Below are 54,364 nucleotides of genomic sequence, written 5' to 3' on the forward strand. Positions count from 1 at the left end.
AGGAGCCCCCGCTCGTGACCGCGGGTCGGGGCTGCGACAATGATGTTGAAGTGCCATAGGCGCAGCCGCGCCGCAACGAGGTTGGGAGGCTCCCATGCCAAAGTATTCTACCGCGTTCGGGATGGACGTCCACCTGAGGTCGACCACCGTCTGCGCCCTCGACGCGGACACCGGCGAGGCCGTGACGAGGAGGTTCCCCGGCAACCCCTGGGGCGAGATCGCCGGGTGGATGGATGGGTTCCCCGGGCCGTCGCTCGCGGCCTACGAGAGCGGCTACCTCGGCTTCGCCCCGCAAAGGGAGCTCGCCGGGCTCGGCGTCGAGTGCGTCGTCGCCGCGGTCTCGAAGATCCCCAGGTCGGCCGCCGACTCGGCCTCCAAGAACGACAGGAACGACGCCGCCAGGATGGCCAAGGCGATACTCGCCCACGACATCTCCCCCGTATGGGTCCCCTCCCCCGAGGTCGAAGGCATCAGGGACCTCGCCGGCGCCTACGACGGGGCGACCGCGCGCCTGGCGACCGCCAAGCAGCGGCTGCTCGCCTTCCTCGCAAGGCGAGGGTTCGTCTACGGCGGCACCACGCCCGCCGGCAACCCGAGGAAGTACTGGACCTACGACTTCCTGAGGTGGCTCGACAAGGTCAGGCCTGAGGACGATGGCGGGGTTCGGACGCTCGCCGCCCTGAGGAACGAGGTCGAGGCCGCGGCGGAGGCCCGGGCGGACCTGCTCTCCGAGTACAGGGCAGCCGTGGATGCCAGCCCGATCGCCGCGGAGGTGGCCGCCCTCCAGTCGATCAAGGGCTGCGCCTTCGCGCTGGCCGCAGCCTTCTCGGCCGAGGTCGGCGACTTCACGAGGTTCCGTTCCGGAAGGCAGGTCACGGCCTATTTCGGCCTCGCGCCGAGTCAGAGGTCGAGTGGCGACTCCGTGCGGCTCGGAGGCATCAGCGGTGCGGGCAACGCGCTCGTGAGGAAGCTGGCCGTTGAGGGTTCATGGTGCTACGCCGCGGCACGGCACCAGCCGAAGCTCATGCCAAGGGACACGGGCGTGCCCCTCGAGATAAGGATGCACGGGAGGAAGGGGTCCGAGCGGCTCCTGCGGCGGCGCGAGGAGATGCTCGCCCGCGGCGTGCCCGCGGCGAAGGCCAACGCGGCCACCGCGGCCGAGCTCGTGAGGTGGCTCTGGGCCCTCGGCATGATGTGCCGGGAGGGCGCGGAATAGACATAGCCCCCGTCCCGGCGAGCCGGGCGGCCTTCGGGGATACCCCCTATTTCGCTGTGCGCGCGGAGCCCTCCGCATGCGCCTCGACAGACTTGGGGAACCCCGCCGAAGGAATGGAGTGCGGGCCGACAGAACGGTATCCGCGGATATGAGACTGAGCCGAAGGCGTCGACGACATGCCGGGGGCGGACCGGGACGGGTTCAACGGCAGGCCCCGCCGACCGATTGCAAGCGGTCGGCGGGGCCATTGTGGCTCTTGACAGCGGATTGGGTCATATGAGCGAGCGCCCACCAGAGCGAGCAAGGTGCCTTCAGGCAAAATGGCGCCACAGGTTGAGCATAAGTCAGCGAGCGGGCCGCATTTGAGACAAGGTGACGTGAAACGAAAGGGCGCTGACCTTCTGGTCGCGCCCTTGAAGTTGAACGTCAGATTGTCCAAATGCGGCCCGCGCAGCGTCGAGCCGTTACGCGGTTTGGTAAAACCGCGTAACCCCTAAGGCCGCTGGCCCATGCCACCCTCGAGGGTGACGGTCTCGCCGTTCATGTACTTAAAGTCGGGACCGCAGAGCTGAACGACCACGCGGCCGATTTCCTTCTCGACGTCGCCGTAGTGACCAGCCGGCGGCATGTGGACGTTGGCCTTGAACGCCTCGGGGTAGGCATCCTGGAAGTTCTCGAGCGCAGCGGTCCAAGCAAGCGGGCACACGATGTTGACGTTGATGCCGTCGGGGCCCCACTCGTTGGCGGCAACGCGGGTCAGGCCGCGGATGCCCTCCTTGGCGGCAGCATAGCTGCACTGGCCATAGTTGCCAAACAGGCCGGCGCCCGAGGCAAAGTTGACCACGGAGCCCTTGGTCTCCTTCAGGTGCGGATAGGCCTTCTGCATGTACAGATAGGTAGCATACAGACCGGAGTAAATGGCCAGGTTAAACTGGTCCATGGTGTGATCGGCGATGGTCACGCCCGAGGCGCTGGCCTGAGCATTGTTGACGACGGCGTCGATGCGGCCGAACTCCTCAATGGCCTTGTCGATGACGTTCTGGACGACGGCCTCGTTGTCCTGACCAGCTGAGACATCGGCCTGAACAGGCAGAACCTTGACGCCGTACTCGGCCTCGAGGGACTCCTTGGCAGCCTCGAGCTTGGCAACGTTGCGGCCGGTAATAACGAGGTTTGCGCCCTCCTTGGCAAAAGCGATATCGATGCCGTAACCGATGGAGCCAGCGGAACCGTCCTTGAGCGTGGCCTTGCCGCCGCCGGTGACGATCACGGTCTTACCAGTGAAAAGTCCCATACAAAGTCCTTTCGAATCGCGACGGGCACGCCCGCCGACTGCGCGTATCCAACTTCACGCGCCAAAAGCTGAAATGCAACTTTAGCGTGTTCAAGTGAAAAATAAAGACCGCAGCAGGCGAACGGCGCAACGTCATTCGGCGAAGGGATTGTCAAGTACAAACTGGATAAAGCGGCCGAGTTGTTGTTATCAGATCGAGCCATCGAACACGTTTTGAAACTTTGCTGCGGCGCGCGGGATGTCGGCGCGAGACTTTATCATAGGGTGACAAACAACGATGAGGAGCACATGCCTATGACAGACGAGCTGGACCCCCAGACTCAACAGCATATTGATGATCCCGCAGACGTCACCGCAGATACTGACGCTGTGACCTGCGATGGTATCGACATCGACGACCCCATCTTGGACGAAAGCGCTACGGCGGAAACCCCCGAAACAGAAAACGCCGATGAGCAAAACGACGATGCGCCCGCTCAGGACGACGCCCCTGTACAGGACGACGCCCCGCAAGCTGCGGGCCCCATCGAGGTGTCTTCGGAAGAAGAGCTCGATGCCGTCATGGACTCCATGATGGACGCCGTCAAAGCGATGAAAGACGCCGTGTCCGATGCCGATATTGATGCCGAGGAAGAGGAGGCTGCCGAGGCCGCCTCGACCTTTGTGCCCGGCGAGACTCCGGTTGCCGACCAGGGCAGCACCATGCCCTCGTTTCTGCAGCTCGAGCACCCCACGATTGGCGCCGATGCGGTCGATCCGCACGCAGCAGGCTTTTCTGTGGTCGAGGGCGGTACCGGCAATATCGCCGCGCCGCAGGCTGACGATGCGGACGCTGCCGACACCGCTCGCCCGACCGCCCCGCACTCCCCCGCCGCGAGCCACGATCTGGGGACCGCTGTCTCGAACACTGCGAACGCCGTGGGCACCTTTATCGCCCAAGGTGCCTCGGCCATGCGCGAGATGAACGCCGCGAAAAAGGCACTTGCCGATGCCCGCGCCCACCTGGCCGAACTTGAGCAGCGCATTACCGATCAGACCGAGGAACTCGAGACGCGCCAGGATATCGCAGGCCGCTACGACCAGATCGTCGCCGACCAGCGTCAGGCGATCGCCACAGCGCAAAAGACCGCTGCGGCAGCCGAGATTGACCGTGATGCCCACGCCGCCAAAGCGACAGAGCTCAAGAGTCAGTTCGAACAAATGAAGACAGAGGATGACGCGACTGAGCTCCGCCTGAAGGCCGCGCTCGACGCCGTGGAGGCCCGCGAGGCGAGCTCGCGCGAGACCGGCAACCGCCTCGTTCGACGTCTTGAGGATTCCAAGCGTATCCGCGACAAGGTGAAGGCCGAGCGAGACGCCGGCATTGCGGCCGCACAACAAACCGTCGACGCCACGCGCGCCCAGCTCGAGACGCTGCGTCATGAGTATGCCGAGCTGCAACGCAATCCCTCGGCAAATCCCGCCAGCTATACGGTGCGCACCAGCGAGCTCTCGATGCAGATCTCCGACACGGCAGATGCCCTGCGTAAAGCCGAAGAAGATGTCCCGCGCATCACCGCCGACCTTGAGCACTCGCTTGCCGCAGCCGAGCAGGCCGTCGAGCAGGCTCAAGCCCCCATTGCCGAAGCCAAACGCGCACACCAAGCCGTGACGACTGAGGCCGATGCCGCGCGCGACGAGCTGCAGACGGCGAAAACTGCCGCCACGACGCGCCAGCGCGAACTGCGCGAGAAGATCGCCGCCGAGGACAAGGCACGCCGCGACCAAGAGCAAAGCATCGCCAACGCCCAAGCAGATGCCGCACATGCACAGTCGATCATCGAGCAGGCGACCGAGGTACATGACCATCCAGAGATCACTGAGTCGCTTGCAGGATCCTTGGCCCGAGACAAAGCCGAACACGCCGAGACCGAGCGAGAAGTCGCCCAGCTCGAGGCCACCGAGGACGCGGTGCGCGAGCGTACCCGCGACTCACGCATCAAATTCACCGGCGCCATCGTCTGCATCGTCGCCGCAATCCTGGTGATCATCCTAGTCTGGCTGTTCGCAAGCAAGTAAACCAACCGCCAAAAAACGCTCAACGCAGTTGCGGTGAGATAGTTCCTGTTTAGCCCCAAAAAGGCCAATTCAAGAACTATCTCACCGCAACTTATTTAGATCGACGCAAGGCAACCTACCCCTCTTGCACCGATCTCATGACATAAGGACTGTCCCCAGGTGCCGGCACAAAAGGAACGTCCCCAAGTGCCAAGTGCCCAATGACTACTCAACAACCACGGCAACACCGATGTAATGGCAGAGTCAGCGAGCGGGTCACATTTGAGACAAGGTGACGTGAAACGAAAGGGCGCTGACCTTCTGGTCGCGCCCTTGAAGTTGAACGTCAGATTGTCCAAATGCGGCCCGCGCAGCGTCGACCGGTTACGGCGTTTGTAAAACGCCGTAACCTACTGAATGAGCATGGCGTCGCCAAAGCTGAAGAAGCGGTAGCGCTCCTCGATAGCAGCAGCGTAGGCATCCATGATCTGGTCGCGGGTGGCAAGTGCGCTCACGAGCATCATGAGCGTGGAGCGCGGCACGTGGAAGTTCGTGATCAGCGCGTCTACCACGTGATAGGTCGAGCCGGGCATGAGGTAGAGCTGCGTCGTGGCGTTCTCGCGCACCACGATGTCACCGCGGCCAAGCGTGTCGGCTCCGTCCTCGCGGCCTTCAAAATAGCGCGCCGTCACGGCCGGATCGAACACCGGGGCTTCTGCGTCAAACGCGCTCTCGAGCGAGCGCACCGCGGTAGTGCCGACGGCGATCACACGATGACCCTCGGCTTTCGCCTTATGCACGGCGTCGACAACTTCCTGCGACACGTGGTAGCGCTCGGTGTGCATGACGTGCTGCGTGGGGTCGTCCTCCTCCACCAAGCGGAAGGTATCGATGCCCACCTCGAGCTCGACGGCGGCAAACTTCGCACCCTTGGCCTCGATAGCGGCCATGAGCTCGGAAGTAAAGTGCAGACCCGCCGTGGGAGCTGCAGCCGAGTGTTCCTCTTTCATGGCGTAGACGGTCTGGTACTTCTCGGGATCGCCCTCGTAATCGGTAATGTAGGGCGGCAGCGGCACGTGGCCGGCAGCATGGATGGCCTCGTCGAGCGTGCGCGGCTCGCCGGCGGCATTGCAACCGGCCGGCTCAAAACGCACCAGGCGGCCGCCGCGGCTATCGGTGACAAAGTCGATGACCTCGGCCGTCAGCACCACGGGAGCCCCCTCGGGCGCATGGGCGCCGCCCGCACGATACTCAATCTGAGCACCGGGCTTCAGGCGCTTACCCGGCTTGACCAAGCACTCCCAAACATGGCCCAGCGGATCCACGTCCTCGCGGCGCTTGAGCAGCAGGGTCTCGACCACGCCGCCCGATCCCGTTTTACGACCGATCAGACGGGCCGGCATCACGCGCGTCTGATTGATGACGAGCACGTCGCCCGGCTCGATATAGTCGATGATGTCGCGGAAGATGCGGTGCTCAACGGTACCGCCGTGCTCCAGCGGCGTTCCCGCCTGGGAGCCCTTGCGATCCACCACCAGCAGGCGGCAGGAGTCGCGCGGCTCGGCTGGAGCCTGGGCGATCAGTTCCTCAGGAAGGTTGTAGTCAAAATCATCGGTACGCATAGACACGTCGGATACTCCTTATATAGCTAAAGTCCGCTCTACATCCTAGCAGGCTGACGTCCCAAATGAACTACTTTTTGGACGCTTTGCGCTCGTCGCGGATGCGGGCGCGGTCCATGGCCGCCTCGACAGCCGAGAAGCGGCAACCACAGTAGTTCTGCCGATACATGCCCAGCTCGCGCGAACGGCGTGTCGCCTCGGGGTAATACGGACGAAAATCGCGAATCACCGGAGTGAGACCGCGGGCGGCAGCCAGACGCTCCAACACATCATTGCAGGTTTCGAACAACTGATACGGCGAGACGGCGAGCGTCGTACCCACAAACTCAAACCCACGCTCCTGGGCCACGCGGCACGCCTCGGCCAAGCGCAGGGCATAGCACGCACGACAGCGACGGGGCCGATCGGCACCCAGCGGTGCCACGCCGGCCTCCCAGCGCTCACGGTCCTCCCCCGCCTCGATAAGCTCGATGTCGCCATCGGCACACCACCGGCGCAGCTCGTCCAAACGCCGCTGCCATTCATCGTGCGGCTGAATATTGGGGTTGGTCCAGCAGATTGTGGGCTCAAACCCTTCCTCGCGCAGCAGGCGGACCGGCTCAAGAGAGCACGGCGCACAGCAGGCGTGCAACAACAACGGCTTCATCGACATCTCCTCACCCGAAAAAGCGCACGCCGAAGGACGTGTCCTCGCAGGCGACAATGCGGCGGTCGCGCAAAATGGTCCGCACGTAATACCAGTCGCCCACACAGCCTGACAAATGCAAGCCGGCCGCCAGATAGCACAGCAGCGGATAGCCCGAAAACGCAAACCCCAGGGCAAGCGTTGTCGTCACAACAGCCGTCGGTGCCAGGCAAACCGCCATGTACCGCCGGCGCGAATACACAACGCCCTCGGCGCAGGCATAGATCATCGCCGTCTCGCGATTCGCCCCAAAGGTCACCTGCGCGCCCGCAGGCGCCAGCAGCTTAAAAAACACACCGTGCACCAGCTCGTGCACGGCAAATGACGCCGCAGAAACCGCAGCCAAGCCGACTATCCAGCCCACGACAGCCATCCAGCCGCCCGCGTCAGCCGCATCCAAGTCTGCAGGCCCGCCCAGCAGCATAAACACCGGCGCCAGGCACACGGCAAACACGCCGACTACGACCATCCCCCACACGAAGCAAGCGTGCAGAAATTCCTCGTCTTCAAACGCATGTATGTTGGAAATCTCATTCATAGCATCTTAGGATAGCGCCCCTGCCACGTACCCGTCCGCATGTGCGATAATGTCGAACGATATGCACGAATTGACCACCGCGTCGCCAGGCCTTGCGCCCGGCCGCGCTCTCACCATATGCGAAGGAGTCCCATGGCATCCAAATACTCCATGAACGACCGTCCCAGCTGGCCTCGCCGCGCCATCGTTACCGCCGGCGAGCCCTACGGCAACAAGGGCCTTCACTTTGGCCACGTCGGTGGCGTCTTTGTCCCGGCCGACTTCTTCGCCCGCTTCCTGCGCGACCGTCTGGGCCGCGAGAACGTCATCTTCACCTCGGGCACCGACTGCTATGGCTCGCCCATCATGGAGAGCTACCGCAAGCTCAAGGAGAACGAGGGCTACGACAAGTCCATCGCCGAGTATGTCGAGTCCAATCACTCCCGCCAGGCCGCGACCCTCAACAACTACAACATCAGCTGCGATATCTACGGCGGCTCGGGCCTTGAGCCGGCTGCGCAGATTCACAACGAGGTGACCGCCGAGATTATCGAGCGTCTGCACGAACAGGGCACCATCTCCAAGCGCTCCACGCTGCAGTTCTACGACGCCAAGGCCGGCACGTTCCTCAACGGCCGCCAGGTGATCGGCCGCTGCCCCATCCAGGGCTGCAAGTCCGAGAAGGCTTATGCCGACGAGTGCGACCTGGGTCACCAGTTTGAGCCCGAGGAGCTCATCGCGCCCAAAAGCCAGCTCACCGGCGAGGTGCCCGAGCTGCGCCCGGTCGACAACCTCTACTTCGACCTGCCGGCCTACCTCGACTTTATGAAAACCTATACCGCCAAGCTCGCCCAGAACCCGCAGGTTCGCTCCGTGGTCTCCAAGACCATGGAAGAGTGGCTGCTGCCGGCCCAGCTCTACATCCAGAACAAGTTCCGCGAGGCCTTCGATGCCGTCGAGGATCAGCTTCCCGAGCACACCGTGCTGGAGCCCGAGGGCAACAAGAGCAGCTTTACCGTCACCTTCCCCAGCTGGAAGGAGCGCGACGATGCCCACGCGGTGCTCGCCAACGGCGGCGTGCGCTTCCGCAGCGGCAAGGCGCTCGTACCCTTCCGCATCACCGGCAACATCGACTGGGGCGTTCCGGTGCCCGAGGTCGATGGCGTCTCCGACGTCACCTGCTGGTGCTGGCCCGAGAGCCTGTGGGCTCCCATCAGCTATACGCGCACCGTGCTCGCACGCGATGCCAAGGCCGCCGGCGTGACCGAGGGCGTCGCCGCCCAGGATGCCGCCCTCATGGGCGAGCCCGCCGCCGATTCCACGCAGGTCCCCGCGCCCACCTACCAGCACAGCTCGCTCGACTGGCGCGACTGGTGGTGCTCGGATGACGCACAGATCTACCAGTTCATTGGCCAGGACAACATCTACTTCTATTGCATCGCGCAGACCGCCATGTGGGAGGCCCTGGGTTGGAACCTCACGCAGAGCACCGTCAGCGCCTGCTACCACCTGCTCTACATGGGCAAAAAGGCAAGCTCGTCCTCGCAGACTCCTCCCCCGCCGGCAGACGACCTGCTCAACCACTACACCTGCGAGCAGATGCGCGCGCATTGGCTGTCGCTCGGCCTGTCCGAGAAGCCGGTGAGCTTTAGCCCCAAGGCATACGACACGCGCGTGACCGGCAAGGACAAGGACGGCAACGAGGTGCGCGCCTGCGACGACAAGCGCGTTATCGACCCCGCCCTTAAGGAGAGCGCGCTGCTGACCGGCGTGTTCAACCGCCTGGCCCGCAGCTGCTTCTACGGCGTCGCCGTCAAGGAGGGCGACGAGAGTCCCTATCGCAACGGTTGCATCCCCGCCGGTGCCGCTTCTGACACCGTGGTCGAAGCCGCCCAGCAGGCAGCCCTCGCCTTTGAGCAGGCCATGTACAAGTTCGAGACGCACCGAGCGCTCGCTGTGTGCGACGACTACCTGCGCGCCGCCAACAAGCGCTGGAGCGATGCCTCCAAGGCCGCCAACAAGCTCGAGGGCGAGCCGGCCAACGCCGCCATGACGCAGGCCCTCGTCGACGCCTTTACCGAGCTGCGCGTAGCGACCGTGCTCATGCACGGCATCGTGCCGGCCGGCTGCGAGCTCATCTGCGAGTACTTCGACGTTGACCCGGTCGCCTTCTTTAGCTGGGATAACATCTTTGCCTCCACGGATGAGTTTGTGGAGAGCCTGGGCGAGAAGCCCGGCGAGCACCGCGTGAAGCCGCTGCCCCCGCGCTTCGACTTCTTTAGCAAGCACGAGAGCCAGTACTAAAGCACGCCAGCAGCGGCGTGCCCGGAAAGTAGTCAATTTGGGACGGGAAGGAAAGACGGATGTCCAAGCCGCGTCGTCGTAAGCAGAAAAAGCAGGTCAAGGCCGAGCTCAAGCTCAGGCAGTTTGCTGCTACCGAGCTTTCCGACCAGCTTGCCGCCCAACACTCCGCCGCCGACCTGCCGCGCATTATGGTCGACACGGTCGCCGGCGCCTATGCGCCCGCCGATGCCAAGCTCATGATCGAGGGCTTCGGCGCCGCGGCCACACGCCCGGTCACGCTGCGCGCCAACACGCTCAAGGCGACCGCCGAGGACATCGCTGCGGCGCTCGATGCCGCCTGCATCGCCCACCAAACCGTTACCTGGTATCCGGACGCCTTTATCCTGCCCGAGGCCCAGGTTTCAGATCTGTGGGATCTCGACATCTACCGCGACGGCAAAATCTACCTGCAGAGCCTGTCATCCATGATGCCGCCGTTGGTCCTGGGCGCCCAGGCAGGCGAGGACATCCTGGACATGTGCGCAGCCCCCGGCGGCAAGACGACGCAGATCGCCGCCCTCACCCAGGGACAGGCGCACCTCACCGCCTGTGAGATGAGCATTCCCCGCGCCGAAAAGCTCGAGTCGAACCTCCATCGCCAGGGTGCCAAAAACGTGCCCGTCATGCGCATCGACGCACGCGAGCTCGACGAGTTCTTCCGCTTTGACCGCATCCTGCTCGACGCTCCCTGCACCGGCACGGGCACCGTCATCAGTGGCAACGAGAAAAGCCTGCGCGGCCTCACCGAGCAGTTGCTGAGCAAGTGCGCCCGCTCGCAGCGAGCACTTCTGGACCGCGCCATGGGGGCCCTCAAACCGGGCGGCACGCTCGTCTATTCGACTTGTTCGATCTTGCCGCAGGAAAACGAGGACGCCCTGCAAGAGGCCCTCGACAAGCATATGGACTGCGAGCTCATCCCCCTCGACGGCACGCCAAGCGAAAGTGAAGCACGACGCACCCAGGAAGCTGGTGAGGAGCCGCGCATCGAGTCCAACGCTCTGACCGAAGCCATTGCCGCGGGTCAGGTATCGGCCATCGTCAACGGCCTGCCCGGCACGCTCACCATTCCGCCTAGCCGCGACTTTGAGGGCTTCTACATTGCCCTGATCCGAAAACGCAGCTAGCGCACGGATCCAAAACTCAACAAGCTATCTCTGTGCGCGTTTGCCCTGCTGGTCGCGATGCTGTTTAAGCGTCGCGCGCTCCTTGCGTTCGGCCCTTTTGCCCTTAATGGCCGTGACCACAAAGTAGATGACCGCGGCGGCAACGATTGCGGCCACACACAGGCCGATCGAGCCAAACATTGCTGTCAATTCCATACCGCGTCACCTCTCTTTTAAACGGGGCTTTCAAGATAGCACCTCGATACCCGCCACCACAGCTCCTTCACGTTCGCCGGCCCTTCGGTCTAACGGATGGCGCGGCGGGGAAAAATCAACTCGTCAAACGATTTAGCATTCGCAATTCCGGCTGCATCGCGCCGGCCATCATCACATAGAATCGAGCCTCCATGGATACCCTCAACGATCTAAATGAGCGCGTCGACGCCTTCGTCGGCACCAGCTCCTTCGACACGCCTGCGGCGGCAAACGACCAAGCTCCCATCGATGTGCCCGCCGAGGTGCACGAGGACATCGTCGCCTCGGTCGATTTTTCCGAGGTCGAGCTTGCAGACGAGTTCACCGAGCCCCAAATAGCCGTCACGCCCAACGGCCTGCTCCCTATGGAGCCCCTGCCCATCGACGGACGCCTGCGCAAGGCTGCCCTTCGCATGCCCGACGAGATCGAGGAGGCCAGCGGCTTCACGCTCTTTGGCCGACGCATCAAGTCGCTCATTTACACCACCGATGTCGCGGTTATCCGCAACTCCAACGCCGACGCCGTCTTTGCGGTCTACCCTTTCACGCCGCAGCCCGCCATTACGCAAGCGCTGCTGACCGTCGCCGAGTGCCCGGTCTTTGTAGGCGTGGGTGGCGGAACTACGACCGGTAAGCGCTCCGTGCAGATGGCAGCCGTCTCCGAGATGCAGGGCGCGGCGGGCTGCGTGGTCAACTCCCCCGCTACTGCCGAGATGGTCGAGCACATCACCAACATCGCCGACATCCCCGTCATCGCCACGGTCGTTCGCTGCGACGACGATGCCCACGCCAAGGTGCGCGCTGGAGCCAAGATTCTCAACATCGCCGCCGGCAAGAACACGCCCCAGGTCCTACGCGAGCTGCGCGAGCACTATCCCAACCTGCCGCTTATCGCGCCGGGCGGCAAGACGCCCGAGAGCATTCGCGAGACCATCGCCGCCGGCGCCAACGCCATCATCTGGACGCCGCCTTCGGCCCAGCAGCTACAGACCGACATGATGCAGCGTTATCGCAAGATGAAGGAAGACGCCACACCTGTCATCTCGCGCGACGACGTGCCCATTATCGACCAGGTCGCCGCCGCCGAGGTCAGCCAAGTCGAGAACATGAATCCCGATGTGCCGATTCCCGACGAAGTCATCGAGCGCGTCGCTTCGATCCACGAGCGCGTCGAGGAGCATCGCGCCAACCGCGGCCTCAAGCCGTCACTGCACGGCTTTTTCTTCCGCGGAAAGAAACGCTAGCCGCAACAGCAAGGCCCGCCCCACAAACGTGAGACGGGCCGTTTTCGTTTGAGCAATCATGCAGCAACGTGATGGGGCAAATTAATCCACGCGCTTGTCGCCCATAAAGAAGAGCGCCACCGTACCAGGTCCGGTATGCGAGCCAATCAGAGTACCGATGTCATTGATCTCAATCTTGCCTTTAAGCTGCGGAACCTGTTCCTCAATCAGCGCCGCAACTGCCTCGGCATCCTCGCGGCACGCCGAGTGCGACATGATGCACTTACCCGAATAATCCGTACCGCCCTGTACGTGTGCCATCATGGTCTTAGCCATCTCGGAAATCGCGCGCTTCTTAGTGCGAATTTTCTCACGTGGCGACAGCTTACCTTCGCAATCGACCGTCATAAGCGGGCAAATCTTAAGCGCCGTGCCAATGATCGCGCTCGCGGCCGAAATGCGACCGCCGCGCAGGTAGCTCGACAGATCGGTCGAGAAGAACCAGTGGTGCAGGTTGAGTTTGTGCTCCTCGATCCAGGCAGCCGTCTCGTCGAGTGAAGCCCCGCTATCGCGCACGTCGGCGGCATATTCCAGCAACAGACCAAAGCCCGAAGACGCCCCCAGCGAATCGATGACGCGCACCTTGCCGCCCTGGGGATAGCGATCCGCGAGCATCTGCGCCGCGACGCAGGCCGATCCATACGTGCCCGAAATACCCGACGACAACGTCAGGTGCAGCACGTCTTTACCCTCGGCAACAAACGGCTCCCAAAACTCCTCGTACTCACCCACGCTCACCTGAGACGTCTTGGGCATGGCGCCCGCGGCAATCTGGGCAAAAAACTCGTCCGGCGTAATCGACTGATACAGATCGTCCGTATAGACAACATCGTCGATCTCGTAATGAAAACACACGACAGGGATATTGCGCGACGCAAAGAACTCACGGGTTCGATCGGCGGCGGATTCACAGGTCAGGACAAAATCACTCATATGAGGCTCCTTACTCATTGCTGCGCAAATTATCGCACAGTGAGCCTACATGCGGTACATATGTCCACTATTTACCAAATCGAACCAAAAATAGTGAACATCTTTACCACCATCGTCTCCACCGGCCCCACGCATAAATATCTGAGAAAACACCCTCTGTCGTCTCCACCCAACCGCCATATCTACCTCAACTAAATCGATTTACCAAACCGTTCAGCCGACAATTCAGCCGCTGGCGCAAAATCGAAACAAAAGCGGCGCATACTGATAAACGTTTGACGTTGTTTATCAGTTTTACCAACCATATCGGAAGGTGTTTCATGGTCGCATTCGATCGCAACCCGCAAGACTTCAAGTATCTGCGTCTGCTGTCGAGACAATTTCCCACCGAGCAATCCGCGTTTACCGAGATCATCAATCTCTCGGCCATTCTCAACCTGCCCAAAGGCACTGAGCATTTTATGAGTGACGTGCACGGCGAATACGAAGCCTTTATGCACATCCTCAACAACTGCTCGGGCGTCGTGCGCGAGCATGTCGACGAGATCTTTGGCGACACGCTCTCCTTTGACGAAAAGGGCGAGCTGTGCACGCTCATCTACTACCCGCGCGAGAAGATCGACCTGGTCCGCAGCCGGCGCGAGGACTCGCCAGCCTGGTACAAGACGATGCTTGACCAGCTCATCATGGTCGCTCGCTCACTTTCAAGCCGCTACACGCGCTCCAAGGTGCGTAAGGCCATCCCGCGCGACTACGCCTACATCATCGACGAGTTGTTGCACACGCACCCGGACGAGAACAACTATCGCGTGCGCTATCACGAGCGCATCGTGGAGTCCATCCTGGAGACCGCCAGCGCCGACGACTTTATCGAGTCGCTCGCCTCGCTCATCAAGCGCCTGGCCGTCGACCACCTGCACCTGGTGGGCGACATCTTCGACCGCGGCGGCGGCGCGGCCAAGATTATGGACCGACTGCTCACCTACCATTCACTCGACATCCAGTGGGGCAACCACGACCTGCTGTGGATGGGCGCTGCAGCCGGTGAGCCCGCCTGCATCGCCACGGTGCTGCGCAACAACCTGCGCTACGACAACTACGAGATCCTGGAGAACGACTACGGCATCTCGCTGCGTGAGCTTGTCGCCTTTGCCGATGCCACCTACACCGCCGGTGAGTCCATCACCCCGCTGATCAAGGCCATAAACGTGCTGCTCTTTAAGCTCGAGGGCCAGATTATCCAGCGCCACCCCGAGTTCGATATGACCGACCGCCTGTTACTCGACAAGATCGACCACGACACCGGCACAGTCACGCTCGCCGACGGCAGCGTGTGGCCGCTCACGACCAACGACTTCCCCACCGTCGACCCGGCGGACCCCTACACGCTCACGTCTCAGGAGCAGCACATCATCGACAAGCTCGTGTCAGAGTTTGTCACCGCCGATCACCTGCATCGCCATATCGATTTCCTCTATTCCCACGGCTCGATGTACAAGGTCGCCAACGGCAACCTGCTGTTCCATGGCTGCGTTCCGCTCAACGAAGACGGCACCTTTAGCAGCATGAACTGTCTGGGCACCTGGCACGCTGGCCGCGATTATCTCGATTTTTGCGACCACATCGCCCGCCGCGCCTGGCGCGTGGGCGACTGCGACGCCCTCGACTGGATGTGGTACCTGTGGATTGGCTTCAATTCACCCGCCAGCGGACGCTTAGTGCGTACCTTTGAGCGCGCCTATATCGCCGATAGGAGCACCTGGGTCGAGCCGATGGACCCGTACTTTACGCTTACCAAGTCGCCCTCGGTCTGCGATGACATCATGCGCGAGTTTGGCGTCGCGCCCATGGCATGTTCGCCGACCGGACACATCATCAACGGCCACACGCCCGTTAAAACCACCAAGGGTGAGCAGCCCATCCGCGCCGAGGGCAAGCTGCTGGTCATCGATGGCGGCTTCTGCCGCGCTTACCATCCCAAGACGGGTATCGCCGGCTATACGCTCATCTCGAGCTCGCGCGGCTGCCGCCTCAAGTCGCACCGGGCCTTTACGACGGTTGCCGAGGCACTTACGCGCAACGTGGACATCGAAAGCGAGACCAACCGTTTTGACCAAGCGGACCGTCGCCGCATGGTGAGCGACACCGATACTGGCGCCAAGATCCGCAGCCAAATCCAAGACCTGCGTCAGCTGCTCGATGCATATAGAAACGGTGCTATCGAGGAGCGCGCCTAGCACCACCCGCGGGGATTGGCTAAACTTGCTGAGTTTATCATCCCCACGGCGTCCCCGCGCCACCCTAAGGCAGGTACCATGCAAAAGCTCCTTGCGCAGATCATGAAATTTGGCGTCGTCGGTGTCATTGCCACGGTTATCGACTTTGGCATTATGAATCTGCTCCACTACGGTCTCGGCCTCAACATCCTGATCGCCAACACCAGCGGCTTTATCATCTCACTCATCTTTAACTACCTCGCAAGCATGAAGTACGTGTTTGCGCACAAGGAAGGCATGAGCCGCCGCCGCGAGTTCATCATCTTTGTCGTGCTGTCCGTGATCGGTTTGGTGCTCAACGACGGCATCGTGCTGGCGCTCAACGCCGGTCTGGGGCTCGAGGCCAATATCGCCAAGATCTGCGCCACCGCGCTTGTCATGGTCTACAACTTTGTGACCCGAAAGATCTTCCTGGAGGGCGACGAGACCAAGTAGCTCGACACCCCCGCAGCATTACGGTGCCCACGGACGACACGCACTCAGCGCAGTATCGTCCGTGGGCGCCGCTCGTTTACGGGCAAATTTTCAACGTTTACGGATTAGCTCTTGAAAATTTGACGAGTTCGTATAGTTCTTGGCAAAGACCTTACGTTTCCCTTGCAAAAGATCTAAAGTATCCCCTGCTCGATTCATCAACGCATTGGATGTGATTACGTGCGCAAGGCGCTGGCACAACCTCATACCAAGCAGTTCCTCAAGTTTGCTGTCGTGGGTCTTATCTCCTTTGGCATCGACTGGGGCATGCTCATTGCGCTCGTCGAGCTGTTTCACCTCGACTTTTTGATGAGCACCACGGTTTCGTTTATCACGTCCGTCGTGGTCAACTACTGGCTCAGCATGAAGTACGTGTTCGACCACCGCGAAGGCATGAGCCGCAAGCGCGAGTTCACGATCTTCACCATCCTGTCGGTGATCGGCCTGGGCCTCAACGACCTGTACATGTTTGTGGGCGTCACGTTTTTGAGCATCGGCTACCAGGCCATGAAGGCCATCGCCACGTTCCTTGTCACCTGGTACAACTACTTCAGTCGCCGCTTCTTCCTCGAGGGCGCACGGTCGTAGTCGATTCACTATTTGCTTGAATGTATAACCGGTTGGAATTACCGTTCCAACCGGTTTTTTGTTTGCAGAGAGACCCGGCGACCCAGTCCCATTCGCATGAAAAACGGGCGGTCCGGATGTTGGTCCGAACCGCCCGTCTGGCGCGCTATGTCGAGGCCTCTAGCCCGTTACGTAATACCAAACGACGTTGTCGCCATTGGAGAGAACGTAGTTACTGCAGGCCGTCATGGGCGTTGCGCCGTTGACGGAGTACATCCAGCCGCTCGTGCCGCCGTACTGTTTCTCGGCCAAACCACCAATCGCGGAGACATACGTACCGTACGACGAGCCATGTGCGTTGACAGAAAGGCCCAGCGCGCACAGGGCATCGTAAACGGTGGCGCCTTCGTTAAAGGTAAAGGTGCCGCCAGAGGACACGGGATTGCCCACAGCGCTCGATGTAACCGAAACCGTCACTGTTACGTAGCTGGACTCCTGTGAGCCGCTTTGGCTGCCCGAGGAGGCATTTCCACCATTAGAGGATGAGGCTCCATCAGACGACTGGCCACCGCCCGAAGAAGCACCGCCAGACGCATTGGAAGTATCACCGGCTCCCGTATTTTGGGCAGCGGATTTATCGCCAGACTTCTTGCCGCCCCGGTCCTCGGACTTCTTGCTATCCGAGTTTTTGTCCGATTCCTTGTTTGAAGACTCGGAATCGTCCTTGGCGTCGTTCGAACCCTTGGGCTCGTCTTTTGCATCATTCGAAGATTTGGAATCCTTGGAACTAGCCTCGCCCGAAGCGGCAGACGAGCCAGACCCCTTGGTGTCCTTGGCGACGACGCTCTCCCCCGTCACGGTCTGAACGATCCAGTCAATGGACCAGGCGCCGCTCTCGGAAGGATGGACGAAGCCCAGCGAGACGACGATCAGAATGGTGCACGCGGCAGCAAGAACGCCAAGGAGCGCCTTGCGACGAGAGGCGGACGCCGCCGAAGCGGCGCCCTGTTGCTTTGCATCGTCGAACTGAATGAACGAGGAATCTGGTTGCTTGGGGTCAGCGTCCTTGGATTTATTGGACACAACCCTCACCTACCGACGTTTGGTGAACACGAACACGCCGACGATGGCGAGACCGATGACGCCGGCGGCAACGCCAACAATGGCGAGCGGGTTGGTGCCAGTCTCCTGCTCGGAAGCACTAGAGGACTTCTTAGCAGTGGTCGTAGAAGCAGCACCCGTATCGGACTTGGAATCGGACTTCTTGTCGGACTTCTTGTCGGACTTGCCGTCCTTCCTGTCAGACTTCTTGTCAGACTTCTTGTCAGACTTCTTCTCGTCCTTCTTATCGGACTTATCGGAGTCCTTCTTGTCGGACTTGTTGTCCTTGGTCTCGGTCTTGGTCGACACCGTCGTCTTGGTCGTCGGCTTATGACCCGGGGCGACAGCGCCGCCCTTCGAGCCGGAGCCGGAACCCGTGCCAGTGCCAGCGCCAGTGCCGGAACCAGTACCGGTACCAGAACCGCCGCCGCCATTCGAACCAGCGCCGCCATTACCGCCAGGGTTAACGGCATTCTTGGTCCACTTGGCATACAGCGTCAGATCGGCCGTCACCGGCGTGCTAAAGTCATACGCCTGCGTGCAAGCCTCATCGGTATACCAACCGCCGAAAGTGTAGCCATCGCGCGTCGGATCGGCCGGCTTGACCAGCTTGCCATCGGCCGTAGCAACAAACTTAGTGTCGCAAGCAGACCCGCCGTTGGAGTTAAAGGCAACCGTCCAAGACTCGACAGCTCCAAGTTTAAACAGCGTGCCCGAATCATTGATGTAGTAGAGATTGCCAGAAGCATCGGCAATGACCGGAGAGTCACAGTACTGGTAATGGCCAGCCGCATCATAAATCTGCGTCGCCTCTGCATCGCCGAGCGTATAGCGATACACGCCACCACCAGCAGAGTAGTTGACGTAATCCTTGCTATCCGCGCTGTTAACGGTGAAGTACACATAGGTCTTGCCGCCCTGAACACTCACCAGCGGAGTAGCAGCAATACCGTTGAGGCCAGCCGGCAGCGCCTTGCCGTCGGCAGCAGCGACCATCGTGGTCTTACCCGTCTTCAGGTTATAGAGAACCAGAGCAGAGCCAGTAGCCGTCTGTCCGCCGACAATCAGATTGTCACCAGACACCGCAGGGGCGCTCAGATTATTCGTAAGGCCCAGATCAACCGTCTTCTGTTCACTCAGCACGCCCTTCGCCGAAAGCGAAATCACATGGAGCTTTCCGTCGTGCGTCATCTGATAGAAGGTCGAACCATTGGACGGATCGGCAATGCAATCGGCATTTGCGACAGCGCCGAGCTTCATGGTCGAAACGACATCGCCCGTCGTCTTATCAATGCACTTAAGCGTACCCGCGCTCGTAGGAACGATGGCATACTTATCCGTCAAAGCCGCACCAGTCCAGTAATAGCCCTCGGCAGGGTCGATGTTCTGCCAAGAAACTTCGCCCGTGGCAATCTTAATGCGCGCAAAGGAGCCGTTGCCGTAGGTCGCGTTGTAATTCTCGTCATACGAAATATCGACCGAGCCTACATAGACGTACTCGCCGTCCGAAACGACGGTGCAGGAGCTCTGCGTCAAGTCCGTCAAACCAGGCGTCAGCCACTTGCAGATCAGCTTGTCTGCAGTAATCGCCTGGACCGCACCGCCGTTGAGCGGAACGATGATAAGGCCATTGGTATAGATCGGACGAGAGGTATAGCTCACCTTGGAGGCAAGCGGCGCAGAGGCAACCTTTTTGCCCGTGGACGAATCGATCTTAATGAGCTCGTTCTCGGTCGCGATGTACACAAAGCCGTTAGCAATGACAGGCTCGCTGCAGTTGGCATACTGCTGACCAGACTCGGCCTTCCAATCGAAGGCCCACTTAAGACCGGCGGCCTGCGCAGGCGTCTTGGCATCCGTTACGGTCGAACCGTTGCCACTGTTGCCGTAGCCGGCCCACTCGGCATCCCAATCAGGAGTCGTCGCGCTCGGATCCACGACAATCTTGTCGGGATCGGGCATGGGAGAATTATCGGTGGTATAGGCAAGCGTGACCTTATCGCCGCTCTTGAGCGTAATCTGATTGGCGCAGAGTAAGGAGGGCTCTCCGTTGATATACAGATGCCAATATTTATTGGTCGCAGCATCCCAACCATACGGCTTGTGATCGAACGGCGAAGTAATGGAATTCAGGAACCAGTACTCACCACTCTGGGAGCCGTTGTACGCAACGCCCTTGGCCTTCAGAACTGCCTCAATAAGGTTCTGGGCCGTGGAGCCTTCGGGCAGAGAAACATTGCTTGCCGTGCCCCAACGCGTATTGTTCCCGTTGACATCGGGACCGATAACATCGGCGGATCCAAGCACCTGACCGGGGAGGGCATCGGCGTCAGCACCATACATAAAGGTGACGGCGTCACCCTCCTGGAGCTTGTAGGCACCGGCGCCAACGTCGGCGAACTTGCCATTTACGTAGAAGCGCCAATAGCTATTGGTCGCAGCATCATAGCCACAATAGGACTTACCATCGAAGGGCGAATAAATGCCGTTGAGGAACCAGCCCCAAGACGATTCGCCAGCATCGAGAGTAAGGCCGACCTGCTCAAGGAGATCCTTGGCAGTGGAGCCTGCCTTGAGACTCGTCTGACCCGTCGAAGCCCAAACCTGCTGCTTGCCGTCCTTGTCCTTACCGAGAACCTGAACAGAAGCATGGACAGAATCGGACGGCAACTGGTCGCCCCAGCCACCGTAGAACCACGTGACGGTATCGCCGGCATGGATGGTGACATTGTCCGCCGTATAGTCACTCGACTTGCCGTTGATGAACAGCTGCCAATAGGTCGAATAATCTTGGGGCGTACCCAGCTCAACACCGTTGTACTTAAGGCTCAGAATGAAGGAGCCCGCAGCAACGGCGTCAATGTCGTTCGCCTCGAGTGCGACCTTCGTAAGATCAAGCGCGCTCGAACCGGACGTCACCACATACTGCGCATTATCGACCCAAGTCTGAGTCTTGCCCTGGGCATCGCGACCAATGACGGTCACATTTGCGGCAACCTGGTCTTTAACGACAGGGGACGAGCTACCAGCCGTATAGGCAAACTCAATCTTCTGCCCCTGGGTGAGCTTGACGCTGCTCGCGCCAACCGAGGAAGACGCGCCGTCGACGAACAGCTGCCAGAAGGCATAAGTCGTCGGATCGAAGGCAAGCGTACGGCCATCGCTCGGGGATGTGATGCTTTTGAGGTAGAAACCGTATGCCGTGTTCGGATCGTAGTCTGCCTTGAAGCCCGTCTTCTGCTGCAGCTTAACGAAGGCATCCGCAGCCGTCGCGCCCTCGTCGAGCTTGAGCTGCGTGGGTGCCACCCAGGTCTGAGCCTTGCCGTCGGCATCGGTGCCGATAATCGAGAACGAGACCTCGACCTGCTTCTTGGCGACATCGCCGGTTTCTGTCGGGTTCTCTGTCTGGATGGCAGCCGCGGCGGCAGATCCTGCTTGGCCAGCGGATGCCGTCGAAGACTGCTCGCTCGTGGCAGGGCTCTCCCCCGTCGCCGAGCCTTCGTCGCCAGTTGCCGCCTCAGTTGTGGCGACACTAGTTGCAGACGCGCTCCCAGAATCCGAAACCTCGGCGCCGCTCTGCTCAGCGGTACCGCCCGCAAGCGCTGCGTCCTCGCCCGGCGTCGCAGCCTGAGCCACAGCCTCGGCAATGCCCTCAGCGCCCTCGGCCCACAGCTGAGCCGGCGTGGTGCCAAAGGCCATCGCGAAGGCCAGGAATGCCACCAGGCCGCGCTTGGCTACATCGCGCGCAATCGCGCCACGGCGATGCGAGACGCGCTGGCGCTCGTCCTCAAACATATCCATTTGTCTCCTACTGTCTGTACTTGGAGCGTTGCCTTGAGACTGCCCCACGTCATCGCGCATGTTGCGCTCGAGTTCCCCCATCGGGACCCCCTTCCCTCCAGAGCCCTATGCACACCGGCGGCAAAAGCCGCAGCCGCATGCAAGACGGGAGGCGATCCGACTTAACCTTAACGACTCGGGCACGTCGTCCGATCTGCGACGCGAGCATCCCGAGCCAAGAGGAATTACGGTTACTGGTACAGCCGGGGACTTGCACCCCGATTCTCCCAAATGCGCAGGATAACCGCGCATTCGTGCGTCTCCGCACCACCATCTAGGCCATCGATTATTACCGTCAAAATGGTATCACGCAAAAGGGCCTCGCACGCAGGCGAAGCCCAAGGTAAAAGCTATTGTTTGCGATAGGAAAATGCGGTGACGGCCGCAGCCTCTAGTGCCTGCCGCCGTGACTGTTGAGCCAGATATTGCGGCCCAGCATAAGCGCCAGCACCAGCGCGCTCACGTAGCCCATAAAGCCAATGACCGGGATACCAAACACAACCGGCTCGATGCGCGCGTAGTACACCACCGACGAACCGATAAACAGACCGGCGATCACAATTGCCATCGACATGCGGTCGATAATCCCACCTAGCTGTCGCAGCGCCTTATCGCTGCTCATGATCTGCGTGTTTACCTTAAGCTGGCCGCGCGTAAGCATGCGCGAAGCCAAGCCCAGATACTCGGCCGCCTCGAGCGAGCCTTTTGCCGCGCGATAGCTGCTCGCGGCAAGATCGCGTCCCATATCACGCACGCGCGCATAGGTGCTTTTCTCGTTTTTAATGTGCGTTTGGATGATCTGGATCATGTTGACGTTGGGCATGTACTCGGTCAACAAACCCTCGAGCGTCACCATGCCGCGCGCGAACATCGTCACCACGCTCGGCAGCTCAACATCATTCTTACGCGCGAGGTTTAACAGCGAGGTCAAAAACTCGCCGATATCCAGATCCTTCAGGTCAAGGCCCGCAAAGTCAGCCACGATAAAGTCAAGGTCGGACAAAAACGCTGAATGATCGAGCTCGGCCGAATCGCCACGCGTCACGGCGAAGCGCATGAGCGAATCCTTGAGCTTGGGCACGTCACCCTCGGCCACGGCGAAAATCATGTCCTTGACGATACCGCGGTCGTGACTCGACATACGCCCGACCATGCCCAAGTCGATAAAGTAAACGATGCCGTCCTTGAGAATGATGTTTCCCGCATGCGGGTCGGCATGGAAAAAGCCGTCGTCGAGCACCTGCGTCGAGTAGTCCTCGACAATCGCGGCACCGATCTTTTCCAAGTCATAGCCCTCGGCCACCAAGCGTTCAGGATCGGCGATCGAAATGCCGTCGACGTAGTCCATAACCACCACGTGCTCGGTGCACAGGTCCAGATAGGATTTAGGGCACGTCACGCCATGAACGCTCTTATGGAACTCGTAGAAGTCGTTGAGGTTTTTGGCCTCGGCCAAAAAGTTGGTCTCCTCGCGAAACGAGGTCCACAACTCCTCGACTACGCCGTGCAGGTCAACGAATTGATCGGTGTTGACGAACTTGGAAACGATACGCACCACCGAGCGGATGATATCGATGTCCTGCGCCATAACCTGCTGCGCACCGGGGCGCTGCACCTTGACGGCCACGTCCTCGCCCGTCACCAGACGAGCGCGGTGCACCTGCGCGAGCGATGCGCTACCAAGCGGATTGGGATCGATCGCATCGAACATCTCCCCCAGGCGCAGGCCGTATTCTTCTTCCAGACAACTGAGTACGACCTCGTACGGCACCGGCTCCACGTCGGAGCGCAGACGACGCAGCTCGTCGCAAAAGCGTTGCGGCAGAATCTCGGACCGGTTGGCCAGAATCTGCCCCATCTTGACGAACATGGGGCCGAGTTCCTCGAGCAGGCGGCGCAAACGAACCGGCGTGAGGTTATCCCACACGCGGTACTTTTTGACCAGGCGAACAATCTGTCCGATGCGTTCGCGACGACCCGCCGGCGTGAGCTGGTATTCCTCGTCCGGCGCCATCGCGTCGGGCTCTTCGGGCACCATATCGACAGCGCGCGGCTTTTTGCGAGCGCCCGAGACGGCGGCATCGACCTCATCGACAACCGCCGCCTCGTCACCCAGAGGATCTAGATTGTTGTAATCGGTGGTGGAATCTGCCATCTGCGCTGCTACTCGGCCTCTTCGGTATCCTTCGCATCGTCGGGCTCAACGGACTCGACGGGCACCGAGGTCACGTTGTCCTCGACTGAATCGACGATGTCGCGCACATGGGCTAGGAAGGCCGTGCGCTCGGGGGCGGTCATAACGCGGACGCGGGCAAGGATGAGCTCGTCGAGCACGCGCTGGGCCGCGGTCTCGCCCTGCATGCCCAAGCGCTCGGTCAGATCGGAGATGGTACCGCCGGCCTGCTCGAACATGTCGGACACACTGCGGGCGATATCGGGGGTGGCGGTGTCCTTGCGGACCTGCTCGCCCTTGGTGTTAAGGTCGTCGAGGACCTTCTTGCCGCCTTCGACAGCAACGGCGGCAGCGCCAAAGCCCACGTTAATGGCGCCGTTAACAAGCTGATCGAGTTTCATAACCATGGTTGTCTCCAATCACAAACAACTGCATTGGCGTTCTTGTACCCAAGATTGAGCGAAAGCGACAAAGCGTTTTAGCGCTATTCGATTGACGGGAAATCCCTACCTCACGTTGTCGTTCATCGCGAAAGAGTTCTTCATGGCGCAGCTCGTGGTGTAGAGCACCTTGCCCAGTAGAGCATCGGTCTCCACGCGAACACGCTCGGCAAAGGCCTCATTGGCGCGTGCAAGCTCGGCAGGCACTTCGGCCTCGGGCAGAACGGCTACGGCAGCGTCGATGTCATGGATCTGCTTGTGGCCCATGCCACCGACCTTCTCCTGATAATCCTCGACCGCGCGACCGCACTCATGGAAGCGGACGTCAGCCAGCGCGCCGATCAGGCGGTTGGCCCAGTAGAAGTTTTCGGACGTCACGCGAGCCTGCGTGTCGGCATAGTACTCGGGCATGGTCTCGACGTTGGCGTACAGCGGAACCAGCGCGTTAAACGAGTTGGAGCCAAACGCCATCCACTGCACGGCGCGATAGGCCGGCTGTGCATAGGGACGCAGCTGCAACACGGCGAGCTGGCTGTTGCGGTTGATGCCGATGGGGCGATAGGCGCCACGCGTAGCGGGCGTGCCCTTGCTACCGTAGCAATCGTACTCCGTGCCCTGGTAGTGGCTCGAGAGTACGTACTTGATGTCCTCGATGGTCACCTTGCGCTCGGGCACGCGGCTCCAGGGGATATCGTCGCTCTCGGGCGTGTAGTCGGCGTCGGGGCCATCCCACACGTCGCTGGGGTTGAGACAGCGCTGCATGTACCACGCGCGCGGCGTGTTGTAGACGTGGTCGCTGTCGCTGTGCGAGCCAAAGGCCTCGCGCGGGTTAAAGACCGCAGCCGGGCCGTCGCCCTCGACGCCCAGCGTCAGGTCCAGATGCCACTCGGCCATCCAGGCGCGCAAGTCGGCGGAGCACATGTGATCGGCCTGGGCGCCCTCGGCGTCATCCAGGTCAAAGCTGTCGATACCCAGCTGGTTGGGCATGGTCACATAGGCGTCATCGGGCACGCGCTTGGCGATCCAGTGGTGACCGCCGATGGTCTCGAGCCACCAGATCTCGTCCACGTCGCTAAAGGCGATGCCGTTGTTCTCGTAGGTGCCATAGCGCTCGAGCAGGTCACCCAGAATGCGTACGCCGTCGCGGGCGGATTTGGCATATGGCAGCACCAGGGTCACCATGTCCTCCTCGCCCAGACCGCCGGGCTGCGCCGGAACATAGCCGTCCTCGTCCTCGTTGCCCTTGGCGGGCACGTAGTCGACGAGCGGGTCGGCGCCGCGAACGCGCTCGTTGGTGGTGAGCGTCTCGGTTGCGGACATGCCCACATTGAGCTCGTTGAAACCGGCCTCGGCCCAGATGCCGTGGCCCGGGACAACATCGGGGACGCTCGTGTAGCGCATGGGGTTATCGGGCAGTTCAACGGTCAGGTGACTCAGGACGCTCGTGTAGACGCGCGGCTGCTCGTCGGGATGCACCACGCGCATACGCTTGGGCTCAAACACCCCGTTGGACGAGTCCTCGTTGCGGGCAACCAACGTCGACCCGTCGTAGCTCGCGTTCTTACCAACCAAAATCGTTGTGCACGGCATGCGCATCCTCCTTGAGCGAAGAAATCAAACGATAACAGTGTATCGCTTCGGCGCAGAAAGGGCGAAACCGCGGCGCTGGCAACCCCTGTGGTCAAAAAATGCCAAATGTGAGTACTGTCACCAATTTAGTAACATCAATTTTGCTACGTATGGGTGCCAAAAGTCTACATTTGTTCAAAAATTAGATGATGTAATTCCTCATAGGTCCAATAAAATAGGCTCTTTATCGATAATAAATATCGTTAGAGAGCCTATTTGACCTAAAGAATATGTGACTATCTTGGAAACAGTACTCATATTTGGCATTTTTTGTCCACGGGGTATAGAGCTAACCCCTCAAACAGCCCAAAACGCCTATTTCGATGCGCGCTCGGCCGCCTCGATCACGTGTTTGGCGAGGATCGCCGTCGTCACAGCGCCCACGCCGCCCGGCACGGGCGTGATGGCGTTAACGACCGGCTCCGCAGCATCAGAATCGACGTCACCCACCAACTTGCCAGCGGCCTCGTCCCAATTAATGCCAACATCAATGATCGTCTGGCCCTCTCGAACCGCATCCACGTCAATCGTACGCGCGCGTCCAACGGCGGCAACCACAATGTCGGCAGCACGGCACTCGGCAGCAAGGTCGTGCGTATGCGTATGGCACGTCGTCACTGTGGCATTGCGAGCCGTAAGCATGGCGGCAACGGGACGGCCAATCACCAGCGACCGACCAACGACCGCGACCTTGGCCCCATCCAGCTCAACGCCGTAATGATCCAGCAAAGCAAGCACGGCTTCGGCTGTGCAGGGGGCAAAACCCTCGCCGCGCCCCGAAAGCGTGGTGAGCAGCGAAGCCGGCGTCATGGAGTCAACGTCCTTGGCAGGATCGAGTGCCGCGGCAACCGCGTCCTCGTCAAGGCCGGCGGGCAGCGGGCGGAACATCAGGCAGCCATGAACAGACGAATCGGTATTGATGTCCTCGATGGCCGCCAACAGCTCGTCCTGCGAAACATCGGCGGGAAGCAAAACGCGGCGAGCCTCAATGCCAACCTTTTCGCAGCGCTTGAGCGCACCGCGCTCGTAGGATAGGTCGTCCTCGCGTTCACCCACGCGCACGATAGCCAGCGTCGGCACAACGCCGCGCTCGCGCAAAGCCACGCAGCGAGCAGCAAGTTCCTCAGTCAAAGCGCGAGCAACGGGGGCACCCTTCAGCAGTTCAGCCATGGCTATCCCCTCTTCCTTGCGGCGTCGGCGGCGCGGCGCGCCAGCGCATCGGCGCGCGGCAACCACATGTCGAGCAACTCATCACACGCCGTCTCGAGCTCCTCAGCACGAGCGCGATCCTTCATAGACGTGGTGTTCGCAAAGAGCGTCAAGCTCGCGCCCTGCATAGCGGAACGGCAGAACACGGCGCCGCACGCCACATCGGACAGCAGCTGACGCGAACCCTTGTCGGCCATGTCCTCGAGCAGCGCCAGCGCACGCCCGCAGGCATCCATAATGCGATACGGCGGCATAGCGGCCACATGCAGCGCATCCTGAATCGCGGTCGCTCGAGCCGGATCGTCACGCGGAATACCGTACGCCGCGGACACCTGCCCATAGGCACGAACGTCCTCGGCAACCAACTCGACAAGCTCCTGGGCCAGCTCATCAGCCTGGGCAAACGCGCGCGTCAGGTCATCCGCGCGATCGGCAAGCGCGGGGTTGGTCGCGCCGTAGCGCGCGACCATCCCGCACAGCGAGGCGCCCAGCGCACCCACAAAGGCGCTCGCGCTGCCGCCGCCGGGCACCGGCTCGCGCGCGGCAAGCGCCTCGGCAAACCCGCGGCAGGTCTTGTCCATCATCTCTTGGCTCATACGCATGCACCTTCAAGTCATATACATCGGTCGGGTGGCAACCGCCGACCGACCGCATCGATCACATAATGGTGCTAAGTCTAGCCCATAAGCACATGGGCGTCAGCGCACCTGGCCATCGCGGATTTCTATGACGAACGATAGGCCATGCCAACGCAAACATGGGACACATGGCCCACGTTTCGAGACTCCCGGGCAGCGGCAACTGGGGCATACATATAGGTAAGGAGCCCCATGTTGGGGCAACGCTCATCACGGCACCGGACGACGAATGGAGGAATCACCGCACAGCAAACAAAGTCATCATGTGCACGCGCAACCGCCGCCCCAGCGATCCGCGGCACACGATGTCCCTGGCAGACAAGGAGGACACCACCATGAAGAAAAAGACCCTATCGATCCTTTCCCTTTGCGTCGCCCTCTTTGCCGCATTTGCCCTTGTCGGCTGCGGCGGGAGCGCATCGGGCGGAGGCGGCAGCACCGCCAAGAGCGAAAGCAAGGAAAAGGCCCCGTCGCCAAGAAGACCGACTTTATCTGGTTTAAGGTCGAGATGCCCGAGGGCGTCGGCGTAAGCGACTCCGCCGGCAAGAATGCCGACAGGGTCCAGCTCACCTTCCCCGAAGACGAGAACGCCTCGGCCGATCGTTTTATCCCCGTTTGGAAAAAAGCGCTGACTGCCGAGGAATCCCACGCCGACCAGGCGGAAAAGAAGGGGGATACGTTCCAGTGGAAGGATGGCGGGTCCGTCGAGTATAACGGCAGGACGTGGCTCGTCGGAACGTACGAGGACAACAGTGGCATCACAACCCTCCTCTTTACCGACGTTGAGCCGGGAAGCGTCTACGTCCTCATCTCGAACTTCGACCAGCACAAGAAAGAAGCCGAGGCGCTCCTCAACTCCATCGAGTTCCCCGATGACATGGCAGAGGCAGTTTCCGAGGCACGCGAAGTCGAGATTTCGAGCATCGAGATCAAGTAACGGGACACCCGCACGCGCCTACGCGCACCAGCGCGCATGCGCCCATTAAAACAACGGGCGCCCAACCCGGGGAGGGCCGACAGCATCGGCCCTCCCCTCTTTTGGACCCGCGCATATTGCCACTTGTCGGCGCAATTCCAGCCCTCAGAATGGGACACATGGCCCACCCTAGCGAGCCGTCCACGCGTACAGTAAAGGCAGGTAATCCATGGGCGGTTACAGATCGAGGAGGACACGACCATGAAAAAGAAGGCCTTTGCGATTCTCACCCTCTGCATCAGTCTCTTTGCCGCAGTTGCCCTGGTGGGCTGCGGTGGCAGCGGTGGCGCTACCGGCAGTGGCGGTGGCGGCGGAGCAGAAAAGCCAGCCGTGGATATGAGGACCGACTTCATTTGGTTTAAGGTCGAGGTTCCCGAGGGCGTCGAGATCACCGACGTTGCCGGCGACACCGCCGACAGGGCCCAGTTTAAGTTCACCGAGAGCGAGCATGCGAGCGACCGCTTCATACCCATCTTCGACCCCGATAAGAACGCCGACGAACTGTTCGACTACGAGGCAAAGTGGAAGGCCAACTCCGGATGGACCGAGAGCGACCCCGTTAAATACAACGGCAAGACCTGGCGCAGTGCTTACTTTACGCACTCGGGCGGCGTAACGACCGAGTGCTTTACCGACGTTGAAGGCGGCAGCGTTTACGTGCGCATCGACAACGTCGAGGAGCACAAGGACGCCGTCGAGACCATGATGAAGTCCCTGGAATTTGCCGATGATATCGCCAAGGCCAAGACCGAGGCCATGGACGTCAAGCTCGAGGATATCGAGATCAAGCGCTAAGCGACTGGCGAGCGCAGCGGGAAACACGAGCGCAGCGCAAACAAGCGACGGTACCCCAGCGCTTCGTACTAAGGGAGGGCCGGTAAACCGACCCTCCCTTTCTTATGCCGGCAGCCGACGAACGCGAAGATGCCGGGCGGCAAAACCGCCCCCCCAGCGCGGTAACGGCACAACATGAACAAGCACCCCAGCACGTCCGCTCGCCGATTTATAGCGCCGCGCAGACAATTGAGCCGACACCTTTAAACATCCGGGCAGTAAAGTGACCAAAATAAGTGCATAACCGCACCCTGCGAATGGAGGAGTTATGACCGAACATCATGCCATCAGTCGCCGAGCGTTTACGCTGGGCCTTGGACTCGCGGCGTTGTCGCCACTTGCAAGCCTGCCCGAAACCGCCACGCTGGGCATTAGCCCGCGGACAGCCTTTGCGGACGGCACGGCCGAGTCAGCGGCCACCCTCGACAATTTCGTCATTCGCCTTCGCCCCGCGGGCTATTTTCGCACCGCGAGCGTCAACGAAGACGGCAACGTCATCGGCAACGTCTGCCACCTGTTTAATGACGGCACGTCCAGCAAGCTCATCCTTGAGCACGTAGGGACCGATGCGGACGGCACAAACTGGTATGCCATCCGCACCCTGCTCAATTTCGAAGAGCACAAGAAGACGGGCTACAGCATTTGGTCGGTCGATGGCGACTCGGACAAAGATGGAAAGGTCATCCACGTATGGAGTGGCGAGTACGACCATAAGGACAGCCGCGCCTATACGTTCGACCGCCAGTTCGACGGAACTTATATTATTCGAGACCGCATATACACGAAAAACGGTATTAACTACCTGGCCATAGAATCGAAAGGCAAAGACCAAGACAACAACAAGATTTGCCAAAAGAAATATTCCATTCCGTGGGAGCTCGAGCTTGTCGGCTACAGCATGGACAAGACCAATGCCACAGTTAGCAGCATCGACTGGACCACGTATAGCAGCTACGTCGACGGACCATGTTGGATGAGCCACGTCGAAGGCAACAAGTACCTCGACGAGCTGAGCATCCCGGGCACGCACGATTCGGGAACTTGCAGCGTGGACAACGACACCGAACCCCAATCCTCGCAAGCAAAGTGCCAGCAGGACTACATCCCCACGCAGTTGCTCGAAGGCATTCGCTATTTTGATATCCGACTCGGAAAAGGCGACGACCCCGGCATCGACCATGGAAGTTGCTACCTGCTCAAAAAAGACGGGCACTTCATGCATCTCTCCGATGTCGTTGGCTACTTCAAAAAGTTTTTGAACGAAAATCCGTCAGAAGCTCTCATCATGCTTGTATCCCGAGGCAACAACGAGGCTACTGACGAGAGCCTTACGACGGCTTTCGCCAAGGTTTTGGACGACAACCCCAAACTGTTCTATACGTCGAGCCGCGTTCCCACACTGAACGAGGTGCGCGGAAAGATCGTCCTGCTGCGCCGATTTGGACTCGCCGGCGACAGCGTAAGCGGCCACACGTGGGGCCTCGACCTAACCGAATGGGACAGCAAAATCGCAGCACACCCCAGCAGCTCCTCTATGTGTCTCGTCCAAAACGCGCAAGGCTTTGAAGCCGCAGGGGAAACAGGCGACAAAAAAGCCTATTGCACCAAGGTATATGCCCAGGACCATTACGAATGCACCGGAACCGACAAGATCAGCTGGGTCGATATGGCCCTGCAGGAGACGGCTAAGCTCACCCGCAACGAGGTAGATGTAGAGGACGATAACGGGGCCAAGGAGCAAGTCCTGGAGCGCTGCTGGTCTATCAACTACACCAGCTGCACGAATCACAAGCAAGGAAGCAACCCATTTACCGCAGCGCGAGTAGTCAACGAGCATCTGTACAAGAGCCCGTACATCAACCCCAGCGACAACGAGGAAACAAAGTCAGATTACCTCAAGCACATTGGCATCATCGCATCCGACTTTGTTGATGCGGCGCTGGCCCGGAGCATCTACCAGCGCAATTACGATTACGATACACAGCACAAGCAGACAGCTTCGTACTACCTCCCGAGCCGCATGCGCATGACGTACGGCGACTCGCTGAGCGATGCCTCGCTCCAGGATGGCAAGACCGTTGGCGAGGGCCATTTCCGCCTTGTCGACAGCAGCAACGTACTCAACGTGACGGCTTCGGGCCATGCGTTTGCCATCGAATATGTGGATGTCGACGCCTTGGGCAACGAGACCGTTACGGAGCTGCGGGGCTCCGTGCCCATCGATATCGATCCACGCGCGCTGACACCCCACTTTGAGGGGCTCGAAGGCCTTAAGGCCGGCGAGGACGTGCGCGCCAAGATTGCGGCATCACTCGAGGGCAAGCTCGAAACCGATGCCTGCACGGCCCAGCTCGAGTTTGTGCACGACGCGAACGGCGCTCCGGGCACGGCAATGGCCGAGGGCGAAACATTTGCCGCAGGGACGTACTGGGTGCGCGCGAAAGGCCTTTTGGGCGACGCGGCACAGAACTACACGCTCGCCAGCGATGGAGCCGCAAGCTTTACCGTAGCGGCCTCGGGCAGTGCAGGCGGCACCGGCAGCGGCACGGGTTCCAACGCAGGCGGCGCCGACAAGAACGGCAAGGGCAACAAGAGCGACCAGGGCAAGAACTCGGCCGGAAAACTCGCCGACACGGGCGACGGCTCCGGCATTGCCGCCGGGCTCGCCGCTGCCGCCGTGGCGACAACGGTCGCTGGCGCTGCAATGCTTGCCAGTGACCGCGACAATACCGAGGACGTTAACGAATAGGCAAGCCAGTCTTTTGGGCGCATTAACTCAATCGGGGCGCAGAATACCGTTCTGCGCCCCGATTTTTACCTTGGCCCGAACGCCGCTATCGGCTACATCACCATGTTCAGAGCTTTCACAAATTCCTGGGCCTTCGCACGGCTACTCAGGCTAAAGACGCAAGCGGTCAACAGCCTGTTACGCAGGAAAACGTCGCGACCCTTGATCCTGTTGACCCCCGTGATGTCCTTAAGGTAGACAATCTCGGTGTGCCTGTCGCCAAAAGTGCCCTTCTTGAGCACCTCGATACGATTGGGGTAGATCTTAACGTCTTTAAACCTACCCGAACCTTTGTCCTGGAATAGCAGCGTGTTGTTGTCCATACGTGTCACTCCCGTGGGGTTCGCTAAAACTGTCTCTATTGCCACATTTTAGTCACCGCAAGGCTCCCATGCGAAGGTGCCAGACAGCACAGCAATTCGTGTCCGCGCGAGGCTTTAAACTAGATGCGATATAGATGCATTCCACAAGAGGAAAGTGGGGCGACAGTGATGGGCGAACTGGTAAACCGCGGGGAATCGACAATCGTGCCAGAAGTTTTTTACAAGCAGGTTTCCTCGATCCTCAACGCCGCTCGCGACAAGGCCTATACCGCCGTTAACTTTGCGATGGTTGAGGCATATTGGGAGATCGGCAAGAGTATTGTTGATGAGCAGGGCGGAGAGGAGCGCGCCAAGTATGGAGAGGCGCTGCTCAAGGCCCTCGCAATCAGACTTACCAAAGATTTTGGTAAAGGTTTTGAAGCAAGAGAGCTGCGTAAAATGCGTCAGTTCCATCTTGCATTTCCAATTCGGGACTCACTGCGTCCCGAATTGAGCTGGACACATTACCGCAGGTTAATACGCATTCCTGACCCCGAAACTCGAACATGGTACATGAACGAATGCGCCGATTCTCGCTGGAGCACGCGTCAGCTCGAACGCCAGATCAACACCATGTTCCGAGAGCGCCTACTTGCCAGCAAGGACAAGGAGGTCGTCACCCAGGAAATCCAAAAGAGCACCCCGGCTCATCGTCCCGAGGATATCATCCGCGACCCATATGTGCTGGAGTTTTTAGGTTTCTCGGACGATACTGCGTTTCGCGAGAGCGATCTAGAGCAGGCGCTCATCACACATCTTCAGAAGTTCCTGCTGGAGCTTGGCCGTGGCTTCGCTTTCGAGGCGCGCCAAAAGCGCATCACCTTTGATGGGCGCCATTTCTATATTGACCTTGTTTTTTACAACTATCTGATGCGCTGCTTCGTGCTCATCGACCTTAAGACCGATGACCTTACGCATCAGGACCTGGGCCAGATGCAAATGTATGTGAACTACTACACGCGTGAGCTCATGAACGAAGGCGACAATCCGCCCATAGGCATCGTGCTCTGCGCGGACAAAAGCGATTCGATCGTCGAGTATACGCTGCCCGAAGACAACGACCAAGTGTTTGCCGCCAAATACCTGCCGTATCTTCCAAGCAAGGAAGAGCTGGCGCGCGAGCTGAGTGCCGAGTACCGCGCCATCAACGAAGCGACTAATGGCGAAGCGCAAGGGTAGCAGCACGTTGCGACCGATACCCCCGACGGAGTTTCATATCCCCCGACATAAGAGGAGCGCTCCATGACAGGCAGACCGAAAACAACACTGCGCGACTGCATCTATGGGCTTGCCGTCGGCGACGCGCTGGGTGTTCCCTACGAGTTCAGGCCCCGCGGCACGTTCGAATGCGCGGACATGATCGGCTACGGCACGCATGGGCAGCCCGCCGGCACCTGGAGCGACGACACATCTATGACGCTTGCTACCTGCGACTCGATTAGGGAGCTCGGGCATATCGACACCGCGGACATGAGCGACAAGTTTGTGAGCTGGATTGCCCGTGGCGAGTATACGGTCGACGGCGTTTTCGATTACGGCGGTACGACCGCTCGCGCCCTGCGCACCGGCAAAGGAGGCTCCGGCGAGCGCGACAACGGCAACGGCTCGCTCATGCGCATCGCGCCCCTGGCGTTCACCGATGCGACAGACGAAGAGATCAGCGAGGTCTCCGCGATTACGCATGCCCACAGAACGTCAACCGACGCATGTATCATATTTGTCGAGCTGATAAGAGACGTGATGAACGACGTGCTCCCCTCGTGGGCGCTTCACCTGAAAGGCGCGCCCGAGCACGAAATCAGGTCTGGCGGCTTCGTGCTTGACACGCTTAAGGCTGCCACCTGGTGCTTTGTGAACACCAACAGCTACGATGAATGCGTGCTTGCCGCCGTCAACCTAGGCGACGACGCCGACACCACCGCAGCCGTCGCCGGCGCCCTCGCCGGCACGGTATACGGTATCGAGGCCATCCCGCAGGAGTGGGTCGACACCCTGCGCGGTAAAGAGTTGATTGAGAGCTGCCTGTTTTAGGGCGCCATTCAAGAAATAAGGCAGGAGGCATCATGGAGAGGAAGGTCGCAAATATAGACGAGTTCCAAGTGGACGAAAACGGGATTCCGCTATTTCCAGTAGGACTGAAGGAAGAAGCCAGCCTCTATATCCTCCCCGACGGGCGTTACCTCCCCTGCGGGGTCTACAGGACCGCGGACGGCGGTTCGATCATTTATGAGCCATCCGAACTAAGCTTCTTCGGACAGATGCTTGCTCAATTCAAAGAGTACTAGAGGTTTGATCGCCCGTTAGATCGACACTGCTCAAAACCAGGGGGCAGGCTATCCTCCACCGCGGCCCGTGAGGTAGAATTATGCCTGCCGCGGAATCCGCCTGCGGGCAACGCTCTAATCTCTGATTGGGGTGAAGCCTATGAACTTGTTTCTTGAAATCCTGCGCCTCTCGATGTATGTAACCGGCATCGTCCGGAACCTCTACTCGATCTGGCGGGAATATAAGCAGTAACGGATAGCGAAGGGAGTCATGCAAAGGGCCGGTTGCACCCGGCCCTTTAGACGATAATACCTGCGTTGCCCGCGCTTCCAAAGTTGACCGACTGAGGAGCGGGTTCCGCGGCACATCCTGATTTTACCCAGTGGCAAGGCTCTTTTACAGCCGTTCCACCGTTTATTTACATCTGCCAATCAAGACGAGACTACTACGCACCTTTATTACACACGATATTTTCAGCCTGGTATAACCAAGTTCAATAATAGAATGCAAATCCAACCACCGTGTCTGATTACAAAAAGATTTTTGCCTTTTCTGCAGCAAACTCTTCCTCGGTAAGCACTCCACTATCACGCAGCGTTGCAAGCCTCTCAAGCCTTGCAACTACATCAATCACTATCCGCCAGCGTCTCAATAGTCTGTGAAACCTGCGGATACCGCTCAAGCTCCTTCGATAGGGCATCGACTATCTCGGCAATATTCTTTGCATTTTTGCCCCCGTTTAATACGTTTGCCCTGACCTTAGATGACGACTTGACAGTAACGCCAGATCCGCCTTCAACTGGAACAACCGAAATACTGATATTTTCGCCCCAAGACCAAAGGCTCATACCAATCTCGGCTGCAACTGTTCTTGTTGTGGGCGATGCACTATCAACTTTTACTTTAGGCAGCTTTTCCATAGCTGCCTTCAAGGCATTAAACGTGTCGTCAGGAGAATACGGTACCTGAAGCTGAAGCTGCTGATCCGCAAAACCCATAATCTGGCCTCCGCTTCTTACAAGATTAAGGCTATCGGCAATGGTAGCACGTTCCCAGCAGTCTTAAGTTCGTCTCATGACCTTGCGATGCAGCCCGACGCCCCGGCACCACTCCCCTACTTACCAAAAATCGCAGCGAACAATCCCTTGCGTTTGGGCTTTTCTTCTCGGTAGGAACCCTCAGCTGCCGCTGCAACCTGGCGCGGTTGCTCACCACCTCCACGGCGCACGATCTGGTATAGGAAGGGCGATTTAACGTATTTGACCTCGATGGGCGTGGCGTGCACGGTGCTCTCGCCGGACAGATGCAGGCTCGGGTTGAGCGGCGCCACGATATGCGTTTCGCGCTTGTCGCTAAACACCACCGCGGCCGCACGACCCGTCTGGCCGTTTACGGCGATGCGCACCTGCTCGCCGTCGCGGCTGTCCGTTGCCGGACGGTCGACAAAGTAAACCGGCACCATCACCAGGCCGTCCTTATGCTTGCGGGCCTTGCGCGCCCAAGTGCGGATGCTCTTTTTATTGAGCCCCAGCACCGCCTCGGCATCGTTGCCGGCAATGTCGAGCGCCAACTTATCAATGACCACCTGGTCCTTGGTAGACGCATCGACGGAGACAACGCGAAAGTCACCTTCCTGCATGGCCGGGTCAAACGGCCCAACCTTGGCAAAGTCCCACGGCTCCAAAATGCCCATAAGGCGAACATCCAGATAGTTTGCCCGCGGATACGCCCAGTCGAGCACCTCGTAGTACACCAGGGTTTCCTTGCTCAGGCCCTTGCCCGGGAAGCTCGCCATCATACGCAGGTCCGCCAGCGCCATGGGGAAATAGAAGAGCATCATGTCGTTTTGGATCGCGTCTTCCACGTCGTGCCCGGCAAAGGCATCCGGGTACTGGCGCACCAGCTGCAGCGCGTTGGCACGTGCCTGCTGCGGCGAAATTTCGCAGGGAATACCCTGCTCCGGCACATACTCCGCACCCACGCCCATGGTCAGACGTTTGCTAAACGTACCGGGCTTGAGCAGGTCGGCAATGCCGATCTTGTTGCCGCAGGACGGGCACTCAAACACACGCTGCGTTGACTCGCCCTCAAAGGACGCTCCGCAGAAGGGGCAGGGAATGCTCACGTGCGTCGCTTCTTGGAACTCCTGCGCCGTGCCGCGGTCCTCCCACAGCAGATGTTCCAGGACCGACTGATTGCGCCAGTGCGAATTGAAGAAATACCAGTCCGGGTCCTCCGGGCGCTCGAGTTGCGACACATGCGTGAGCTTGAGCAGTCCATCCACTACCGTCAACGGCGTATGGCGAATGCCCAAAGCGCTCTTGGGCTCTCCGGCGTCCGCCTGCCACGGAATGACCGCACCGCAATAAGCGCACTCAAAGCTGCGCTTAGCTTGGTGCGAGTACATAGGGCCGCCGCAGTTTTGACATTTAATGGCAAACATCTCGTCCATGGAAACGTCCTCCTTTGCACAGGGGCTGTCGACATAAAGTATGTCGAGCAAACAGGCACATGCCCATACCCATGTGGCCCAAAATGGACCACCCAGGCAGACGAGAAGGCTCGCTCGTTAGCACCGGCAGACCATTACTGCATTTTCTGAGCATCGGTGCACAGCGCCTCCGCGCGAGCTACACTATCCCCTTAAACATGATTGTGAGGACGACCGCTATGCTATTTGTAAATCGGCTGGTACATACGCTTGTTCCCGGCAGCGAGGGCGAGCCGGTCGATACCTCCTGCCGCACCAACGCGGGCTTCGCCGCAAGCCTCATCTGCATTGGCCTCAACATCACTCTGTGCCTGGCCAAGGGCATCGCGGGCCTGCTCGCCGGCTCCGTCTCCCTCATCGCCGACGCTTTCAACAACCTCTCCGATGCCTCGAGCAACATCGTAAGCCTGCTCGGGTTCCGCCTTGCCAGCCGCCCGGCAGACGAAGGCCACCCCTATGGCCACGGCCGCTACGAGTACCTAGCCGGTCTGTTCGTCGCCGTCCTGGTTTGCGCCGTCGGCATCAACCTGATCCTCGAGTCGGTCACCAAGATCATCAAGCCCTCCCCCACCGCCTACACGCCGGTCTCCCTAGCCGCTCTCGTCTTGTCCATGCTCGTCAAATTCTGGATGGCCGCATTCAACCGCGCGCTGGGCAACCGTATCGATTCCGAAACACTCATTGCCACAGCGCAGGACTCCAAAAACGACGTCATCACCTCGGGTTCGGTCTTGATGGCGGCGCTTATTTCGCAGACGACCGGCTTTGACCTCGATGGCTGGGCAGGCCTGGGTGTGGGCATCTTCATCTGCATCAGCGGCATGGGTCTAGTGCGCGACGCCATCAGCCCGTTGCTGGGACAAGCGCCCGACCCCAAGCTCGTTCAGGCAATCCGCGACAAGATCATGTCCTATCCGCAGGTCTTGGGCACACACGACCTGATGGTGCACGACTACGGCCCCGGTCGTCAGTTTGCCAGCGCCCACGTGGAGATGCCCGGCGAGGGCGACGCATTTGAGCACCACGAGATTTTGGACACCATCGAGCACGACATCAAGCGCCAGATGGGCATCGGCATCACGTTGCACTGTGACCCCATCGCCACCACCGGCGACGACCTGCGCGGCTGGGTCAAGCGCGGCATCATGCAGATCGACCCCGCGCTCTCCATCCACGACCTGCACGAGCACGACGGGTTCGTTTCGTTTGACCTTGTGCGTCCCGACGGCTTTGACATATCCGACGAGGAGCTGCTGGAGCTCGTCACGCGCATCGTGCACGAGCGCCGACCCAATGCCTCATGCGTCGTTACGTTTGACTCGGGCTTTAGCTCGCCCGACCGTCCGGCCGAGCAGCTGTAGCCCGCTTAACAGCTAGTTTCCCTGAGCGCCCGAGATGCCGTTTTGCAGAGCGTTCCAGGCATCCGTCGCCATGCCGCCCAAGTTCTGAGCGGTGTCGCCCAGGTTCTGGGCCGTGTCGCCCAGCTCTTGGGCCTTATCCCCAAGCTCCTGTGCCTTGTTGCTCAAGTCCTCCAGCGTATTGGAACTCGAGCTGTCGGTACCGCTTTGGCCGTCGGGCGAGTTGCCCGAGCTATTCTTGTGCGTGAGTTGAATTTCGAGGTTGCCGCTGTCGTTATAGTAAGCAGAAGTAACGACCCAGTTGGCATCGATGACGGGCGTTGAGCCATCATCAGTCAGGACCACGGCATTCGAAAGATTGGCGCCGCGCGACTTGAGAAGTTTCTTGGCGTTGGACCAGTACTGCCCCGGGATATCGCTCAGATCGACGGTGCTAGACGAGGCGGACTCGGTTTGCTCGGCAGCGGTATCGGCCGTTGAACTCCCTCGTTTGTTGAGCATGCCCGACACAATGGCAAACACAACCGACAGCGCAAAGAAGATCGCCAGCACGATGAGGATCTTCTTGATCACGCTCGACGAACGCGACGGCTTCTTCTCCTCGTCCTCGCCATATTGCGGAATCGACTTGGGGTACTCGCGATACGGCTCGCGCGACTCGTAGCGAGACTGCGCCGTGCGAGGCATATACGTCGTCTGCTGAGGCTGCGGAATGGGATTTTGTGGCAGGTCATCATAGGGATTCGGCGTCGAGGCGGCATAAGAATCCTGCGGCACGTAATCAAACGGGTCCGGAGCTGCGTTGCCATAGGGGCCTTGCGAAGATGCAGCGTAAGAATCCTGCGCCGTGTCGCCATAGCCCATAACCCGGGTGGGCTCGACCGAAGGCTGCGTCGCGGCAGGGTCGGTATAACCGGGGTTGGGAACAACGCGGGTCGCATCGGCGCTATCGCCAGCCTGCGCGGAACCGTAGCCGCCCATCACGGTTGTCTTGTCCTGATCCATGCAACGATTCCTTTCCGTCGCGCGTGAGCCTCAAGTTATCCATGCATTCTACCCGCGCAAAAGCCTATGATGGGCAGAGTCCGTCGGTATCTACAAGACATGCGCGGGCCTAAGGATAAAAAAGCCCCGCCGGGCCTTGGGGGCACGGCGGGGCGGACAAGCAGCTATGGGCAGCAGGCTTAGAACAGGCCGGTGATGTTGCCGTCGTTGTCGACGTCGATGTTCTCGGCCGCAGGGACCTTGGGCAGGCCCGGCATGGTCAGAACACTGCCAGTCAGTGCGACCACAAAGTGGGCACCGGCGGAAACCTTGAGCTCGCGCACCGTGATGCGGAAGTTCTCGGGAGCGCCCAGGGCCTTGGCGTTGTCGCTAAAGCTGTACTGCGTCTTGGCCACGCACACCGGCAGGTTGCCAAAGCCGTTCTCGCGCAGCTCGGCGAGCTGGCGCTTGGCGGCCGGCGTAAAGTCGACGCCGTCGGCGCGGTAGACCTTGGTGGCAATGGCCTCAAGAGCGTCGGCCACATCGGCGCCGTCCTCATAGGCAAACTTGAGCTCGCTCGGCTGCTCAATCAGACGCATGACCTCATCGGCAAGCTCGAGCGCGCCCTCGCCGCCCTTGGCCCAGACCTCGGAAAGCTTAACGTTGACGCCGAGCTTCTGACACTCGGACTCGATGAGCGCAAGCTCGGCCTCGGTGTCCGTCGGGAAGCGGTTGATGGCGACTACGCAGGGCAGACCATAAACGTTCTGGATGTTGTCGACGTGACGCAGCAGGTTGGGCATGCCGGCCTTGAGTGCCTCGAGGTTCTCCTCGTTGAGGTCGGCCTTGGCGACGCCACCGTTGTACTTCAGCGCACGAGCGGTCGCGACGACCACGACGGCGCTGGGGCGAACGCCCGTCATGCGGCACTTGATGTCGAGGAACTTCTCGGCACCCAGATCGGCACCGAAGCCGGCCTCGGTAATGGCGACATCGCCAAAGCGCATCGCCATACGCGTGGCCATGATGGAGTTGCAGCCGTGGGCAATATTGGCGAAGGGACCGCCGTGGACAAACGCGGGCGTACCCTCAAGCGTCTGCACCAGATTGGGCTTGAGCGCATCCTTGAGCAGTGCGGCCATAGCTCCTTGGGCCTTAAGGTCGCGTGCGCGGACGGGCTCGCCGGCATAGCTGTAGCCGACAACGATCTCGCCCAAGCGCTCCTTAAGATCGTTGATGCTCGTGGACAGGCACAGGATCGCCATGACCTCGGAGGCGACGGTAATGTCAAAGCCATCCTCGCGCGGCACGCCCTGGGCCTTGCCGCCAATGCCGTCGATGACATGGCGCAGCTGACGGTCGTTCATGTCGACAACGCGCTTCCAGGTGATGCGCTTAACATCGATACCGAGCTGGTTGCCCTGCTGAATATGGTTGTCGAGCATGGCGGCCAGCAGGTTGTTGGCGGCACCAATAGCATGGAAGTCACCAGTAAAGTGCAGGTTGATGTCCTCCATGGGGATGACCTGCGCCCAGCCACCGCCGGCGGCACCGCCCTTGACGCCGAAGACGGGACCGAGCGAAGGCTCACGAAGGGCCACGGCGCTCTTGACACCGCGACGGCGCAGGCCATCGGCCAGACCGATGGTCGTAGTGGTCTTACCCTCGCCGGCGGGCGTGGGGTTGATAGCGGTCACGAGGACGAGCTTGGCCTGGTGATCAGTCGGCTCGTTGAGCAGTGAATAGTCGACCTTAGCCTTGTCGAAGCCGTACGGAATAAGGTGCTTAACGTCGACGCCGGCGTTCTTGGCCACCTCGGTAATAGGCAGCGGCGTAACAGAACGTGCGATTTCGATGTCAGTAGGCATGGGCGGTCCTTTCGTTACCGGATGAGAAAAAGACCAATCCAGCATAGCACGGGCGTGCAATAGTAAAACACCCGCAACCGACAAACGGCGATCTGTTTATCCAATGCTCAGCGATAGCTTAACAACCCGCCAAAACAAAGCGCCCTAAATGGTAGGTTCAATCCCCAGGTGCTCAAAGGTGCGAAGGGTTGCCTGACGGCCCTGCGGCGTACGAATCATCAACCCGCACTGCAGCAGATACGGCTCATAGACATCCTCGAGCGTGCCCGGGTCCTCGCCCACCGCGCTGGCAAGGGTCGTAAGTCCCACGGCACGACCGGAGAACGTCTTGGCAAGCGTCTCCAAGATACGAATATCCATCCAGTCCAGGCCGAGCTCGTCGATCTCAAAGAACTCGAGTGCCTGACGGCAAATATCGAGCTCGATGGGGCCGTTGCCACGCACCTGCGCATAGTCGCGCACGCGCTTGAGCAAACGATTAGCCAAGCGCGGCGTGCCACGCGAGCGTGAGCCGATCTCGAGCGCGCTCGGATGGTCTATTGTCACACCCAGGATGGACGCCGAGCGCGTCACAATCTGCGCGAGTTCTTCGACCGTGTAGTAATCCAGGCGATATGAAATGCCAAAGCGGTCGCGCAGCGGGCCAGTCAGCATACCCGAGCGGGTCGTTGCCGCCACCAGCGTAAACTTGGGGATATCCAGGCGAATCGATCGTGCGGCCGGGCCTTTACCGATCACGATATCGAGGGCAAAGTCCTCCATCGCGGGGTACAGGACCTCCTCGACCGAACGGTTGAGGCGGTGGATCTCGTCAATAAACAGCACATCACCCGGCTGCAGGTTGGTAAGGATAGCCGCCAGGTCACCGGTGCGCGCGATGGCAGGGCCACTCGTGGTCTTGATCTGAGCGCCCAGCTCGTTGGCGATAACGGTGGCCAGCGTGGTCTTGCCCAGGCCCGGAGGACCCGAGAAAATCACGTGGTCGAGCGTCTCGCCACGGCTCTGCGCCGCTTCGATCAACACGCGCAGGCTCTGCTTGATGTGCTCCTGGCCACAGTAGTCGTCCAGGCGCTGGGGGCGCAAAGTGCGGTCGACATCGAGGTCCTCGGCCGTCAGCTCCGAGCCCACCATGCGCTCGCCGTGCGCCATGGATGCCGCCGGCGAGTTGCCGGGCGTCGCCCACAGGTCCTGAGAGTCATCGGCTTCCCACATCACGCATCCATTCCGAGTCGCTTAAGCGCCGCGCCGAGCAGATCCTCGACACGCATATCCTGCCCATCATACCCGCTCAGAGCGACATCGGTCTCCTGCGGGCTAAAGCCCATGGAAAGGAGTGCCGCACGAGCATCATCAATGGCCGAGGGAGCGGCAGCGGGCACGGGCATCGCAACCTGTCCGGGAATCACGTCGACCGGCACAAAGCCCTTATCCTTGGCAAAGGTGCTCTTGAGCTCCAGGATCAGACGCTGCGCGGTCTTTTTGCCCACACCGGGCACCTTGGCCATGCCCTTGTCGTCCTCGGCCATCACCAGCGAATACAACTGGCCCACGGTATAGGTGGAGAGCACGGCAAGCGCCAGGCGCGGACCGACGCCCGAGACGGACACGAGCCGGTCGAACATCGTACGCTCATCCTTAGAGGAAAAACCGAAAAGTGTCATGGCGTCCTCGCGCACCTGCATGCGCGTGTAGAGGCGGACCTCGCCGCCGGGCGTCGGCAACGTGGCCGCAGTGCCGCCCGAGATGCCGAGCTCAAAGCCAACGCCCGACACGTCGACGACGGCCGAGCTCATCGTGGCCTCGACAAGCGTTCCATGGAGCTGGGAAATCATCAGTATCCGGTTCCTCTCTGTTGATAGAACTCGCCACCGGTAAGGGCACGGGTGCGGCTGAGGTTTACGTGGCAGATGGCGCAAGCCAGGGCATCGGCGGCATGGTCGGGATGCGGGTCGTGGTCGAGCTGCGTGAGCGTACGAACCATATACGCGACCTGCCGTTTGTCCGCGGCTCCGGTGCCCACAACAGCCTGCTTAATCTGCATAGGCGTGTACTCGCCAATCTCGAGCGCGCATTCCGAAAGCGCCACGAGCGCGGCACCGCGGGCATGCGCCGTAGGGATGGCCGAGCGAACGTTGGCGCCAAAGTAAATGCTCTCGATGGCAGCGGTATCGGGTCGATAACGCTCCACGACGCCCTTGAGGTCGCGGGCGATATGCGACAGGCGCACCGCGAGCGGACTACCCGCGCTGGTCTCGATGCAGCCATAGGCACGGCAGCGAACCTCGCCACGCCGCTCCTCGATAATCCCCCAACCCGTATGAGCCAAACCGGGGTCAATGCCCAAGATAACCAAGCCAACCTCCCCTCGCCACAAGCGCAGCGCAAGACAAGGCCCCGCGCATCATTCACGAACGTCTGTTCTAGAATAACACAATAGCGGCCGCATCTAGCAAGCAAGGTTGAACCATAGGTTGAGCATAAGTCAGCGAGCGAGTCCCTGCCGTGGCAAGGTGTCGCGAAAGAGGAGCGCCGCGTACTTTTGTACGCAAGCGACGGTTTGAGCGGCAGATTGCCCGGCAGGGGCTCGCGCAGCGTCGACTCGTTACGCGGTTTGGCAAAACCGCGTAACCTTTTTAGTTCTGCGAGAAGAACGGGAACTGTCGGGGATCAACCGGCGGATGCGGCATCGGGCCACCCTGGGGCCCACCCTGCGGGCCACCCTGGCCGCCCATCATCTTATCGATGGCGTCCTGAACCTCGCCCTCGAACTTTTTCATTCCCTCGTGTAAACGACGCTGACCGTCTTCAGAGCGCAACTCCTCCATTTGTTCGGGCGAAATACCCAGTAGCTCGCCCAGCACGCCCATCATCTCGTTTCGCACGCGCTCACTAGTATCCTCGTCAGCAAAACGGCGCACCTCGGCGCGCGCCAGCGAATCGACCGTCATACGCTCCTTGCCGTTAAGCCCCAGGTCGGACCACGCGAGCATGTACGGCCAGGAGCGCTCGGCAAACGAACGGGACGAAACGATCGGCGCCGTCGGCAACATGCGGCGGGCAGCCTCACCCTGTCGAACGAGCATCAGCAGCAGCGAGCAGGCCTCAGGCTTGCCAGCGGCCATCGGGATGTCGTCGAAAGATCGATTGCGGTCCACGTGCGCCTCAAGCGCGCCATCGATCTCACCCGGCTCGACCCCGCCGAGCAGCTGTGCCGCGCGGTCGAGCATATCGACCGGACCGTCGAGCGTCGAGAGCGCCTGCGCCAGCACTCGCTCCATACAATCTTCCACCGCGTTGAGCGTCACGAGCTCTTGGGGCACCACGGCAGACGTGCGGTTGCGCACGCGCGCCACAAACTCAAGCGTCGACAGGTACACATCGCCAAAGGGCGCATAATCGCCCTGGTAGCCGCCGCAAAGCGCCGGCGCCGCCAGTGCGTACTCGGTTTTGGACAGCGGGCTCAGCGCCATCGCACCCAACTCGAGCGCCGTGTCCTCCAGCATGAGGCCCAGCGTGCGAGAGCGCAGGCGCTCGGCGTCGCCCGCCGACACATCGCGGTCGAGCACGCGCGCGGCATCCGGCGCATCGCGCTCAACCGTGCGAATATGCAGGCGCTCGGCAATGGCGCGAACGGCGGCACAGCGAGCAGCCTCGGCCTCCTCCTGCGCCGGCGTAAAGATGCGGTTGCGCCCCAGCACCAGGCCAATCACATTACGTGGGCCCAGAGCGTCGACGGCCAGCGCCGCCAGCAGGGACGACGGCAAGTCGCCCTCGAGTGCCACCACGGCACGCGACGCACCGTGGGCCCGGGCGTTGTCGCGCACGGCGAGCACCAGCGCCTGCCACAGCCACTCCTCGGAACGGAACTCGGGCAGTTCGTGATCTTCCAGGGCATCGAGCATCACGCCGCGCTGAATCTCCTGAACCAGCAGGCTCTCCTCAAAACACGGCGCTTGGGCCACCACGCGACCGCAGTCGTCGAGCACAAACGAACCGCCGGTATACACCGACTCGTCATAGGCACCGACCGGCGCCATACAGGCAAACCACACACTGCGCTTGGATGCGATCTTGCGGTAGGCGCCGCTGCGAACGGCGGCAATGGCGGCAGTCTCGCGGTCGGTCATGTCAAACGCATTGAATTGGAAATACGCAATGAGGTCAACACCGGTCGGCAACATCTCGAGTTCGCGGTCCAAGTCAAAAATCACGGCGATGCGCACGCCGTCCACGTCGAACACCGGCGGCGCCCAACGCGTGTCGTTGTTCTCGCCACGCTGCAGGGCAATGCTCGAACGCGCCGGCACCACATGACCGTCCTTGAGCATCATGTAGTCGAGCAGCGGCTGGCCCTCAAACGAAACCGCCGCGGGCACGATGCAGATCATGTCAAGCTCCTGGATACGCTCGGCGACACCAGTCAAGCCGGCAAGCATGTCGTGCTCAAAGTCGGCAGTGCCCACCAGGCCCCCGGGCATGGCGCCCATAAAGAGCGGAGCCGGAACGCACAGCACGCGCGCCCCGCGCTCGTGGGCCAGACGAGCCTGGTCCTCGATGCGGCCGCAAATGCCCTCAATATCACCCAGGCGCATATCGATCTGTGCAAGCGCGAGCTTCATGGCTCAGCCCTTTCCGTCGTAAACCATCGTTGTCGTAGTAAAAGCGCCGGCCGCATAATGCAGCCGGCGCTCGCATGTGCATATGCTAGCTATGATACCCCGAGCGGGGGCGCGCTCCTAGAACGTCGCGGACCACAGCCCGTGCAGGTTGCAATAGGCATAGACGGTACCGGTCTTGGAGCCGCCCGCGAAAAACGTCGCGGGCTTCATGCCGGGCTCAAGGTAATGGACCTCTAAGCGGCCCTCGGCCTCAAGGGCGATCCACTCAATATAGTGCTCGGGCAGGCTGGGGTGCTCGACCGAGCCAACGCGCGCGCGAATCACGTGACCGTCGCGCTCGGTCTCGACAACAGGCACGTGCTTCTCGTGCGCCGCGTCCTCAGTGTTTGCGGTCAGTTCCGTGCAACCGGCAGGGGTTGCAACGTCGTTGCCAAGGGCGGCAATGAGCTTACCGTCGGGGTCCTTAAAGAATTTCGCCATGATGTTCTCCTTTGCTGACGTGCCAATGTTCTTGATGGTTCTTATGCCCAAAGGCAGACAAACCATCCACGGCATTGCAAATGAACACATAACGGGCGGGGACGATGGGGCAGCGTGCGCTATCCGCCCTGGCGGCCCCACCCGAGCGGGTTAGCGCCCGTCGCCGCCCAGCAGCGCCAGAACATCTTCGCGGGTAAACAGCGCCGACGAGATGCCGTCGCCGCCGAGCACGCTGTTGACCAGGTCGCGCTTGGACTCCTGCATCTGCATGATGCGCTCCTCGATCGTGTCCTTGGCGATGAGCTTGTACACGGTCACGGTATGTTGCTGGCCAATACGATGCGCGCGGTCGGTCGCTTGGTCCTGCGCCGCCACGTTCCACCACGGGTCGTAGTGGATGACCACGTCGGCCGCCGTCAGGTTAAGGCCCACGCCGCCCGCCTTGAGCGAAATCAAAAAGACCGGGACCTCGCCCGCTTGGAACTGCGCGACCATCTTGGCGCGGCTCTCCTTAGATGAAGCGCCCGTGAGCTTAAGGAAGGCGATGTCCTCCTTGGCCAAGCGCTTACCGATGATATCGAGCATACCCGTAAACTGGCTGAACAACAGGATGCGATGCCCGCCGTCGAGTGCGCCGTGCACGAGCTCCATACACGTATCGAGCTTTGCGCTCCCCGCCTTGTAATCCTCGTAGTGTAGACGTGGGTCGCAGCAGATCTGGCGCAGCTTGGTGAGCTCGGCGAGCACCTTGAGCTTGTCCTTCTTAAACTCCCCAGCCTCGCGGTGCTGCACCTGCTGGGCGATGCGGTCCTGGTTGGCCAGGTAGAGCTTGCGTTGTTCGCCGGTAAGCTGTGCCATGACGGTGTCCTCGATCTTCTCGGGCAGGTCGGCCACCACGTCTTCCTTAACACGGCGCAGCACAAACGGCGACACGAGCGCCTGCAGGCGAGCGGCGCTATCGCCCTCGGCATGCTCGACGGGGCTCTCAAAGCGCTTGGCAAACGACTCGCGCGTCCCCAAAAGGCCCGGCATCAAAAAGTCGAAGATGCTCCAGAGCTCGGACAGGCGGTTTTCGATGGGCGTGCCCGTCAGGGCAAAGCGCACGCCGGCAGGCAGGCGCTTGGCAGCGCGCGCCACCTGCGTGAGCGGATTTTTAATGTACTGTGCCTCATCGAGCACCACGCGGGCAAAATCCTGCTCGACGTACTCGTCGATATCGCGCCGCATAAGGTCATACGACGTTACGACCACGTTATGCTCGGCCACGCCGGCAATCTGTACACGACGTTGAGCCTTGGCGCCCACAATGGCGCACACATCGAGCGACGGGGCAAAGCGCTCCAGCTCGGCAGTCCAGTTGTACACGAGTGAGGCCGGGCATACCACGAGCGTGGGCTTGGTGTCCCCCGCCTCCACGCGCGCCAGGATATGCGCGATCATCTGGAGCGTTTTGCCCAGGCCCATGTCGTCGGCCAAGATGCCGCCAAGGCCCAGGTGTTCGAGCGAGCCGAGCCACTGGTATCCGTCGACCTGGTAGCCGCGCATCGTTGCCTTGAGCGATGCCGGCACCGTAAAGTCCATCTTGCCGAGCGTGTCCAGGCGCTCGACGGTGCGGCGGAACGCAGCGTCGCGATCGGCCTCGAGCGCCGGCGTGCGTGCGAGCATGCTATCGACAAAAAGGGTACTCGACGCGGGAAGCGACACGCCGTCGAGCAGGTCGACGGCATCGACGCCTAGGTCCTCGGCAAGACCAAACGCGGCACGCGCTCCCTCATCCAGGCGCACGATGTCGCCGGACGTCAGGCGCGCGAACGTCTGGTGGCGCTTGTACGAGTCCAGATAGATGGCAAGATCTGCCGCCGAAAGGCCGCTCGCGCCCAGTTCGACATCGAGCAGGTTACTCTTGACGGTCGCGCGCACCGAGAGCTTGGGCGCAGGGCGGACCGAAATCTGGCGCAGACGGTCGCTGAGCATGACCTCGCCCAGCTCGGACAGGGCAGACAGGCCCTCGGTCAGCAAGTGGAACAGGCTCTCGTCATCGCGCTCCTCAAACGCCAGGCCGCCCTCGTAGAAATCGAAGTACATGGCAGCCGTGTCCATAACGCGAAACTCCGCCAGCGTATCGCGGGGCGGAACGCCGGGGCGTTGCTCTTCGAAAGGACTGCCCGGAGCACCAAGACTAAAGAGATCAGCCGACCAATCGCCGTAGGTAACCGTAATTTTGCAGGTCACAAGACCATCGTCGACGCCGATTGCCATGGCAAAGCTCGCCTCGGGTGCCACAGTATCGAGCGCGGCGGGCGCGGTGAGGTCGGTATAGTCGCGCAAAATGGGCAGCGCCATACGGCAGAACTCACCCACCTGCTCGGCGGCAATATGGGCGGGCGTGCGGCACGGCAGCAAGCGCGACAAAAAAGGTGCGGCATGCTGAGCAAATGCAGCGTCGGTACGGCGCGCGCGGCGCGTGTCAACCAAGTAGGCGGCATCGCCCGACGCAAAGCAGTACATATCGGCGGGCAGGCGCAGGTCATAGCTACCACCAGCCGCCGGCGCGATTTTGGCGGCAAGAAGTGGTGGGCGCTTAGCGGACGCCTCGTCCTCCCCTTGCGGAGACAGCTCAACCGCCACGTCGTAGGTGCGACGCGTCGTCGTCCCCCGCGACCAGGCGGGCTCAAAAGAGATGGTCTGGCCGCGCAGCAGGTCCAGCACATATACGATGCTATGCTCGGACAGCGGCAACTGACGCTCGGCAACAAAACCGCTGCGGGCAAAGTCGTACGACGCCGAACGCGAGCTTGTGATGTCATCGAGATAGGCAACTGTCGTCACAACAAGGTTGAGCAGCTTTGTCGATGTTTCGTCAAAGGCCTCAGGTGAATGGACAAACGTGAGCTTCTTGCCATAGGAGAACGTGCCGCCGCGCACGTAGGCATCGGCCATGCCGTCGATGTCCTTGACCACGTAGGAGACCGATCCACAGCGAATGCGGAACTCGAGCGCCCAGCTAAAGCGGTCAGCGAACAGCGGATTGTAGTACGGCACCAACGAGGGCTCCAACGCCGCTTTGGGGGCGTCGGGATCAACGGCACCGGCAAGTTTGCGGCGCATGCTCGCCAGCTCATCCATGCGCGCGTCCGAAAGATCGGAAAGCGCCGCCACAAGGCTCGGGCTCGTGGGGACGGGCGCCGGGAAGGGAAAGTTGGGGTTGACGGCCGGCGCGGCGGACGCGGCGCGTGCGGGCTGTTTCGGCTGCGCCGTAAACGTGCGAACCGGCGTGCGCAGCCCCTCAACAGGCTCAATGCCGCTGGTGTCCAGGTACGCCAGCGCTGTGGCGATGGCGTGCTTGCACATACCGGGATAGCGGTATGCGGCGGGGCAGTCGCAGTCGTAGTCGATAACCTCGTGCTCGTCCATATCGAGCGCCACGTGCGTCTTGTACAGGTCGCCGCGCGAGCCGCGCACCGAGCCCTCAACCGTCACGTTTTTGGAGAAGCGCGAGCCGCTGTCCTCAATCGACAGCACGGCGCCGTTGAGCATGAGCGAGCGGCCCTTCATAAAGGTGCCGCTCAACGCCGCCTCTTTGCGAAGCGCCTGCACAAACGTCCCCTGCGCCATCACTTCCTCCAATCTCACCCGGGGTAGCTTAGATCACCGTCACGCGGCCCTGGTTACCCACAATGGCCTTGGCCTCGGCCAGCAGCGGAATCGAACGCGCGTTGACCTTGGCAGGTACCTCGGCACGCAGCACGCGCCCGTCCACCTGCTCGATAAAGATCTCCACGCGGTCGCCGCCCGGGTTAGCGGTGAGCACCGTGGCCAGGCGCGCCATATTGCCCTGGCTAAAGCGGCTGTTGGGCACCATGACCTCAAACACCTTGGGCTTGTTGTTCTCCTCGTTGAGCTCGAGCGGCACGATCTCCTGCGCGATGATCTGGTCGCCGCGGTCCGAGCGCTCGAGCTTGCCCTTAATGCGCACAAAGGCATCGGACAGCTGCGCGCCGGTCTCGGGATCGACCTCGCCGTACAGGTACCCCTCGGCCTCCTTGTAGGTCTTGGGGAACACGACGACGGTGGCCTCGCCTTCCATGTCCTCGAGCTGCACGATGCCCATGGGGTCACCGTTTTTGGTCACGCGCTTGGACACGCTCGAGACCATGCCGGCCCACCACAGCGCCTTGCCCTCGGGAATTTCCTGGTTGATGGTGCCGCCCGTAGGATTCTGAACTTCGTAGCCGGTGTCGATCTGCGAGAACGAGAAGTCACGCGCCTTGGCTAGTGCATACTCAAACGGGCGCAGCGGGTGGTCCGAGACATAGATGCCCAGAACCTCCTTCTCCTGACTCAACTTAAGGTGACGGTCCCATTCCTGGCCATCCGGATCGGGCACGCTCACCTCAAAGCCCGAGCCCTCAACGTCGCCAAACATATCGAAGAACGACGTCTGGCCGCTCGCGCGATCCTTCTGGCGCTTTACCGCGGCATCGATGATGTTCTCGGGGTTGTTCTTGTCCACAAAGTGCATCATCTGGCGACGCGGATACCCCGTGGAGTCGAAGGCGCCTGCCTTGATGAGCGATTCGATCACGCGGCGGTTGGCCTGGCTCGAGTCCACGCGCTCGACAAAATCGTGCAGCGTCTTAAACGGACCGCCCGCCTCGCGCTCGGCGATAATCGCCTGCGCCACGCCGGTGCCCACGCCGCGGATGCCGGCCAGACCAAAGCGCACGCCCTCCTTGGTAGCCGTGAACTCGGTACCGGACTCATTGACATCTGGCGAAAGCACGGGGATGCCGTCGTGACGGCACGCCGAGACGTAATGAACGATCTTGTCGGTCTTGCCCGTGTAGGACGTCAGAACGGCCGCCATGTACTCGTGCGGATAGTGCGCCTTGAGCCACGCCGTCTGCATAACCAGGATGGCGTAGCCGGCGGAGTGCGACTTGTTAAAGGCGTAAGATGCGAACTCGAGAACATCGTCCCAAATCTTCTGGGCGACCTCGCGCGTGTAGTTGTTCTTGATAGCGCCGTTCATCCAGTGGTCGTAGGTGGTCTCGTCCGAGCCATCCTCCCAGTGCAGCACCGTCGACGTGAGCAGCTTGATCTTTTTCTTAGCCACGGGTTTACGGATACGCGAGTCCGATTCGCCCTTGGAGAAGCCGCACATCTCGACGGAGATGAGCATAACCTGCTCCTGGTAGACCATGGTGCCGTAGGTTTCGCCCAGGATGTCGTCCAGGCGGTCGTCGTAGGAAACCGCCGGTTCCTTGCCGTTCATACGGTTGATGTAGGACGAGACCATGCCGGCGCCCAGCGGGCCCGGGCGGTACAGAGCGATCAATGCCACGACGTGCTTGTACTCGGTGGGCTTCATGTTCTTGATCGTGGCCGTCATGCCGGCGGACTCGACCTGAAAGACGCCGGCGGTGTGGCCGGAACCCATGAGCTTAAAGATCTCGGGGTCGTCAAAGGGAATCTCTTCCTCTTTGATGTCGATGCCGAAGTTCTTCTTGATGTTTGCCTTTGCCTTGGAGATAACAGTCAGCGTGCGCAGGCCCAAGAAGTCCATCTTGAGCAGGCCCATGTCGGCAACGGTATGGCCCTCGTACTGGGTAATCTCGACGCCGCCCTTGGTGTCGAGCTTGGTGGGCACGTGCTCGTTGACGGGGTCGCGGCAGATCAGAACGGCGCACGCGTGCACGCCCTCGCCACGGGTGAGGCCCTCGATTGAGAGCGCCGTGTCGATGATGCGGCGGGCGTCGTCGTCCTTTTTATATGCCTCGGCAAAATCGGGGTTAAACAGGTCCTCTTTGCCGGGTTGCTTTTCGAGCACCTGCTTGAGCTTGACCTTGGGGTCGCTCGAGACCATCTTGGACAGACGCTGGCCCATGTAGACCGGGTAGTCCAGGACGCGAGCGGCGTCGTTGATGGCCTGCTTGGCCTTAATGGTCGAGTAGGTGATGACGTGGGTGACTTTCTCGGGGCCGTAGAGCTGGCGAACGTGCTCCACGACCTCGAGGCGCCGCTCATCGTCGAAGTCCATATCGATATCGGGCATCTCGGTACGCTGCGGGGACAGGAACCTCTCGAACATCAGGCCGTTCTCGAGCGGGTCGAACGCGGTGATGTTCATGGCGTAGGCGACGATAGCGCCGGCGGCCGAGCCTCGGCCGGGGCCGACGCCGATGCCGTTGTCCTTGGCCCATTGCACGTACTCGGCGACGATCAAAAAGTAGGCGGCAAAGCCCTTGTCGCAGATGACCTTGTATTCGTACTCAAAGCGCTCTTTGATGTTGACGCCACCGATCTCGCGCGTGGCCCAGTCGTCACCGTAGTGCTGGCGCAGGCCCTTCTCGCACTCGCGGCGGAACTGGCTCTCGTGCGTCTCGCCGGGATCGAGCAACGGGAAGCGCGGCAGGATGATGGAGTCCCAGTCCAGCTCAACGTAGCACTTGTCGGCAATCTCGAGCGTGTTGTCGCAGGCCTCGGGGCAATACGGGAACATCGCCCGCATCTCCTCCTCGGTCTTCATATAAAACTCCGAGCCAGTCATGCGCATGCGGTTGGGGTCGTCGACCTTGGCGTTCATGCCAATGCACATGATGACATCCTGCACGGGAGCGTCCTCGCGGCGCAGGTAGTGGAAATCGTTGGTGGCAATGACCTTGACGCCCACCTGTTTGGCGATGTCGATGAGCGTACGGTCCATCTGCTCGTCGGTCAGGCCGTTGTCGGTGGTGATGCCGTGTTCCTGGATCTCGATGTAGAAGTCGCCGGGCTCGAAGGTGTCACGGAAGGTCTCGGCCCACTTGATGGCGCCCTCCATGTCACCGCGGTCGATGTACTTGGGAATGATGCCCGCGATGCAGGCGCTGGTGCAGATCATGCCCTTGGCGTGGCGGCGCAGGTTGTCGAGCGTCACGCGCGGCTTGTAGTAAAAGCCCTGCACGGCGGCCTCGGAGACCGTCTGCATCAGGTTGACGTAGCCCTCCTGGTCCTTGGCCAGAAGGATCATGTGGTAGAGCTCGGGCTTGTGGTCGCGGGCAAGGGTCTCGTCCGGCGTAAAGTAGACCTCGCAGCCAAAGATGGGCTTGATGACCAGGGGCGGCTTGAGCTCGTCGATATTGCCCTTCTCGTCCCACATAGCCATGTCCTTAACGTACTGGGCATGCTCGCGCGGGTTTTCCTCGGGGTCGGGCTCCACCAGCTCGTCGCGGCGGTCCTTTTCCAAGAAGGCCTTGTCGTGGCTCCAGGTTTTGTACTCGGGCGTGTTGTGGTTAACGGCGTCGCAGGCCAGCGCCAAGTCGGGCACGCCATACATGTAGCCGTGATCGGTAATGGCCACGGCAGGCATGCCAAGCTCAACGGCACGGTTGACCATATCCTGGATACGGGTTGCGCCGTCGAGCATGGAGAAAACAGTGTGATTGTGCAGATGGACGAATGCCATGTGATGAGCTCCGATGCGGGTTCGTGTTCTGACTGAACGATTTTACCCCACGGCACGGACAGCGCCCGAACCTAGCCAAACCCACACGGGCAGTCTTTTTGGGACGTGTCTTTTTTAGCTGCTTTGACCTGATTGCTTCATTCGTCGCAAAGGGGCCGGACCGCGACCCCATGTCGCGGTCCGGCCCCTGAGGAAAGCTCAGCTCAGGTCCTCGCCGTTTGAGGCAATTACCTTGCGATACCACTCGAACGATCTTT

General features: G+C 60.7%; 41 protein-coding genes. 15 read left to right on the forward strand and 26 right to left on the reverse strand.

The features are described from left to right. Positions 1-94 precede the first annotated feature (94 nt). Positions 95-1,216: an IS110 family transposase gene (locus DW180_RS00005; RefSeq protein ID WP_118236851.1), complete on the forward strand. Its 1,122-nt coding sequence runs from the start codon at positions 95-97 to the stop codon at positions 1,214-1,216. Between the two features lie 493 nt (positions 1,217-1,709). Here DW180_RS00005 and DW180_RS00010 read toward each other — a convergent pair whose 3' ends face one another. Further along, entirely contained in the window at positions 1,710-2,510 is an 801-nt protein-coding gene (locus tag DW180_RS00010) for an SDR family NAD(P)-dependent oxidoreductase (RefSeq protein WP_035137314.1), read from the reverse strand. Between the two features lie 294 nt (positions 2,511-2,804). Between DW180_RS00010 and DW180_RS00015 the strand changes: the two genes are divergently transcribed. Continuing rightward, the gene (locus tag DW180_RS00015) at positions 2,805-4,568 is read left to right on the forward strand and encodes a hypothetical protein (RefSeq protein ID WP_118236853.1); all 1,764 of its coding nucleotides are present in this window, start codon (positions 2,805-2,807) and stop codon (positions 4,566-4,568) included. Positions 4,569-4,957: 389 nt separating this feature from the next. On the opposite strand, the gene queA is transcribed toward DW180_RS00015, so the two are convergent. The 3 genes from queA to DW180_RS00030 all read right to left on the reverse strand — a co-directional run bounded on the left by queA (position 4,958) and on the right by DW180_RS00030 (position 7,392). Further along, the gene (gene queA / locus DW180_RS00020) at positions 4,958-6,169 is read right to left on the reverse strand and encodes a tRNA preQ1(34) S-adenosylmethionine ribosyltransferase-isomerase QueA (protein WP_117770602.1); all 1,212 of its coding nucleotides are present in this window, start codon (positions 6,167-6,169) and stop codon (positions 4,958-4,960) included. A 70-nt stretch (positions 6,170-6,239) separates the two neighbouring features. Continuing rightward, a complete protein-coding gene (locus DW180_RS00025; protein ID WP_117770603.1) occupies positions 6,240-6,815 on the reverse strand; it encodes an epoxyqueuosine reductase QueH in 576 nt (191 codons plus the stop codon). 10 nt (positions 6,816-6,825) lie between these two features. Then, a complete protein-coding gene (locus DW180_RS00030; protein WP_117770604.1) occupies positions 6,826-7,392 on the reverse strand; it encodes a DUF3267 domain-containing protein in 567 nt (188 codons plus the stop codon). 132 nt (positions 7,393-7,524) lie between these two features. Between DW180_RS00030 and DW180_RS00035 the strand changes: the two genes are divergently transcribed. Together DW180_RS00035 and DW180_RS00040 are read left to right on the forward strand one after the other, a co-directional pair. Further along, the gene (locus DW180_RS00035; RefSeq protein ID WP_117770605.1) at positions 7,525-9,675 is read left to right on the forward strand and encodes a methionine--tRNA ligase; all 2,151 of its coding nucleotides are present in this window, start codon (positions 7,525-7,527) and stop codon (positions 9,673-9,675) included. Between the two features lie 59 nt (positions 9,676-9,734). Continuing rightward, positions 9,735-10,838 carry an RsmB/NOP family class I SAM-dependent RNA methyltransferase gene (locus tag DW180_RS00040; RefSeq protein ID WP_118236855.1) on the forward strand — a complete coding sequence of 368 codons (1,104 nt, stop codon included), beginning with the start codon at positions 9,735-9,737 and terminating at the stop codon, positions 10,836-10,838. A gap of 24 nt (positions 10,839-10,862) precedes the next feature. Here DW180_RS00040 and DW180_RS10195 read toward each other — a convergent pair whose 3' ends face one another. After that, positions 10,863-11,033 carry a hypothetical protein gene (locus DW180_RS10195; protein WP_158556936.1) on the reverse strand — a complete coding sequence of 57 codons (171 nt, stop codon included), beginning with the start codon at positions 11,031-11,033 and terminating at the stop codon, positions 10,863-10,865. A 191-nt stretch (positions 11,034-11,224) separates the two neighbouring features. Between DW180_RS10195 and DW180_RS00045 the strand changes: the two genes are divergently transcribed. Next, positions 11,225-12,316, forward strand: a complete 1,092-nt coding sequence (locus DW180_RS00045; protein ID WP_117770607.1) for a hypothetical protein — start codon at positions 11,225-11,227, stop codon at positions 12,314-12,316. Between the two features lie 81 nt (positions 12,317-12,397). On the opposite strand, the gene DW180_RS00050 is transcribed toward DW180_RS00045, so the two are convergent. Further along, the gene (locus tag DW180_RS00050; RefSeq protein ID WP_117770608.1) at positions 12,398-13,288 is read right to left on the reverse strand and encodes a DegV family protein; all 891 of its coding nucleotides are present in this window, start codon (positions 13,286-13,288) and stop codon (positions 12,398-12,400) included. Positions 13,289-13,608: 320 nt separating this feature from the next. On the opposite strand from DW180_RS00050, the gene DW180_RS00055 reads away from it, so the two are divergent. The 3 genes from DW180_RS00055 to DW180_RS00065 all read left to right on the forward strand — a co-directional run bounded on the left by DW180_RS00055 (position 13,609) and on the right by DW180_RS00065 (position 16,626). Beyond that, the gene (locus DW180_RS00055) at positions 13,609-15,525 is read left to right on the forward strand and encodes a fructose-1,6-bisphosphatase (RefSeq protein ID WP_117848835.1); all 1,917 of its coding nucleotides are present in this window, start codon (positions 13,609-13,611) and stop codon (positions 15,523-15,525) included. A 78-nt stretch (positions 15,526-15,603) separates the two neighbouring features. After that, on the forward strand, positions 15,604-15,999 hold the full coding sequence (locus DW180_RS00060; protein WP_022095122.1) for a GtrA family protein: 396 nt from the start codon (positions 15,604-15,606) through the stop codon (positions 15,997-15,999). Between the two features lie 219 nt (positions 16,000-16,218). Continuing rightward, positions 16,219-16,626, forward strand: coding sequence for a GtrA family protein (locus tag DW180_RS00065; protein ID WP_022095123.1), 408 nt, complete (start codon positions 16,219-16,221; stop codon positions 16,624-16,626). Between the two features lie 159 nt (positions 16,627-16,785). Here the strand turns inward: DW180_RS00065 and DW180_RS00070 are convergent, their stop codons facing one another. From DW180_RS00070 to DW180_RS00100, 7 genes are all read right to left on the reverse strand, one after another. Beyond that, complete coding sequence (locus DW180_RS00070; protein ID WP_233545116.1) at positions 16,786-17,688, reverse strand: DUF4430 domain-containing protein; 903 nt, start codon at positions 17,686-17,688, stop codon at positions 16,786-16,788. 9 nt (positions 17,689-17,697) lie between these two features. Next, complete coding sequence (locus tag DW180_RS00075) at positions 17,698-21,507, reverse strand: DUF4430 domain-containing protein (RefSeq protein ID WP_158557028.1); 3,810 nt, start codon at positions 21,505-21,507, stop codon at positions 17,698-17,700. 430 nt (positions 21,508-21,937) lie between these two features. Further along, positions 21,938-23,701 carry an AarF/ABC1/UbiB kinase family protein gene (locus DW180_RS00080; protein ID WP_117770611.1) on the reverse strand — a complete coding sequence of 588 codons (1,764 nt, stop codon included), beginning with the start codon at positions 23,699-23,701 and terminating at the stop codon, positions 21,938-21,940. Positions 23,702-23,709: 8 nt separating this feature from the next. Beyond that, on the reverse strand, positions 23,710-24,126 hold the full coding sequence (locus DW180_RS00085) for a hypothetical protein (protein WP_117583986.1): 417 nt from the start codon (positions 24,124-24,126) through the stop codon (positions 23,710-23,712). Positions 24,127-24,225: 99 nt separating this feature from the next. Then, positions 24,226-25,749 carry a C69 family dipeptidase gene (locus DW180_RS00090; RefSeq protein WP_117758761.1) on the reverse strand — a complete coding sequence of 508 codons (1,524 nt, stop codon included), beginning with the start codon at positions 25,747-25,749 and terminating at the stop codon, positions 24,226-24,228. A 354-nt stretch (positions 25,750-26,103) separates the two neighbouring features. Beyond that, positions 26,104-26,958: a bifunctional 5,10-methylenetetrahydrofolate dehydrogenase/5,10-methenyltetrahydrofolate cyclohydrolase gene (locus DW180_RS00095; RefSeq protein WP_117564484.1), complete on the reverse strand. Its 855-nt coding sequence runs from the start codon at positions 26,956-26,958 to the stop codon at positions 26,104-26,106. A 2-nt stretch (positions 26,959-26,960) separates the two neighbouring features. Continuing rightward, on the reverse strand, positions 26,961-27,593 hold the full coding sequence (locus DW180_RS00100) for a cyclodeaminase/cyclohydrolase family protein (RefSeq protein WP_158565224.1): 633 nt from the start codon (positions 27,591-27,593) through the stop codon (positions 26,961-26,963). 550 nt (positions 27,594-28,143) lie between these two features. Between DW180_RS00100 and DW180_RS00110 the strand changes: the two genes are divergently transcribed. The 3 genes from DW180_RS00110 to DW180_RS00120 all read left to right on the forward strand — a co-directional run bounded on the left by DW180_RS00110 (position 28,144) and on the right by DW180_RS00120 (position 32,194). After that, positions 28,144-28,572: a hypothetical protein gene (locus tag DW180_RS00110; RefSeq protein ID WP_117758758.1), complete on the forward strand. Its 429-nt coding sequence runs from the start codon at positions 28,144-28,146 to the stop codon at positions 28,570-28,572. A gap of 240 nt (positions 28,573-28,812) precedes the next feature. Further along, positions 28,813-29,406 (forward strand): hypothetical protein, encoded by a 594-nt coding sequence (locus DW180_RS00115; RefSeq protein ID WP_117757781.1) that lies wholly within the window; start codon positions 28,813-28,815, stop codon positions 29,404-29,406. Between the two features lie 307 nt (positions 29,407-29,713). Further along, positions 29,714-32,194, forward strand: coding sequence for a phosphatidylinositol-specific phospholipase C (locus DW180_RS00120; RefSeq protein ID WP_117758757.1), 2,481 nt, complete (start codon positions 29,714-29,716; stop codon positions 32,192-32,194). Between the two features lie 92 nt (positions 32,195-32,286). Here the strand turns inward: DW180_RS00120 and DW180_RS00125 are convergent, their stop codons facing one another. Further along, positions 32,287-32,556 carry a hypothetical protein gene (locus DW180_RS00125; RefSeq protein WP_117758756.1) on the reverse strand — a complete coding sequence of 90 codons (270 nt, stop codon included), beginning with the start codon at positions 32,554-32,556 and terminating at the stop codon, positions 32,287-32,289. Between the two features lie 168 nt (positions 32,557-32,724). Between DW180_RS00125 and DW180_RS00130 the strand changes: the two genes are divergently transcribed. From DW180_RS00130 to DW180_RS00140, 3 genes are all read left to right on the forward strand, one after another. Further along, positions 32,725-33,774, forward strand: a complete 1,050-nt coding sequence (locus DW180_RS00130) for a YhcG family protein (protein ID WP_117758755.1) — start codon at positions 32,725-32,727, stop codon at positions 33,772-33,774. Between the two features lie 63 nt (positions 33,775-33,837). After that, on the forward strand, positions 33,838-34,626 hold the full coding sequence (locus tag DW180_RS00135) for an ADP-ribosylglycohydrolase family protein (protein WP_118236857.1): 789 nt from the start codon (positions 33,838-33,840) through the stop codon (positions 34,624-34,626). 32 nt (positions 34,627-34,658) lie between these two features. Then, complete coding sequence (locus tag DW180_RS00140; protein ID WP_117758753.1) at positions 34,659-34,880, forward strand: hypothetical protein; 222 nt, start codon at positions 34,659-34,661, stop codon at positions 34,878-34,880. 509 nt (positions 34,881-35,389) lie between these two features. Here DW180_RS00140 and DW180_RS10620 read toward each other — a convergent pair. From DW180_RS10620 to DW180_RS00150, 3 genes are all read right to left on the reverse strand, one after another. Further along, positions 35,390-35,560: an SHOCT domain-containing protein gene (locus tag DW180_RS10620; protein WP_089572150.1), complete on the reverse strand. Its 171-nt coding sequence runs from the start codon at positions 35,558-35,560 to the stop codon at positions 35,390-35,392. After that, a complete protein-coding gene (locus DW180_RS10125; protein ID WP_147338930.1) occupies positions 35,487-35,858 on the reverse strand; it encodes a DUF1499 domain-containing protein in 372 nt (123 codons plus the stop codon). The genes DW180_RS10620 and DW180_RS10125 overlap by 74 nt, the downstream gene beginning before the upstream one ends. A 116-nt stretch (positions 35,859-35,974) precedes the next feature. Then, positions 35,975-37,312: a hypothetical protein gene (locus DW180_RS00150; protein ID WP_117758752.1), complete on the reverse strand. Its 1,338-nt coding sequence runs from the start codon at positions 37,310-37,312 to the stop codon at positions 35,975-35,977. Positions 37,313-37,530: 218 nt separating this feature from the next. Here DW180_RS00150 and DW180_RS00155 point away from each other — a divergent pair, with 218 nt between their 5' ends. Further along, complete coding sequence (locus tag DW180_RS00155; protein ID WP_117758751.1) at positions 37,531-38,712, forward strand: cation diffusion facilitator family transporter; 1,182 nt, start codon at positions 37,531-37,533, stop codon at positions 38,710-38,712. A 12-nt stretch (positions 38,713-38,724) separates the two neighbouring features. Here DW180_RS00155 and DW180_RS00160 read toward each other — a convergent pair whose 3' ends face one another. The 9 genes from DW180_RS00160 to dnaE form a co-directional block, all read right to left on the reverse strand. Then, positions 38,725-39,714 carry a hypothetical protein gene (locus DW180_RS00160; protein ID WP_117758750.1) on the reverse strand — a complete coding sequence of 330 codons (990 nt, stop codon included), beginning with the start codon at positions 39,712-39,714 and terminating at the stop codon, positions 38,725-38,727. A gap of 179 nt (positions 39,715-39,893) precedes the next feature. Beyond that, a complete protein-coding gene (locus DW180_RS00165) occupies positions 39,894-41,561 on the reverse strand; it encodes a formate--tetrahydrofolate ligase (protein ID WP_117564492.1) in 1,668 nt (555 codons plus the stop codon). Positions 41,562-41,705: 144 nt separating this feature from the next. Beyond that, positions 41,706-42,773, reverse strand: coding sequence for a Holliday junction branch migration DNA helicase RuvB (gene ruvB / locus DW180_RS00170; RefSeq protein WP_117629582.1), 1,068 nt, complete (start codon positions 42,771-42,773; stop codon positions 41,706-41,708). Beyond that, positions 42,773-43,393 (reverse strand): Holliday junction branch migration protein RuvA, encoded by a 621-nt coding sequence (gene ruvA / locus DW180_RS00175; RefSeq protein WP_117758749.1) that lies wholly within the window; start codon positions 43,391-43,393, stop codon positions 42,773-42,775. Before ruvA ends, ruvB begins: the two co-directional genes overlap by 1 nt. Beyond that, positions 43,393-43,914, reverse strand: coding sequence for a crossover junction endodeoxyribonuclease RuvC (ruvC, locus tag DW180_RS00180; protein WP_035137351.1), 522 nt, complete (start codon positions 43,912-43,914; stop codon positions 43,393-43,395). The genes ruvA and ruvC overlap by 1 nt, the downstream gene beginning before the upstream one ends. Before the next feature lie 280 nt (positions 43,915-44,194). Next, positions 44,195-46,180: a hypothetical protein gene (locus DW180_RS00185; protein ID WP_117637342.1), complete on the reverse strand. Its 1,986-nt coding sequence runs from the start codon at positions 46,178-46,180 to the stop codon at positions 44,195-44,197. A gap of 117 nt (positions 46,181-46,297) precedes the next feature. After that, positions 46,298-46,660 (reverse strand): desulfoferrodoxin family protein, encoded by a 363-nt coding sequence (locus tag DW180_RS00190; RefSeq protein WP_089572163.1) that lies wholly within the window; start codon positions 46,658-46,660, stop codon positions 46,298-46,300. A gap of 150 nt (positions 46,661-46,810) precedes the next feature. Continuing rightward, positions 46,811-50,275, reverse strand: a complete 3,465-nt coding sequence (locus tag DW180_RS00195; RefSeq protein ID WP_117797810.1) for an SNF2-related protein — start codon at positions 50,273-50,275, stop codon at positions 46,811-46,813. Between the two features lie 28 nt (positions 50,276-50,303). Further along, entirely contained in the window at positions 50,304-54,107 is a 3,804-nt protein-coding gene (gene dnaE / locus DW180_RS00200; RefSeq protein WP_117716861.1) for a DNA polymerase III subunit alpha, read from the reverse strand. Positions 54,108-54,364: the final 257 nt, after the last annotated feature.

The sequence above is a fragment of the Collinsella sp. AM16-21 genome, assembly GCF_003471905.1.
Lineage (GTDB): Bacteria > Actinomycetota > Coriobacteriia > Coriobacteriales > Coriobacteriaceae > Collinsella.

Excerpts from the sequence above, each read along its gene's own strand:
- ruvB (WP_117629582.1), bottom strand. The coding sequence starts at position 42,773 with ATGTGGGAAGCCGATGACTCTCAGGACCTGTGGGCGACGCCCGGCAAC.
- DW180_RS00095 (WP_117564484.1), bottom strand. The coding sequence starts at position 26,958 with ATGGCTGAACTGCTGAAGGGTGCCCCCGTTGCTCGCGCTTTGACTGAG.
- DW180_RS00075 (WP_158557028.1), bottom strand. The coding sequence starts at position 21,507 with ATGGATATGTTTGAGGACGAGCGCCAGCGCGTCTCGCATCGCCGTGGC.
- DW180_RS00050 (WP_117770608.1), bottom strand. The coding sequence starts at position 13,288 with ATGAGTGATTTTGTCCTGACCTGTGAATCCGCCGCCGATCGAACCCGT.
- DW180_RS00060 (WP_022095122.1), top strand. The coding sequence starts at position 15,604 with ATGCAAAAGCTCCTTGCGCAGATCATGAAATTTGGCGTCGTCGGTGTC.
- DW180_RS00195 (WP_117797810.1), bottom strand. The coding sequence starts at position 50,275 with ATGGCGCAGGGGACGTTTGTGCAGGCGCTTCGCAAAGAGGCGGCGTTG.
- DW180_RS00130 (WP_117758755.1), top strand. The coding sequence starts at position 32,725 with ATGGGCGAACTGGTAAACCGCGGGGAATCGACAATCGTGCCAGAAGTT.
- DW180_RS00085 (WP_117583986.1), bottom strand. The coding sequence starts at position 24,126 with ATGGTTATGAAACTCGATCAGCTTGTTAACGGCGCCATTAACGTGGGC.
- DW180_RS00040 (WP_118236855.1), top strand. The coding sequence starts at position 9,735 with ATGTCCAAGCCGCGTCGTCGTAAGCAGAAAAAGCAGGTCAAGGCCGAG.
- DW180_RS00190 (WP_089572163.1), bottom strand. The coding sequence starts at position 46,660 with ATGGCGAAATTCTTTAAGGACCCCGACGGTAAGCTCATTGCCGCCCTT.
- DW180_RS00025 (WP_117770603.1), bottom strand. The coding sequence starts at position 6,815 with ATGAAGCCGTTGTTGTTGCACGCCTGCTGTGCGCCGTGCTCTCTTGAG.
- DW180_RS00155 (WP_117758751.1), top strand. The coding sequence starts at position 37,531 with ATGCTATTTGTAAATCGGCTGGTACATACGCTTGTTCCCGGCAGCGAG.
- DW180_RS00055 (WP_117848835.1), top strand. The coding sequence starts at position 13,609 with ATGGTCGCATTCGATCGCAACCCGCAAGACTTCAAGTATCTGCGTCTG.
- DW180_RS00135 (WP_118236857.1), top strand. The coding sequence starts at position 33,838 with ATGACAGGCAGACCGAAAACAACACTGCGCGACTGCATCTATGGGCTT.
- dnaE (WP_117716861.1), bottom strand. The coding sequence starts at position 54,107 with ATGGCATTCGTCCATCTGCACAATCACACTGTTTTCTCCATGCTCGAC.
- DW180_RS00125 (WP_117758756.1), bottom strand. The coding sequence starts at position 32,556 with ATGGACAACAACACGCTGCTATTCCAGGACAAAGGTTCGGGTAGGTTT.
- DW180_RS00120 (WP_117758757.1), top strand. The coding sequence starts at position 29,714 with ATGACCGAACATCATGCCATCAGTCGCCGAGCGTTTACGCTGGGCCTT.
- queA (WP_117770602.1), bottom strand. The coding sequence starts at position 6,169 with ATGCGTACCGATGATTTTGACTACAACCTTCCTGAGGAACTGATCGCC.
- DW180_RS00100 (WP_158565224.1), bottom strand. The coding sequence starts at position 27,593 with ATGAGCCAAGAGATGATGGACAAGACCTGCCGCGGGTTTGCCGAGGCG.
- DW180_RS00005 (WP_118236851.1), top strand. The coding sequence starts at position 95 with ATGCCAAAGTATTCTACCGCGTTCGGGATGGACGTCCACCTGAGGTCG.
- DW180_RS00160 (WP_117758750.1), bottom strand. The coding sequence starts at position 39,714 with ATGGATCAGGACAAGACAACCGTGATGGGCGGCTACGGTTCCGCGCAG.
- DW180_RS00080 (WP_117770611.1), bottom strand. The coding sequence starts at position 23,701 with ATGGCAGATTCCACCACCGATTACAACAATCTAGATCCTCTGGGTGAC.
- DW180_RS00150 (WP_117758752.1), bottom strand. The coding sequence starts at position 37,312 with ATGGACGAGATGTTTGCCATTAAATGTCAAAACTGCGGCGGCCCTATG.
- DW180_RS00165 (WP_117564492.1), bottom strand. The coding sequence starts at position 41,561 with ATGCCTACTGACATCGAAATCGCACGTTCTGTTACGCCGCTGCCTATT.
- DW180_RS00045 (WP_117770607.1), top strand. The coding sequence starts at position 11,225 with ATGGATACCCTCAACGATCTAAATGAGCGCGTCGACGCCTTCGTCGGC.
- DW180_RS00035 (WP_117770605.1), top strand. The coding sequence starts at position 7,525 with ATGGCATCCAAATACTCCATGAACGACCGTCCCAGCTGGCCTCGCCGC.
- DW180_RS00140 (WP_117758753.1), top strand. The coding sequence starts at position 34,659 with ATGGAGAGGAAGGTCGCAAATATAGACGAGTTCCAAGTGGACGAAAAC.
- DW180_RS10620 (WP_089572150.1), bottom strand. The coding sequence starts at position 35,560 with ATGCCCTATCGAAGGAGCTTGAGCGGTATCCGCAGGTTTCACAGACTA.
- DW180_RS00115 (WP_117757781.1), top strand. The coding sequence starts at position 28,813 with ATGAAAAAGAAGGCCTTTGCGATTCTCACCCTCTGCATCAGTCTCTTT.
- DW180_RS00110 (WP_117758758.1), top strand. The coding sequence starts at position 28,144 with ATGCCCGAGGGCGTCGGCGTAAGCGACTCCGCCGGCAAGAATGCCGAC.
- DW180_RS00185 (WP_117637342.1), bottom strand. The coding sequence starts at position 46,180 with ATGAAGCTCGCGCTTGCACAGATCGATATGCGCCTGGGTGATATTGAG.
- ruvA (WP_117758749.1), bottom strand. The coding sequence starts at position 43,393 with ATGATTTCCCAGCTCCATGGAACGCTTGTCGAGGCCACGATGAGCTCG.
- DW180_RS10125 (WP_147338930.1), bottom strand. The coding sequence starts at position 35,858 with ATGGGTTTTGCGGATCAGCAGCTTCAGCTTCAGGTACCGTATTCTCCT.
- DW180_RS00010 (WP_035137314.1), bottom strand. The coding sequence starts at position 2,510 with ATGGGACTTTTCACTGGTAAGACCGTGATCGTCACCGGCGGCGGCAAG.
- DW180_RS00015 (WP_118236853.1), top strand. The coding sequence starts at position 2,805 with ATGACAGACGAGCTGGACCCCCAGACTCAACAGCATATTGATGATCCC.
- DW180_RS10195 (WP_158556936.1), bottom strand. The coding sequence starts at position 11,033 with ATGGAATTGACAGCAATGTTTGGCTCGATCGGCCTGTGTGTGGCCGCA.
- DW180_RS00090 (WP_117758761.1), bottom strand. The coding sequence starts at position 25,749 with ATGCCGTGCACAACGATTTTGGTTGGTAAGAACGCGAGCTACGACGGG.
- DW180_RS00030 (WP_117770604.1), bottom strand. The coding sequence starts at position 7,392 with ATGAATGAGATTTCCAACATACATGCGTTTGAAGACGAGGAATTTCTG.